We start from the raw sequence: 55443 nt of genomic DNA, 5'->3' as shown, positions 1-55443 counted from the left end.
ATAGAAAGAATATCGCTTTTTTCAACACCCATTTTTTCCACAACAGCTAATGCTTCTTCAAGCTCGAGGGTTTGCTCAAATGTGCTGACTAGTAACATCTTCCCCTCCTGTTAAAGGGAAAATGCGGATATTCTCTCCCTTATAGCGTTCTTCAAAATATTGCTGTTGTTCAACCATAAACAGATGATTTTGATCAACTGCTAAAATGTATCCGTAATACACAGAACCCCCGAGAACCGATGGCATATATAGCAGCCACTGTACGTTTAGTACCGCAATCGATTCTTCAAAACGTCCATAAAACAGCAAATATATCGAATCGTAGAAATTGGCCATGGAGGCAAAAATCCACCACCAAAGTACGTTATAAATGCCAAGTGCGACTTTTTGGTTATACAATAGCCCCAGTCCCGGAAAAGCAAATGACCAAAATGCACCCATGATCGGGTTTTTTCTTTCTAGGAACTGGATTTCCACCGGATGAATAACCATCGGCTTTATTCGGGCATTTTCAAGCTCAGCCAGATGACTAACCCGGTTGTATGTAAGCGTGGAGCGGTAACTGTTCCACAAAGTGAAAATATATATCACTAAGTATCCATACATCCAACGGGGCTGCAGGGTTGCTTTGGCCAAATCAAAACGTCCGCAAAACGAATACACCATTGCTTCGTTAAAGCGACTGAGCAAATTAACAAAAACCTCTGCTAACGTGAGCAGGATGCCTCGTGCGTATTGACCATGTAAAACCTTTCCGAAACCGGAAAATGAGGCAGCCCACCACAAAGCTAAGTAGGGGCTCCGCCTCCAAAGATAAGTGATCCCATCAGCACTATGGAGCAGACGAGGCCTTCTTGGTGTTTTGTCATTATTCAAAAAAACACCCTCCAAAACATAATACTTACATCCCATTATGGGGGTTTTTCTTAGACCTTAAACATTGGGGAATTCCACCCAAGCCATATATGTATTTATTTTCCATTTTATTCGAAGGGGCAATCACCCGGTTTCATCTCGGGGAATAGCCTGAAGTAAACCGTTCGCTGGAGGAATGTGTTATGCGCTCGTACTACGGTGATATCACGAAATGTGAATCTTTACCCTTGGAGTTTCCGCTTCAAGATCAACCCGGTCAGCCTGGGATTGAATCGATGATGATTCCAAGACCGGTGTCAGAAAATCCCCTTCACTACGGGACAGGGAAATTACGCGGCAAAGTGGCTATCATTACCGGAGGAGACAGCGGAATCGGACGCGCTGTCGCTTATTTGTTTGCCAAAGAAGGCGCAGATATCGCCGTCGTTTACCTGAATGAGCATAGTGATGCCATGGAAACAAAGGAGCGCATTCGGCAGCTGGGCCGCAGATGCTTGACCTTCGCCGGTGATGTAGGCCACGAATCGTTTTGCCGACAGGTCGTCCAGCAGACGGCAGCCGAATTCGGCAGAATCGACACCTTGATTAATAACGCCGGTGAGCTTCACGTTATGTTGAACTTTGAGCAATTGTCTGCAGAACAGCTTGAACGTACGTTTAGAACGTAAGCGTCAAACTCTCCACACCTTCAACTACTAACCTAGCTATGAGATCATGAGATTAACCTGAATACGGAGGGTAACTCATGAATGCCAAAGAACAACGCAGACAAGATTGGCACACACGTATCGCAGCCTATCGGGCAAGTGGCCTCACGATGAAAGCTTGGTGCTACGCAAATCATTGTTCTGTCGAACAATTGAAATATTGGCTGTACAAAATAAAGCGCGTATCATCCTCGGCTACTCCAGATCCAAAGACTTCTCCCGTACAGTTTGTACCTCTTGCCACTGTAGATCCACCTGGAAGCGTTTCTCCTGCTTCTTCTCTAATCCTTCATATCGGTGAAACCAGTATCGAGCTTCATTCCGGCTTTGACCCAATGCTTTTGCGCGAAGTGATTCACGCGCTTACTTCACCATGCTGACCTTTCCAAGCCATCAGCGTGTGTTTCTTGCTTGTGGTTCCACCGATCTGCGCAAGTCGATCGACGGACTTGCTGCCATCGTTCAGGAAAGCTTTGGTCTGAATCCGTTCTCCTCCGGCTTATTCGTATTCTGTAACCGGGCATGCAACAAGCTCAAAATTCTATATTGGGATCACAATGGGTTCTGGCTTTACTATCGCCGCCTAGAACGTGGAAGATTTCAATGGCCTATAGGCAAGGAAGACGTAGTAGCCATTTCCAGCAGGGAGCTTCGCTGGCTGCTGGATGGTCTTTCACTTAGCCAGCAGCAAGCCCATCCCAAGGTTAATGCCGTTACCGTCATTTAGACACATCTTTGTAATCATTTCGTCATAGGAAATTACAGGGAATAGGTTTTTGCCTGATGGCGGCATTCGCGACCTGCCCTGCAGTATCAGAGACAGCGAGGCATGGAAGCCGATCGTGTTCACCGATGCGGTTGCACGCCAAGTAAGCGGTCGTGCGGTGGAGGAAACGCGCGGCGTGCTTGAATACATTCAGCATATCGAAATTTCCGAACTGCTTGAATATACCATATCAGCGGCAATAAATATTTTTTGTACTTATGGTCATTATTATATTTTGTGAATTTTCCGTGTAATATCAATATATTAAGTTATAAATAACCCCGGTCTGTATACAAACCCGAATAAATATTGAACCTATGGTCATAATTGTTTACGTGAGGAAAGCGGTTGTGATAAAATAAAAAGGACAATAACCGGATTATAGCAAGCGACAGAGGGGAGATAGAAACGAATGAATCGCGAGCTGAAGAAGGAACAGACAAGGCAGCGGATTAAAGATGCCGCGCTTTCGCTGTTTGCCGAGCAGGGATATGAAACGACAACAATTGAACAGGTGGCTAAGCTCGCAGGTGTCGCCAAAGGAACTTTTTTTAACTATTTCGCTTCGAGAGACGAGCTTATTTGTGAGCTGCGGAGTATCTTAGTCATGAACGAGGTGGCGAAGCTGAAGGACAAGCCGGGACCGTTAATCCCGCGCATGCGAATGTTCATATTCGAGCTTGTGCAGCAGCTGCCGCATAATAAATCGGTGACGCGAGCGCTATTTCAAGGCTTCTTAGGGAGCGGTCCGGCGCTTGAACTTATTGAGCAGCTGATGGAAGCCATCGTTCCGCTTATATCGCATGGACAAGACAATGGGGAGCTGCGTAAAGACATGCCGGCTACGATGATCGCCCGGCTTACGATACAGACATATTACGGAGCGTTGATCGTTTGGTCGATGAGTAATGAAGACGAGGGGCTTAACGAGCAGATTGCGATCACGTTCGATCTGTTTTTCAAAGAAATTGCAGCTTAAAAGCGGCTTGAAAAATGAACTCCCGGCAGGCGTAAACGGCCGGAGGGGAGTTCATCCATTCATTCATTGGAAGATGCCTGAGAAGGAGGATTAACATGATTTACGATTGTGCAATCATTGGCGGGGGCCCGGCTGGACTCAATGCAGCATTAGTTCTAGGCAGGGCAAGGAGAAACGTAGCTTTGTTCGATCATAACAAGCCACGAAATGCCGTTACGCATGCTTCACATGGTTTTCTTACACGCGATGGTGTTACACCAGCAGAATTTCGGCGTGTCGCATACGAGGAGGTGCTGAAGTATCCGTCAGTAGAGCATCATCCCGTTGAAGTTACGGATATTCGCAAGCTTAATGCAGGATTTTTAATATCTACACACGAGGGGGAACAAATTCAAGCTCGCAAGCTATTGTTCGCTTCAGGCTTGCAAGAAACATTGCCAGATATCCCAGGTGTCAGGAATTTATATGGAAAAAGCCTCTTTTACTGTCCATATTGTGACGGCTGGGAACTCAGGGACAAATCGTTATTTGTGTTGTGGGATCATCCCCGCGTGTTCCAACATGCAAAGTTGCTCTATAATTGGAGTCGCGATCTTATCGTCTGTACCAATGGCCCTGGCATTCTGACTAATGAACAAAAGCAAATATTAGCTTCCCGTGACATCGTTGTCTCTGAACAATCTGTATCAGCTTTTCATGGTAGTGATGGCAAGTTGCGGCTAGTGGAGTTCACGGACGGATCTAGAATAGAGAGAACAGGCGGATTCATTGCACCTAAGTGGGTCCCACGGGCTGGTTTTCAACAAGAACTTGGTTATGCGGTAAACGATCTAGGTGGAATCCTAACCGATGGAATGGGAAAAAGTACGGTACCTGGTTTATTTGCAGCTGGGGAAGTGACCACTGGATTCCCCTCACAACTCATCGTGGCTGCTGCGGCTGGCAGTATTGCTGCCGCCAGCATTAATCTGGAATTGACAGAAGAAGCCTTTAGTTCCTGAAGGGCTTGAGGTCTCATAGTTAAGCCCACGGCCTGTGACCAGATGTGGGCTATTTGACGCTTACTTTAGAACCAATGTTTTTTCTTACTTTTATTTTGCAAAAGCGGTCGCCCCGCATCTGAAAGCAGGGGGTACCATTATCAATACGAGCTCGATTGCGGCCGTCGAAGGCTTCCCCGGATTTGTCGATTATTCCGCATCCAAGGGGGCTGTTTCCTCGTTTACCCGCGCTCTAGCGGTATCTCTTATCCCTAGGGGGATTCGAGTCAACGCCGTTGCGCCGGGAACCGTTTGGACCCCTCTTGCTGCATCATCGTATCCGCCCGAGGTCTATCAAACCTATGGAAGCATTACTTTGGTCAAACGAACAGCTCAGCCAGTAGAAATCGCACCGGCCTATTTATACTTAGCCTCCGGCGATTCTTCCTATGTGATCGGTCAAACGATTCATGTTAACGGCGGCGCGTTTTTGGGGAATTGAGGCTGATATCCCTGATATACGCAACAAGTGTCTCCATACGCTCAGAATCCCTGGGGTCTTCAACATTGTTTGTATCGATTCACGTATATGTGGCTTAGAAACGGAGACAATTTCTGGTTTTTTGTGACGACTGTCGGGGAATCAAGAGTGTATGGATACAGGTTTTTCGGCGGAAGATGGAATCCATATTCCATTGCATTGAGAAATGTGGTTTCCTTCCATTGTTCCCCGATTCCAACGCTATACTAAAACAAACACGGCTTCCTCCAGCTCGGGAATGCGCTCCTCGAGACAGGCGACATTCTCCGTTTTGGAGCGGATGGCGGGCAGCTTCGCTTGGACCTCCAGCTCCTTCTGCCCCCTAGCCGCGAACTCCGACAGTCAGGCTTCCTGCGCCAGCACGCCGTCTTCTAAGTGGCTTCGTTTGTCCTCCGCGGCCCCCGGGTAAAAAGAGTCATGCTGCGTGTAGAAAGGGCGGCATTCTGCCTATACTACCAAGATGAGACGGCAGGAATGAAAAACCGAACCAGGGAGGATGAGAAGCATGACACAGCTGGATCAGATCACGGCATGGCTGGATTCGCATAAGGGACAAACGCTTCAGATTGAGAAGAGGGAGCAGGAGGACCTTGACCTCACGAGCATCAGGCTGGAGAATGTAAGCTGCCGGGACGGGATTCCAAACCGGGGGGACGACTATATCCCGCGCCGGGAACTTGTACTGCATGGAAGCGGTACGATCCTGAACGGGGAGGAGAATCCTCCGCTCCCGCAGGATCAGTATGAGATTCCGCTCGCGGGCGAGTGGCACGGAAGCGAGCAGGGGGAGGCGCTCCGCCTCGTGACCGAACGGGCGACGTATCAGATTACTGCCAAGTAACGGAAGTCTACGGTCTGGGCAGCGGAGCAAGAGAAGAGCCGGCGGGGCGGGATGCCCTGCCGGCTTTTTTGGGCGCCGAAGGATGCGATCCACTTCATGGAGTCGATCGGCAAAGAAGCCGTCAAGCGGCGTATACAGATGAACCGCCAGGTCAAGGAGGGGCTGCGTTCCATGACGCATATCACGCTGCGTACACCGCTGGAAGAGAGCTTGTCCGCCGGGACTGCAGCAATCGAAGCGGCCGGATATACCGTGGAGCAGGTCGTCAACCGTCTGCTGCGCAAGAACATTATCGCCACGGCAAAAAAGCCCCCTGAGGGGGCGGTATGTACGAGCGGCGTACCGGTTCCGTGACCGACAGACCGGCCGGCGCTGGAGGCCCAGCCGGTCTGTGTGCCGTGGTCCGCTCTAGATCAGAGCGGAAGCGGCCGCTTTCTTAGATGAAAGTGCGAGTCACGATAACCAGAAGGATGAAGAGTACGAGGATGACGCCAACCGTTGTGAAGCCGCCGTAGCCGACGCCGTGGCCGTGACCGTAACCTGCGCCCATCCCTGTATGCGCGTTGAGATGTGCATGTGTGTGAAGCCCTGCGTCCAAACCAAACCCTGCGTCTACACCAAATCCTGCCATCGTTTAACCACTCCTTATTTGTTATTTCTGTATATTCTATGTGGCAGGAGTGGAGATGCGCTGGGCATGTGTCCCCAAGCGGGCGAACTTGGGTAGACGCCCTCTTCGTTTAACCATTCCTCAGGAGTCGAAGAGGAAATGAAATTCGGGGTGCCTGTAGACACACAGGAAGTTCGGATCCCGGCTGAGGAACGTATCAATGTCCTCGGGGGTGTAGAGGCCGTGATCGTTGTGCAGAGCGATGCCGGCGCCGTAGTAGTAGCTCAGCCAGATGAGCTTGGAACAGTAGACGGAGGTCCACGGGTCGTGCAGCGGCACTTGAAGCGAGAAGGAGAACGGCGGACGGACGACCCCGCTCTTGCGGTTGCGTTCGCTCTGTTGGTAATAGGAGTAGGCGAGTTCGGCGGCTTTCGTGCCGACAGACGGATCCTTCGGACGATAGACGGCGGCCGTCGGATGGGGTTCGAAGAAATCTTTCTTGGGAACGACGCGGATATAAGGGTAGTTCATCACGGCTTCCACCAGGTGCTGCGGTCCGATGGCGATCGCACTGTGGCCGAGATACCCTGTCGGGATCATCAATTCGTTGTCGCAAGCGGTCAGAATATCTCCCGCCCGCAGCTCAATGCTCTCATAATCCATGTTCATTTCACCTGCCCGTAACATTGTATTCAGCTTTTCCGTCCAATATATGTCCCCGTCCGTACGGAAATTTGTAAAAATTCCCCCACCCCTGTGATACAATGGGGGCAAGATTCTGCCAAACCCGGGACGGCAACGGCCGCCTGCCGGGATTTCGGCTTCCTTACATTCTCTTACTTTAGAAGGGGCAGGTATGGCAACGATAAACGATGTAGCGGCAAAAGCGGGCGTCTCGGTGACGACGGTGTCCCGCGTGCTCAATAACAGAGGATATATCAGCGAGGCGACGCGCCGTAAGGTGTACGAGACGATGGAAGCGCTCCATTACCAGCCTAACGAAATTGCCCGTTCACTGCTCAAAAAGCAGTCCAATCTCATCGGACTCATCGTTCCGAACGTATCTCATCCCTTCTTCGGCGAGCTGGCAAGCCATGTGGAATTCCACGCCCACCGCAGCGGATTCAAGGTGCTGCTGTGCAACTCCCACCTCGATCCGGCGAAGGAGCGGGATTATATCGAGATGATGAAGCGCAACCGGGTAGACGGCATTATCATGGGCTCCCATACGCTGGAGGTGGAAGAATACCGCAACCTCCGGCATCCGATCGTGACGGTCGACCGGCTCATCGATGAGAGCATCCCGTATATCTCGGCGGACAATTACCGGGGCGGTGAGCTCGCGGCGCAGCATCTGGTGGTCAAAGGATGCCGCAAAATCGCGCATATCTGCGGGAATCTGGAGCTGCAGCTGCTGGCTAACCGGAGAACGGACGCCTTCCTGGATACCGTGCGGCAGCATGGGATTCAGCATGTCGTCGTGCAGACGGATATGAACGTATTCGACCAGAATCAATACGAGGTGAAGATCGAAGAATTATTCAGGGAGCATCCCGACATTGACGGGGTCTTCGCCACCTCCGACATCATCGCGGCCTTCGCGGCCAAGATCTGCCGCAGGCTCGGCAAAGAGATACCGCAGGATGTGCGGATCGTCGGCTATGACGACGTGAATGCGGCCTCCTGGCTGCATCCGGCGCTGACGACCGTAAGGCAGCCGATCGGTGAGATCGGGCGGCTGGCCGTGGAGCTCATCATGAAGCAGATGGACGAGGAGCTTGCCGTCCGCGAGCATATTCTTCCTGTTGAACTGGTTGAACGGGAAACGACTTAACTTTTTTATTCCCACGAACCCTTGCTGCATAAGGGTTCGCTGTTTTTTTATATGGTATGTCAAAGGATTGATATGTCAAACGATTGACATATTGCCGGAACCCGCACTATAATACGTTTGAAAGCGGTACTCATCATCACCTGCTACAGAACAAACCATTCGTCGAACGGGGGAAGCAGCATGAAAAGTAGAAAGAGACTGAGCGCATGGATCTTATCTTTGGCACTGGTGACAACGGTTACAGCCTGCAGTTCATCGGCTCCGCAGGGGGATTCGGCAGGTGCCGGCGGCGCATCGAAGGAAGTGAAGATCACCTTCCTGAACTCCAAAGGGGAGATCCAGCAGCAGCTCGAGGAAGCCGCCAAAGTCTTCAAGACGGATCATCCTGATATTGCGATGGAGATCATTCCGGTTCCTGCCGGACAGTCGCCGTTCGAGAAGGCATCCGCCCTGTACGCCTCGGGCAACCCCGCTACCATCACGATGCTGGACCCGTCCGACGTGATCAAATTCAAGGACCGCGTAGCCGATCTCTCGGGGGAGAAGTGGAAGGCGGACGCTGTAGACAAAAGCCTGGACGGCTCCACGGTGGACGGAAAGATGATCGCGTTCCCGCTGGCCATCGAAGGGTTCGGGTTGATCTATAACAAGGCGGTGCTGGACAAGGCGGCGGGCGGCAGCTTCGATCCGTCCTCGGTCAAGACGAGGCAGGATCTGGAGAAGCTGATGGGCCAGATCAAGGCCTCCGGCACAGCTCCGCTGATCATCTCGCCCATGGATTGGTCCCTCGGCGCCCACTATCTCTCGCTTGCTTACTCGGCCCAATCGCCGGATACGGCGAAGGTGGCGGCGTGGATCGGGGAGCTCAAGGCCGGGAAAGGCGATCTGGCGAACAATAAGGTGTTCGGCGGCCTTATGGATACGTTCGATCTCCTGATGAAGAACAACATCGACGAGGCATCCGCATTGTCGGGGACGTACGAGCGGGGGCCCGAAGTGCTCGGCAAGGGCGAAGTAGGCCTATGGTTCATGGGCAACTGGGCCTGGCCGCAGATTCAGAGCTTCGATACGGCCGGCGGACAGTACGGCTTCCTCCCGGTTCCTCTGAGCGACAACCCGGAAGACTTCGGCAACTCGCAGATCGCTGCCGCGGTCTCCAAGCGGCTCGTGCTCGACAAGGAGAGAAGCACGCCCGAGCAGCTCGCTGCCGCCAAGACGTTCCTGAACTGGATGGTCTATGAAGAGAAGGGGCAGGATTTCCTTGTGAACAAGGCAAGCGTGATTCCGGCGTTCAAGAATATCAAGCTGGAACCGCAGGACCCGCTGGCGAAGTCCCTTAAGGATTACATCGCACGCGGCAAGACGCAGGAAGCGATGGGCACCCTGCCTGCTGACCACTGGGCGAAGAATGGGGCAGCCATGCAGAAGTACCTGTCCAAGACAGGGGACCGCGCGGAGCTGATCCAGGATATCGAGAGCTACTGGAAGTCCGTCAAGTAGCATTCCGGCATACGCACGCCTGTCGCTACGCGAAGCCAATTCATCAGCCTTACGGCAATGGATAAGACGGACACCGTCTTGTCCATTGCTTTTATCCGCGGATATCCGCTTCATCCGGAAAGGAAGGGAACTCATGATCGCTGAGAAAGGGCGCCTCAACCGGATCCGTACGCGGCTCCTGTTCACCGGCCCCACGTTGTTTGCGTTTACGACCGTTATGATTCTGCCGTTTGTCTTCGGCATCTATCTCACATTTACGAATTGGGACGGCATTTCGACGGAGCTGACCTTCGTCGCCTTCGAGAATTACGTCTCGGTGTTTCAGGATACGGACTTCTGGAAATCGTTCTACCTCACGCTGAAATTCGTTGGAGCTACCGTGGTGGGCATCAACGTGGTAGCGTTCGGTCTGGCCTATCTGCTGACCAGCGGACTCAAGGGGCAGAGCGTCTTCCGGGCGGGCTTCTTCGTTCCGAATCTGATCGGGGGGATTGTTCTTGGCTTTATCTGGCAGTTTATTTTCTCCAATGTGCTGGTCTATCTCGGGAAATCCTACGGCATAGGACTGTTCCGGGCATCGTGGCTCGCCACGCCGGACAAGGCGCTCTGGGCTCTCATTATTGTAACGGTTTGGCAGTATGCCGGATACATGATGGTGATCTATGTCGCGGGGCTGATGAACGTGCCGAAGGATATTCTCGAGGCGGCCTCCATCGATGGCGCCAGCGGCTGGACCCGGCTGCGGCGCATGGTGCTGCCGATGATCGTCCCGTCATTCATCGTCTGCGTCTTCTTGTCGCTGCAGCGGGGATTCCTGGTCTATGACGTGAACTTCGCCCTGACGAAGGGCGGGCCGTTCAAGAGCACGGAGATGGTTGCCATGCATGTGTACGAGAAGGCGTTCCGCTCTCATGATTACGGGGTAGGCCAGGCGGAAGCGTTCATCTTGTTCCTTCTCGTCACGGCTGTGACACTGGTGCAGGTATACTTCAGCAAGAAGATGGAGGTGGAAGCGTAATGAAAGCTGCAGGGAACAAAGCTTCCGCTTCATGGGCCCAGGTTGCGCTGCTGACCGCCGGCCTCTTCCTGTTTATCGTTCCGTTCATCCTGCTCTTCGTCAATTCGTTCAAGGCGAACAAGCAGATCACGTCCAGCCCGCTGGCGCTGCCGACCGACTGGAATCTGTCCAACTATACCAGCGCTTTCTCCAAAATGAATTATATGGACGCCTTCGTGAACTCGGTGATCATCACGGCCGTCAGCGTGCTGCTCCTGTCCTTGTTCTCTTCCATGACGGCGCACTACTTGGTCCGCCACCAGACCCGCTTCAATCAATACACGTTCTTCCTCATGCTCTCCTCGATGATCATTCCGTTCCAGGCGCTGATGATTCCGCTCGTGAAGATCTACGGCTCGATCGGCATGCTCGACAGCAAGTGGTCGCTGATCTATATGTACGTCGGGTTCGGAAGCTCAATGGCGGTGTTCATCTATCACGGCTTCGTCAAAAGCATTCCCGCCGAGCTGGAGGAAGCGGCGATGATCGACGGGTGCACGCGTACGCAGACGTTCTTCCGCATCGTCTTCCCGGTGCTCACGCCGACCACCACGACGATCGCCATCCTGAATGTGATCTGGATCTGGAACGACTTTCTGCTGCCGTCCCTGGTGCTCGTCGAACCGGAGGAGCGGACGCTGCCCTTATCGACCTTCTACTTCTTCGGCACCTACACCGTGGACTACGGCCCGCTGATGGCGGGGCTGATGCTGACGATACTGCCGGTCATCGTGGTCTACTTGTTCGCGCAGCGGTACATTATTCAAGGGGTCATGCAGGGCTCCATCAAATAAAACACGAGGGAGGGCTCCTTATCCAGTACACGAAAGAGCAAGCCGACCGTTACATATCCGATCACAAACATGAAGTCCGGGAGGCGTACCGCCTAAACTATCATCTCATGCCCGAGCTCGGCTGGATGAACGATCCGAACGGATTCATCCACTACGGCGGAGCCTACCATCTGTTCTACCAGCATTACCCTTACGCGTCGGTCTGGGGACCGATGCACTGGGGGCATGCGGTCAGCCGCGACCTTATCTCATGGGAGTACCTTCCTGTCGGCCTCGCGCCGGACATGCCGTATGACAGCGGGGGATGCTTCTCAGGCAGTGCGGTGGAGAAGGACGGCACGCTGGTATTGATGTACACGGGACATGTGGTTACCGGGCCGGACAAAGACAAGGATTATTATCAGACCCAGAGCCTTGCTGTCTCGGGGGACGGGGTGAATTTCGTTAAAGCGGACGCGAATCCGGTCATCGGGCTGCAGCAGATTCCAGAGGGGGTCTCCCGCAAAGATTTTCGCGATCCGAAGGTATTCGAACGGGACGGCTTCTATTATGCTGTGCTGGGATCCAATGACGGCCGGGGGAATGGGCTTGTACTGCTCTACCGGTCGCAGGATCTGCTGACATGGGAATTCGCGGGTATTCCTGCGAAAAGCGACGGGTCGCTTGGCGACAATTGGGAATGCCCCGACTTCTTCCGCCTGGAGGGGCGGGATATTCTTGTAATGTCGCCGCAGCGGGTACCCGCCCAAGGGGATGATTACCAGAACCTGCACTCGACCACTTATATGATCGGGGACCTGGACCTGGCCAAGGGACAGTTTGACTACAGCCTCTGCCGCCCCGTCGATTACGGCTTTGACTTCTATGCACCGCAGACGGCATCGGATGAACGGGGACGCCGCATTCTCATCGGATGGATGGATATGTGGGAGAGCGGCATGCCGACGCAGGACGGGCATCACTGGGCCGGAGCCATGACGCTGCCGCGGGAGGTAGTGCTGTTGGACGGAGACCTCAGGTTCCGCCCGGTCCAGGAGATTGAGGCGTACCGCACCGATCCGTATGAGCTTCAGGGCACCGCCCTGCAGGGGGAGCTGGAGCTCGAGACGGGCGGCGACAGCTATGAGCTTCAGGTGGAGTTCGAGGCGCGCCAGGCATCCGTCTTCGGCGTGAAACTGAGGACTAGCAGCGATGAAGAGACCGTAGTAGCGTACCTTGCTGCGGAAGAAAAGCTGGTGCTGAACCGCAACCGTTCCGGCACCGGGCCGGGAGGCGAGCGCCGTACCGAAGCCGTGCTGGAGAGGAACAGGCTGGCGCTGCGGATCTTCGTGGACCGTTCCTCCGTGGAAGTGTTCATCCAGGGAGGGCGCAAGGTGATGACGGCCCGCATCTATCCCGGCGAAGAGTCCAAGGGGATCAAGCTTTTCTCCGAAGGGGAGTCCTTCGTCGCGAAGCTGCGGAAGTGGGATCTGGCGGTACCGCAGCCGGGTTCGCAGACGCAGGAGACGCTAACCGCCGACGGCGCATGGCAGCGGCCCCTGAGAGTCAAGTCATAGTAAAAAAGCAAAGACCCCCGCATGGCAGAAGGTTCTGCCGCACGGGGGTCGGTTTGCTTTTGGGCAAGAAGATCAGAACGAGCGGGCAAGCTCACGGGCACGGGCGATCGCATCTTCCTTGATCTGCTGTGCGCGGTCTTGGAATTGGTTGTGGCCTTCCACGAACAGGCCGTCGAACGACGGAATGCCGAAGAACTGCATGATGACGGAGAGGTACCGGTGCCCCATTTCCATCTGGGCTGCAGGCCCTTCGGAATAGATCCCGCCGCGCGCTTGGATGTGCAGCGCCTTCTTGTCCGTCAGCAGGCCCACCGGCCCCTTCTCGGTGTAGCGGAACGTCTTGCCTGCCGTACAGATCGAGTCAATATAAGCCTTCATGACCGGCGGGAACGAGAAGTTCCAGAGCGGGGTGACGAAGACGTATTTGTCGGCCGCCACGAACTGGTCGGTGAGCTCGCCAAGCCGGGAGACTTTGGCCTTCTCTTCTGCGGACAGCGCGCTGAATTCTTGCCCGGACCGGAGCTTGCCCCAGCCGCTGAACACATCCGCATCGATATGCGGAATATTCTCTTTGTAGAGATCCAGCGTTACGATTTGATCGCCGCTGTGCGATTCCCGGTAGCTGTCGATGAAGGCTTGACCGGCCGCCATGGAGAAGGACGTCTGATGATCGTGGGGATGAGCCGTAATATACAGGAGCGTTGCCATGGAATCCTTCCTTTGCTGTTAGGTTTTGCGGGCTTCATAAGCACACCGTAACAGTATGGGCTTCGGGGGGCCGAGATATTACAAGGAGAAGCTGAAGTCTTCCGGGAACAATCGGCATGGGGGCCGGCAGTTACAGCCAGGTAAGTAGCTTACAACCGTTTCAGTTCTATTCAGAAGGGGGGGCTTGGACTATACTAGGGGAGGGAAACAGGAAGAGATTCACTACCCATTCAATGGAACAATGGCGGAGCGAGAACAGGAATAGATGGAGGATGGGACGTATGAACGGAACTTTAGCGCTGCATCATCATGGGGTGGAAGCAAGCCGGCTGGTGCTCGGCTGCATGGGTCTGGGCGGAAGCTGGGACCGGGAGCCCTTCACGCAGGAGCATGTTAAGCAGGCGCAGGAGGCGGTGGAAGCGGCCCTTGCGGCAGGCATCACGATGTTCGACCATGCGGATATTTATACGATGGGCAAGGCGGAAGAGGTCTTCGGAGCGGTTCTGAAGGAGCGGCCGGAGCTGCGTGAGCGCATTCTGCTCCAGTCCAAATGCGGGATCCGCTTCGAAGAAGGGCCGGGGCGTCCCGGGCGCTACGACTTCTCGCAGGAGCATATCCTGCAATCCGTGGACGGTATTCTGCAGCGGCTCGGTACCGAATATATCGATATTCTGCTGCTGCACCGCCCCGACCCGCTGATGGAGCCCGAAGAAGTGGCAGAAGCCTTCGCCCGGCTGAAGAGCTCCGGCAAGGTCAGGGGCTTCGGGGTCTCGAACATGAGCGGCGGCCAGATGCGATTCCTGCAGTCGGCGCTGGACGAGCCCCTGCTCGTGAACCAGCTGGAGCTCAATCTGGCGAAGCTCGATTGGGTGGATGCGGGCGTACACGTGAACCAGGCGGCCGGTACCGGAGTATCCTTCCCGGACGGCACGCTGGAATACTGCCGCAGCGAGAAGGTGCAGGTCCAGGCTTGGGGCCCGCTCGCCCGCGGCTTGTTCAGCGGCCGCGACGTATCCGGGGAGCCGGAGTCTGTCCAAGCTACGGCGGCCTTGGTGGCCGAGCTGGCGGAGGCCAAGGCCGTACCGGCGGAAGCGATCGTGCTGGCGTGGCTGATGCGCCACCCGGCGGGCATCCAGCCGGTGCTCGGCACCGTGCAGCCGCAGCGCATTGCCGCCTGCGCCGAGTCGCTGAAGGTGCAGCTGTCGCGCGAGGAATGGTACTCGCTCTATGTCAGCTCGCGGGGACAGCGCCTGCCTTAGGGCGCTGGGGCTGCGTTGGGACGGCACCTTAGCAGGCGGAGCGGCCGCCACCGGTGGCGCCGCAGGGCCGGGTCCGCGTGTTTTGCCCCGCGTGCCGGACCCGGCCTGCGACCGCGGCTCTGTCGCACGTCTTCAAGTCCATATGAACGAGGAAAGGCCTGGCTTCCCTTGGAGGAAACCCGGCCTTTTCTTCGTCTGCGCTATATGGATGTGACGCTCCCGGGATCCTGTGCGAGGAGGGACATGCTTCGTCCCACTTGGTGACTCCAAGAGGGAGCTCTGCCGTTGTCAGGCTTCCGCGCCCGACACGTTCACGAGATAGCGGCCCTGCATCCTGCCGCCGAGAATCGACTGCAGGGCCTCGGCGAGGCCGTCCAGGGGGATTTCGGCATGCACCATGGCGCCGAGGCGGGCGGGCTTCAAGTCGCCGCCCAACCGGAGCCATAAGGCCTCCCTCAACCCGCGAGGACAGTAGACCGAATCGATCCCGAGCAGGTTGACGCCCCGCAGGATGAAGGGAAAGACCGAGGCGGAGAAGTCTCCTCCGCCGGTCATTCCGCTGACGGCCACGGAGCCGCCGTAGCGGATCTGCGAGAGCACGGCAGGCAGCTGCGCACCGCCGACGGGATCGACCGCGCCCGCCCAGCGCTCGGTACGCAGCGGCCGCTTGCCCGCGGCTTCCAGCTCTGCGCGGCCGATAACGGCAGCGGCGCCCAGCGACGCCAGATACGGCTGCGCCGAAGCTTTGCCGGTCGAGGCGGTGACTACGTAGCCGAGACCGGCAAGCATGGCGACCGCATGGCCCCCGACACCGCCGGTCGCGCCGGTGACGAGCACTTCGCCGGTGTCCGGCCGCAGCCCCGCCGCCTCAAGGCGGTGCACGGACAAGGCCGCGGTGAAGCCGGCCGTGCCGAGGATCATCGCTTCGCGCAGCGTGAGTCCATCCGGCAGCGGAACCAGCCAGTCGCCAGGCAGCCGGACTTCCTCGCTGAAGCCCCCATAATGGGCGGTGCCGAGCTCGTAGCCGGTGGCAAGTACGGCGTCGCCTTCGCGGAAGCGGGGGTGGGCGGAGGCGGTGACGGTGCCGGCCAGGTCAATACCCGGAACCATCGGATAAGCGCGGACCACCCGACCTGACGGGCTGGAGGCGAGTGCGTCCTTGTAATTGATTCCGGAGTAGGCCACCTTCACCGTGACATCGCCTTCCGGCAGCTGCTCCCGGATTAATTCGCGGAGTCCGGCAGTTACGGTCCCGTCCTCCGATTTGTCCACGATCCAGGCGCGTATGCGTTCCATATCTCAGACTCCTTTCGTATGTAAGATGATAGCGGTTACAGGATGCTCTGTCCGTATTGTACCACGGGGATGCCGGCTTCTCTAAGTGAGGTGCAGACGCGGGCCTATGCCCTTCGTACGGCGGGCGGGCCTCCGCCTTAGGTTCAGGCTCTTATTCTCCCGGAGGGCAGCGCAGTTCCAGCATAGCAAGAACAAGGGCAAGGCCCCGCTCCGGCGCCGTCTGAACTGGAGACTCTAGACGAATCCCAACCCAAAAGCCCCATCTTCACGGGAGACCGCGAAGATGGGGCTTTTGGGTTAGGGCAGGCACGGACGCAATGTTAGCCTTCCGGTCCCGCAGGCTTATCTTGTCCTACTCGGCGCTCAGCGCTTTCTTCAGACGGGTCGTGTTCATGCCGAGAATTTTGTGCTCGCCGATGACGGTCACAGGAACGGACTGGAAGCCCATGCCGGTCAGCTCGTCGAAATATTGATCGTTATGGGCAATGTTCCGCTCTTCGAAAGAGACGCCTTGTTCTTTCAGGAAGCCTTTGACCTGTTCGCAGAACGGGCAGTTTACATTGGAATAAACAATAACCGGTGTAGTCATGGAATATCGCTCCTTTTGCCAATAGCAGAGGTTGTTCAACATGCCTGATTATATCATGCTGCATTTAATAATCAATACTATTTTATAATTATTATAAATAATACAGAAGAGTTACGGGCTATCCTGCGACTGCTGACCTGAAGGCGGACGCGGAGCTTCCAGCAGAGCCTTGGCAAGCTGGGTGCGGTTCTTGGTGCCGAGCTTCTGCAGCATCGCATGGACATGCTTCTTGACGGCCGCTTCGCTGACGAAGAGCTTCCCCGCAATCTCGGGGTTCGTACGGCCGAGAACGAGCAGCTGCGCTACCTCCTGCTCACGCGGGGTCAGCAGAGGGTGAGCCGCAAGTCCCGGTGCGGTGAGGTCCGCAGGCTGCCGAACGGCAGCGGGAGGAAGCCTCTGCATCATCCGGTCGAGCATAGAAAGCTGATGCTCCCGCCGCGTATCCAGGAGATAGGTATAAGCAGGCGTAACGCCGTCATAGACCGTGTGGACAGCGGTCCCCGCCCGGCGGTAACCGAGCGCTTCCACTGACTGGAGGAAGTAAGGGTGCGGCGGAGGCGATGTGATCAGCAGACGGCCGCCCAGAATCCACTCGAACTGCAGCCCGATGGAATCCGAACGCAGCTCCTCCGATTCCAGATTCTCCACATCGGTGGTGAATAGGAAGGCGGCGGATGCCCGGCAGGGCGGCACATCAAAGGCCTGCAGCTCCTGAGGCTTGAGCGAGCGGAAGTAGGCCCGCGAGAGCGGGGATTCCAGCAGGAAGGGGAGCGTACCGGAATGGACAGGCAGGAGGGCGGATAATCCCGCGGCCTCCCCGCCGGGGCGGCGCAGCAGCTTGACGGCTTCGCGGTCCAGCTCCACAAGGGCTTCGAGCTCGAGCCCGGCGAGACGGTACAGCGACTCCTCGGGGGTGAAGGTGAAGCAGAAGACGGCCTGCAGCTCCGGGGTGGCACAGCGGACCCGCCAGCTGCGGGCCAGCTCCTGCCGGCGGCGGATATACTCGCGAGCCTCGTGGAGATTGTGTCTCCCCACGTTCTCGTAGTAATTGAAAGTGTCGCGCGAATGCCGGAAGTGGGCCTGCAGCACGGGATGTCCGGCGATACGCAGCAGCTCGGACAGCTCCCGCGATGCCTCCTGCCCCTGTTCCAGTGCCATACGGGCCGCCGCGTAGCAGGCATCGGCTGTCCGGCTCCGGTACCGTTCGTAGGCTGCGGGCATCCGGGTACGCAGCACCCGGGAAGCCGTTTCTCTGACCATGCTGTGGAGCTCCCATCCCCCAGCTGCCCGCCGGACGAACGAGAGGGAGATCAGCCTCTCGAACAAGAGGGTCGGGATCTCCCGGTCCAGCAGGCCGGAGAGCAGCTCCTGATGGAAGCATCGCGGCACGGAAGCGGCCAGAACGAGCTCCCGCAGGTCCTCCCCGGGCGCTTCCCTCAGCCAGTCCAACAGAAGAGCCTCGAAATCCTCCTGGGTCTGTGGCTCTGCTGCCGGCCCGCTCCGGGAGGTCTCCCTGTCCGGAACAAAGAGCGAGAGTGACAGCGGATGTCCAAGGGTCCGAAGCCAGAGCGCGTCCATCCCGCTTTCGTCCGTGATGCCTTGAAGGCGGGCGTACGTTCTGCTCTCTTCGTAGCTCAGTTCCTTGAGGGGGAGCGGGAGAACGAGCCTGCGCCATCCCGGTTCTCTGCGCCAAGGCCCTTCCAGCGGGAACCGTCCGGAAGTTACCACGAGCAGGCTTGTATGCAGACCGGGCAGGAACCTCTCGCGGATCCAGCTGTCGAGGCTCCCCGCCTCTTCATAGTGGTCGAAGGCGAGGACCAGCGGCGCGGCTGCGGCTGCCCGGTTGAGGCGCTCCCTGCACTGCTCCTGCACGGACAACCCCGTCTCCTCCGTGGGCTGCTTCTCCAGGAGATCCCCGAGCTCCTGGAGCATACGGGCGCAGAGGCGTTCAGGGGTAAGCGGGCCGCCTCGAAGGTCGGCCAGCAGGAAGGGCACACCCCTCTGTTCCGCAACCCGCCGGAAGCGGGAGAGCAGGTAGCTTTTGCCCATGCCTCCTGTTCCGTACACGTGCAGAATACGCTCGGCCCTCTGCGGCAGAGCATCCAGGTATTGCTCGAAGATCCGCAGCTCGAAGGAGCGGCCTACAAAGGAGGCATCATTCTCCTCCCCAAGCCGTTCCGCAAAATTCGCTCCCCTCCACCCGTTCCCATGGGGCCGCTGTTCCAACGCCATCCGTCCCTTCAACCTTTTTTGTATCCCAAAGTATACTACCAAAGTAATCCAATGGGTAGTACCCCGCTCGGAGGCCTCCATGCTACGGTAAAAGGGAGTGAACAACAACCCAGCAGAGGCAGGTGGAGTAAAATGGTTTCGATAAAAGATGGAACGAAACAAGGAAAACCGGAACAAGAAAAAACGGAACAAGAAGGGAGGGAGAGCAGGGAAGCCCTGCTTCGGGAGGATACCATTCCAGGAGCGGAGATTCTGCTGCGGACGCTGCTGCTCGAAGGGGTGGAGTGCGTCTTCGGCTATCCGGGGGGCGCGCTGCTGTATATCTATGATGCCATGCACGGCAGCCGCCGGTTCCGCCACATCCTCACCCGGCATGAGCAGGGCGCCGTCCATGCCGCGGACGGGTATGCCCGTGCTACGGGGCGGACCGGCGTGTGCCTGGCGACTTCCGGTCCGGGAGCCACCAATCTCATCACGGGGATCGCTACGGCGTATGCGGATTCGGTCCCGCTGGTCGTGATTACAGGCAATGTCGCGACCTCCTTGATCGGCACCGATGCGTTCCAGGAGGCGGATATCATCGGCATGACCCAGCCGGTGACGAAGCACAGCTACTTCGTCACGCGGGCGGAGGACCTCGCCCTGACCCTGCGCCGGGCCTTCCATCTTGCGGGTACGGGGCGCAAAGGGCCGGTGCTGGTCGACATTCCGAAGGACGTATCCTCGGCGCTCGCGGTGTTCCGCTATCCGGCAGAGGAGGAGGTGCGGGTGAGGGGCTATGATCCGTATCCTGTGCCCGACCCTGTACGGATCGGCGAACTGCTGGAGGCGCTGGAGAAGGCGGAGCGTCCTCTGCTGCTGGCCGGCGGCGGCGCCGTACAGTCGGATGCGGGAGCGGCGCTGCTGGCTTTGGCCGAGCGGGCCGGGATTCCCGTCGCCACGACGCTGCTGGGGCTGGCCGCCTTCCCTGGCGGGCATGGGCTGTGGACCGGGATGCCTGGGATGCACGGGACGTATGCGGCCAACATGGCACTGCAGGAGTGCGACCTGCTCATCTCGGCGGGCGCCCGGTTCGACGACCGCGTAACGATGAAGCTCGACCGTTTTGCGCCGAAGGCGGCCGTCGCACATATCGACCTGGATCCTGCCGAAGTCGGGAAGCTCGTACCGGTTACGATTCCCCTGATCGGGGATGTGCGGACCGTGCTGGAGGCGGCTCTTCGGCGGATGCCGGTTGAAGCGCCGGCGAGGGAAGGCTGGCTCGGACAGATCCGGGCCTGGCAGGAGGAGCAGCCCCTGCGGTATGCGCCGTCCAGTACAGAGCTCAAGCCGCAATATGTAATCTCCATGCTCTCCCGTACTAGCGGAGGGAATGCGATCGTCACGACGGATGTCGGGCAGCACCAGATGTGGACGGCACAGTATTTTCGCTTCGCGCAGCCCCGCTCCTTCCTCACCTCCGGGGGGCTCGGCACCATGGGCTTCGGCTTTCCTTCCGCGATCGGGGCACAGATCGGCCATCCGGAGAAGCTCGTCATCTCGATCAACGGCGACGGCGGCATGCAGATGTGTGCCCAAGAGCTGGCGATCTGTGCGCTGCACGGACTGCCCGTCAAGATCGCGGTGATCAACAACCGGACGCTCGGCATGATCCGCCAATGGCAGGAGTTAATCTACGAAGGGCGGTATTCGCATATTGATCTTGGCGGATCACCGGATTTTGTTCTGCTCGCGGAGGCCTATGGAGTCCGGGGCCTTCGGGCTGCGACGCCGGGGGAAGCGGAAGAAGCCTGGAGGGAGGCGCTCGCGCATCCGGGGCCCGTCCTGATTGATTTTGTCGTAGCCAAAGAGGAGCTGGTCTATCCGATGGTTCCGCAGGGCAAGGGGCTCGGAGACATGATTCTGGGGAGGGAGAGCGAATGACCAGGAAATGTACGCTGTCGCTTCTAGTCAATGACAACCCCGGGGTGCTGCAGCGCATTGCCGGCTTGTTCGGCCGCCGGGGATACAATATGGACAGCATCACGGTGGGCGCTTCAGAGGAAGAGGGAACGGCAAGAGTTACGATTCTTCTGCGGGGAGACGCGAGGCAGGCGGAGCAGATCGGCCGGCAGCTCATGAAGCTGATCGATGTGCTCGAGGTGCAGGAGCTGGGCCCTTGCTCCGGGGTGATCGGCAGGGAGCTCATGCTGGTGAAGCTGCAGGCCGGCCCCGCGCAGCGCCCGGCGGTCCTCGCCATGGCGGAGGGCTTCCGCTGCGCGGTCGTGGATGCGGGCCCCGGTTCCCTGATCCTGCAGGCGGTGGGGGACAAGGAGAAGAACGATGCCTTCCTGCGGCTCGCCGCGGCTTACGGCATCCTGGAAGTGACGCGCACCGGCGAGACGGCCATGTCCCGGGGGTGAATCGCCAGCCTTGCCGTATCCGCCTTGCCGCTCCCCGTCTTTTGCCCGGTCCCGCGCCAAGCGCGGCGCTAGCCTGACGGCATACCGGGTTCCCGGGGCACGGCAGCGCCGTCTGTTTTCTGGTATAATGTTCTGACAGAAGACAGGCATAAGGGCGGGCGGTGGAGTCATGGAGAAAGTGGCGGGAGAAGCGTGCGACGAGACGTGCCAAGGCACCTCCCCATTAGATGAACTCAAAGAGGGGATGATCCAGGAAGGGACGGCGGCCTCCCTGGCGGATGTATTCAAGGCGCTGGGAGACCCGACCCGGGTCAAAATCATCTATGCGCTCCTGCAGAGGGAGCTCTGCGTTCACGATATCACCCAGGTGCTGGAGATGGGCCAGTCGGCCGTGTCGCACCAGCTGCGGTATCTTCGTAATCTGCGGATCGTGAAGCGGCGCAAGGAAGGCAAGACGGTATTCTACTCGCTGGATGATGAGCATATCGAGCAGATTTTCGTGCAGATGCTGAAGCACGTGAAGCACGGCTGACGCCGCGTTCGGCGAATGGTCAGCGGCGGGCGGCGGAGGCCGTCGTCACGGGGATAGAAGGCAGGGTCCATAGAGGACGCTGTCTTTTTTGCACTATTAGAATTTATATCTCACCAGGGCTCGATCCTGTCATTTTATCGTTTTTATAAACGCGGGCGCTTGGCTGCCGAAAGCCGTACCGATTGCCGATTGTCCCCTGGGACGGGGGATGAATCGGAGCTGGTCCGCATACCTTGTAAAGAAGGTAGGCAGGCCGCCTCTGCGGCCGGGAAGGGGGACTCCCAAGTGCTGCGACGCCGCTGGAGAAGCAGCCCCACGGGCCGGGCCCGGACGAAGCGCAATCTCCTGATCTCCCTCGTGGTGGTCGTGCTGCTCCTGCTCCAGTTGTTTCTCTATATCGAGAGGAATTTGAAGCCGCCGCTTGCCGCGCTGGCCAAGGTGCGGGTGAAGCAGATCGCAACGGAAACCATCAACGGCGCGATTACCGAACAGATGGCGAAGAACACTAGCTTCGATAAGCTGATCGACTGGAAGACCGACCGGAGCGGGAAGGTGACCGCCTTCATGCTCAATAATGCGGAGCATCTGCGGGTGACGGCGGATACGGTCCGCATCGTGCAGCAGCAGCTGGACCGGATCGCCTCCATGCCGGAGGAGGTTCCGCTCGGGCAGGCCATGGATTCGCCGCTGCTCGCATCCTTCGGCCCCGATATCCCAATCCGGCTGGTCCCGGCAGGTTCGGCCAAGGTCGACCTCAGTACGCGCCATCAGAATGCGGGGATCAACAATGTGCTCGTCGAGGTGTTCGTCCGAATCCGGGTGGAGGTCAACATCATTATTCCTTTCGATACGGTTCCCGAAGTGGTCGAGACCGAGATTCCGATCTCGTATTCGCTGGTAGTGGGGGATGTGCCGACGTATTATTTCGATGCCAAGGGCAATCCGGCCGGCGGAGCGGGGGCGGCGGCGCCTGGCATGACGGTACCCGATCTGAATCTGCTGCCCAAGGGCCCTTCTGCGGCAGCGGAAGCCTCAGAAGAATAACAGGCATTGGATAGCTCCGGCGTTAGGCCAAAGAACGACAGGCCAAAGAGCCGCGAACTGGCTGGCCCCGGCCCGGGGAGCTTGTTCATGGCTCTTTGTCATGGGGCACTCGTGCCCATCGCATGATGTCTCTTCGGCAACCGCACAGGGACAGTCCGTCACTTGCGGCGGCGCAGCCGTTCTTCCCGCTCCCATTTAGTCAGGTGGGGATAGGGGTCGAACGACCAGTCGGTCAGGCCGTTGTCCCGGTAGAGACCGTAATGCAGATGCGGAGGGAATTTGCCCGAGGTGCCGGGCTTGCCGTATCCCGAGCTGCCCACCCAACCGATCACCTGACCGGGTTTGACGATATCGCCCTGCTTCACTTCTTTCTTATTGAAGCCGGACAGGTGCGCATAGTAATGATACACATTATTCAGGTCCCGGATGCCGATCCGCCAGCCGCCGTAAGGGTTCCAGCCCATAATCTCCACAAGGCCGTAAGTCGCGCTGCGCACGGGCACCCCGTGCTCGGCGAAGAGGTCCGTGCCTTCATGCATCCGGGCACCGCCCCAGCCCCTTCGGTCACCCCAGGTGCTTCGGTAGGAATAATCGGCCCCAAGAGGCATGACAAAGCAATGTTCATGAAGATCGAGCGTATCGAAAGCCGCATAAATCCGGGCGAACTGCGAGATCCGGTCGACGCTGCGGCTGTTCTGGTAATACTCCCACAGACCGATGCGAAGGTCCTCCTCCGCGGTGCCCTGGTGGAGCAGATAGGAGGCCATGGAGTACAGGCGGTCCATGTCGCTCGCGCGATCGGCGAACCCGTCTCCGTTCCCGTCGAGCCCCCGCCCGCCGAAGATCCGGATGCTCTCCGGGTTCTTGTCCTCCGGGTCGGGATTCAGCATGCCTCCCCACTGGAGATCCGTGTACGAAATGGCGATAAGCCGATCCGGCGTCTGCCGTTTCTTGGCCAGGTTCAGCGTGCGTTCGTATTGATCCACCGCGGCCAAATAATACCAGGGGATCCCGGTCAAAGCGCCGACTTTATCGAAAAGGTCCTTCCGCTGGGCGAAAACGGCTTTCATCCCGCTGCCTTGGGCGTTGGCCGAGGGGAGTGCCTCAGCCGGAGCGAAAGCCGAGGCGCTGTCCGCCCCCAGCATGACACCGAGGAGAAGGGTGCCGGATAGAACCGCCGCCGCTGCCCGGGTATGGATTACCGTCATATGTAAGCTTCCTCCTTCTGCTGGTCACGCCGCGCCGGCCGGTCTGTGCACGGGGGAGAGCCGGCCTGGGTTGCCGGAGAAGTCTCCGCCGCGAGCATGGACTTTGGGTTCATTCATATGACGGTAGGATGTGCGCCAAGCCTGCTTTTTATCCAGCGGGGAGTCTGCTATGATGTGGGCTGGGAGGGGATGCGGGGAATGGGCTTCGAGCACCGCGAGGAGCATGTCGATGAAGGCATGCTGATGATCCAGGCGAACCTGGACGATATGAATCCGGAACTCACTTCGTATGTGACCGATCTGTTGTTCGAGCAGGGGGCGCACGATGTATTCTGGATTCCGATCATTATGAAGAAAGGCCGTCCCGGCGTTATGCTGAACGTGCTTACCGACGAGGCGGCGGCCGGCCGGATGGAGACCGTCATATTCCGGGAGACGACAACCCTCGGACTGCGGTATGGCCGCATGGCCTGCCACCGGCTCGGCCGCGAGTTCCATCAAGTGGCGACCCCATGGGGGGACGTAGCCGTCAAGGCCGGATTCCACAAAGGAGAACTCGTTCAATTCGCGCCGGAGTTCAAGGACTGCGAGAAGGCGGCGAAGGCGGGCGGTGTGCCGCTCAAGAGGGTCTATGATGAAGTGCGTCTGCGGTTTCTCCGGGAGGCCTCGTTGGAAGGAGACGGGGACGGCGGCGGAGAAACATAGGCAGGCCGGCAGGGGAATGACAAAGAAGCGGCTCCCGCTGGGGAAGCCGCTTCTTTGTGTTTGCCTAGGGTATAGGTAAGGACGCGAATCCCCCGCACCTGCTGCCCAGGCATCCTTTGAATTCTGATGGAGGCGGGAAGCATTGCCAGCGCAGCGAGACGTCTTATCGCTTCTGGCGTACCGCCATCTAGTGACGGTGGGCTTCCGGCTTCGGATCATGGCTGTGGCACTGATGAGGATGTTCTGCAGGCGCAGGGCTATGCGGGTGCGAATGCCCATGCGAATGCGACGGATTGTGCGTGTGGTGCGTATGGTCATGACCGTCGTGTGAGTGGCCGTGGGTAGGCTCGTGCATGTGATCCCCGATGTGCGTATGCCCGTGATGATGGTGGTCCGGATCATGATGATGGTGATGATGGTCGTGCTCGTGGCGGATTTCTTCATGATGAACATGGTATTTATTCAGATAAGGATCCGATTGGCCGACGACGACCCGCAGCACGTTCGGTTGGTTCGGCAGATCGCGGGTGCCCGCTCCGTAACCGATCGTCTCGACGATCATCGGCGGCAGGCTCTTGGCGAACTCGTCCACCAGCCCGGCGACAATGCCCGCCCCTGTAGGCGTGGTCATCTCCAAGGCATAGGAGGTTGGCAGGATCGGAAGCCCCTTCATCATCTCCAGGGTAGCCGGTGCAGGGACGGGGTAGATCCCGTGGTCGCAGTTCACCGTACCGGAGCCGAGCGGGACCGCGGAAGAGAGAATCTTCTCGATGCCGAGGGAGTCTATGGCCAGGGCCGTACCGATGACATCGACAATGGAATCTATGGCGCCCACTTCATGGAAGTGGACCTTCTCGATCGGAATATTGTGAATCTTGGCCTCGGCTACGCCGATCTTCCCGAAGATCGCCAGGCTGAGCTTCACCACCCGCTCGTTGAACCCGGCGCTCTCGATCATCCGTACGATATCGGAATAGTGACGGTGGTACTTCGGAGGCGTATGGGGATCGAGCAGCACGTCCATCTTCAGAGCCGAGATGCCGCGCTTGTTGACCCGCTTCCATTCCAGGGTGAACGGTTCGATCTGAATCCGGCGCAGCTCTTCTTCTATGTAGTTCCTGTCCGCACCGGCATCGACCAGCGCGCCGAGCGTCATGTCTCCGCTGATACCGGAGAAGCAATCGAGATACAATAGTTTCATGGCTCATCCCTCTTCAGTTGGTTGTGATGAATCAGCGCCGCATTGTAACCTGCCCCGAAGCCGTTGTCGATATTGACGACAGAGATGCCGGGGGCACAGGCGTTCAGCATGGACAGCAGCGCGGCCATCCCCTGGAAGCTCGCCCCGTACCCGATGCTCGTAGGTACGGCGATCACAGGCACGGCTACGAGTCCGCCGACGACGCTCGCGAGCGCGCCTTCCATGCCCGCAGCCACGACGATGGCGCTCGCGCCGCGGATCTCCGGCAGTCGGCGGAACAGCCGGTGGATACCGGCCACGCCTACATCATAGATGCGCTCGACCCTGGAGCCCATGCTCTCGGCGGTCACAGCCGCTTCTTCCGCGACCGGCAGGTCGGATGTCCCTGCGCAGAGGACAGCAATATAACCGCTGCTCTCCGGCAGCGTGCCCGGCCTGGTCCATGTGAGCGCGCGGGCATCCATGTGGTATTCGCTGCCCGGCACCTGCTCCTGCACGTAGGCGGCCTTCTCCGCATCGATCCGGGTGGCGAGCACGCGGTCCGTATGGGGTATCATGCGTCCGAAGATCTCCGCGATCTGTACGGCCGTCTTGCCTTCGCCGTAGATCACCTCGGGGAAGCCGGTGCGGGACGGACGGCTGAGGTCGATGGCAGCGTATCCAAGCGAATCGTCGACGGCCTGCGCCTCCAGGCTGGCCGGGGAGACGGCGGGCTCACCGCCGGCGGGCTTGCTCTCTTGCGGTTCCCCGCATGCTTTGTCCGGCTCCGCGGCGTTGTATGCGGCGGAGCCGGAGTAGCCCTCTTCGAGCAGCCGCTGGGCTTCGTCTATGTCAAGGTCGCCCGAGCGAACGAGCTTTAAAATATGTACTGTATTCATCATAGGTCACGGCATCCTCCTCTAAACACTTTCCTTAGTGTACCATATTTCCCCGGTTTCCGCGTAATTTCAAAAGTGGATTGTTGCGCCATTCGTGATATAATAAGGGGAACAGAGAAAAAGCAACTTTCGGATAGACCGCATTCTCAGAAAGCAGGGGAGCAGCCATGGCGACTTCATCTATAGAACGCAAACCGGACTGGCTTAAAGTCAAGCTGGCCACAGGCGACAATTATAAGGAACTCAAAAATATGATGCGGAGCAAAACGCTCCATACGGTGTGCGAGGAAGCGAAGTGCCCGAATATTCACGAGTGCTGGGCAAGCGGGACGGCCACGTTCATGATTCTCGGCGACATCTGTACGCGGGCCTGCCGCTTCTGTGCGGTGAAGACCGGCCTGCCGACTGAGCTCGATCTCGAGGAACCGGAGCGCGTGGCGGAAGCGGCCGAGGGCATGAGACTTCGGCACGTCGTCGTCACTTCCGTGGCACGGGACGATCTCAAGGACGGCGGCGCCTCGATCTTTGCGGCGACGATTCGAGCCCTCCGCACCCGGCTGCCTCTGGCGGGCGTAGAGGTGCTCATCCCGGATTTCCAGGGCGACGAGGAGTCGCTGCGGATCGTATTGGAGGCTAGGCCCGATATTCTGAACCATAACATGGAGACGGTCGAGCGCCTCTCGGATAAAGTCCGGGCCAAAGCCAAATACGCGCGCTCCTTGGAGCTGCTTCAGCGTTCTAAGGCGATGGCACCTTCCATCCCGACCAAATCGAGCATCATGCTGGGTGTCGGCGAGGAGTGGAGCGAGATCCTGAAGACGATGGACGATCTTCGCTCCGTCGATTGCAATATCATGACGATCGGCCAGTACCTGCAGCCAAGTCTGCAGCATCTGCCGGTATCGCAGTATTATACGCCGGAGCAATTCGCGGAACTGAAGCAGGAAGGACTGAAGCGCGGCTTCTCCCACGTGGAGTCCGGCCCGCTGGTGCGCAGCTCCTATCACGCCCACGAACAAGTCAAATCAGCGCAGCATTCGTAAACCCTGGGGAGGCAAGCATCGTGATCCATATTGCGGGCAAGAGCTACGAAGTAATCGTAGATCACAAGAACGGCTGGCGTTTCGAAGCATTCCGCGAGCGGTACAGCGAGGTGCTGGAGCGCTATGATTATATTGTGGGGGATTGGGGCTACAGCCAGCTTCGGCTGCGCGGATTCTTCAAGGACAACCATCCGAAGGTGACCCGCGATACGACTATAGCGACCCTGCAGGATTACTTGAACGAGTACTGCAACTTCGGCTGCGCCTACTTTATTATCGAGAAGGTGGCCAGCAAGGTGCTGGGACCGGGCGAAAGCTACCCGGAAGGCATCTACGACGACAGCGCGCCGATACCGGTGCCGGTCCCCGAAGGCGAAGGGGCGGAACGCCCGGCCGCAGCGGGTACGGAGACCGGCCGCGGGGCCGATGCCCCGGCGGCACAGGCACCTTCCCGTCCGGCGTACCAGCCGAACCGGCATGGTCCGCAGAACCGCGAGCGGGGACACGGCGGCCGTCAGGGCGGAGGATCGTCCGGCGGAGACCACCAGGGCGGCCGCGGCCGTCAAGGAGGTTCCCGCGGAGGCGAAGGCCGTCAAGGCCGACCGCAGGGCTCGGGCTCCAGAGGAGCGAACGGGTCGGATTCACGCGGTCACCAGGGAGGCGGCAAGCAGGGCCGGGGACCTTCCTCCCAAGGCGGCGGACCTTCCAAGCCCAAGTCGGAATCCTCCCGCGCTAACGTGTAACACCCGAAGCAGAACCCGGATTCGTATCCTTCCTCGAGCTTCGTCCGCTTCCGCATGCCAGACATGCGGAGGCCGGACGGAGCTTTTTCGATTATTTTAGTAGCTTTTTGGATTATTTTAGTAGCTTTTTGGATTAGTTCACTAGCTTTTAGATTGTTTCATTATCGGCGGAAGGGTGAAGCTAAAGTAAATTTTAGGGTCTGCCGCTATAGGCTGGTGGTATAATCAGTTCATCAGATACGGATTAGCAGAAGGAGCAGTGTAGGATTTTGAGTGAATGGATGGGCTGGACGCAAAAGTACATCTTGCAGATCCCCACCGTGCAGTCCGAAGGGCTTGGCTTGGTTGCAGGAGTCGTAGCAGTCATCATGGTAGGAGGCCTTAGTGCCGGACTGGTTCTCGGACGTAGAGGAGAGCGTTTTGACAAGAACGATGAGAACGGTTACATTAGGTCTGATGGAGAACCCGGGTGTCCGACAAGGAAAGAGTAGAAGATAGAGAAGCCGCTGCCTCGTTGGAGACAGCGGTTTTTGGGGTCCCGTCCCGACGTGCCGGACGGGCTTAGCCGGCTTAGCCGGGTTCAGATCATATCGTACCCGATGAACGCCTCGCGGACCCGGCTCCAGAAGGGGAAGGGGCGGAAGCGTGCGAACTTGACCTTTTTGCCGGCGGCGACCATGCTCCGGATCGAGACGATATCGCTGCGCTGCATATACACGTGGTCCAGAGACAGAACGATGTTCTGGTTCGCCCGGGGGGTGATGTCGCAGTGGTGATGCTTCGGCAGCAGGATAGGCGACCCCAGCGTTCGATACACCCGGTTGTTGATCGAAGCGATCTCGGCGATTTGGATCGCATCGAGGGAGGGATGCACGATGGCGCCGCCGAGGCTTTTGTTATACGCAGTACTTCCAGACGGGGTCGAGATGCAGATGCCATCTCCTCGGAACGTTTCGAGCAGTTCGTCATTGATGTGCAGCTGGGCTACCAGGGTGGCATCCACCCCTTTCAGCGTGAACTCGTTGAGTGCGAGCTCCGTTTCGATGCTGCCGGTGCCGGTCGTGATCTGAATCTCCACCAGAGGATACTTCACGACCCGGAGGTCGTTCTGCTTGGCGCTCTCGCCCATGAGCTGGGCGAGGAGTTCGACTTCATCCGGCTTCCAGTCCGCGAAGAAGCCGAGACGGCCGGTATGGATGCCGACGAAAGCGATATGTTCGAGCTGCTCTTTGTACCGGTGGAAGGCATGCAGTAGTGTCCCGTCTCCGCCGATGGACAGAACAAGGTCCGGCTGCTCTTCCTCATGGACCAGGCCGTGCGCTTGAATCAGCTTGTGGAACTTATGCATCAACTGGATCGAAATCTCATCGCCGCGGTGAACTACATTGTATTTCAAACGGTTGTCCTCCTAAGTAATACGTCTCTTTAGCTGTGGGCCGTAGAGGCGATGCAGTACTCGTCGATCAGAACGGCCAGACTATCGGGAACATGCCGGAAGCGGGCCGCTACCCGGTAAGCGTCGCTGCCGAAGTGAGAGATGCGGACGACTTCGCCGAAGGCGGTCAGCTTCTGTTCCAGGGTGGGCAGCACAAAGGTGAATTCCAAGTCGAGATTCCGCAGCAGCCTTGCAGGGGTGACGAAGGCGATCCCACCCCCGGACAAATCCAGAATCTGACCAGTGAAGGTCACGCTCTGCTGCCCGGCCTGTCCGCGGATGCCGACAATGCGGCAGGTGACCGGCGTACGGACAACGAGCGGGGCCCGCTCATGCTTCCGCTGAGCCGTCTTCTGCATCGCCTCAGGCGCAGAGAGCGTGAGCGTACAGAGGCTTCGGCGCATCTCGAGCTGTTCCATGCCGACCAAGGCGAAGTGCAGGATGCCATCCTCCAGATAAGAGAATTCGACGAAGCTGACATGGTGCAGCTTCTCCAGCGGATGGATCGCCGGGGTTTCGAGCGTTACCGTGATGTGGTGCTCGTCCGCCCGGACCAGCCGGAACTCGTCCTGGTAGCAGAAGGGCTGTCCTTCCTTCGTCTCACCAATAATGACCAGGGAACAGTTCCCGGAAGAAGGCAGCATGCCTGCCGCCAATATTTGGTTCCAATTCATGAGCGATCACCTGCATGTTCATTAGTGGGAACCCCTCTGTCTCTATTGTAGTTCCATCATAATTTATTATGGTGGAGAAAACAAATGCCCCTTGTATGCTCCGGGAGGCAGGCACCAGACTAGATCAAAAACCCAAGCAGTGTGATCTGCTTGGGTCAAAGGGCGCCGCTGCTATAGCGAGGTAACCAGCGGAAGCTCGAAGGGACGGATGAAATTCGGCGAAACGGGATGCACGCGAACGGAGAAGTGTGCTCCGTGCTTCAGGTGGCCCGGGATCGCGGCCCGGTAAATGACGGTACGGTCTTCCAGCTCGCGGAGCGGCTCCATCACCTTAACAACCTGCTCCCAACCCTCCGGCTGCTCCTCGTAGTAGATCAGCTCGACGGCGGTGTCCCGGAACCAGACGGGCCCGAATTTTACGGTGGCTGTTACTTCTTTGAGGGGGAGCCCCGCCAAGGCTCCATCGCCGGAACCGTCATTGACCTCGACAATGCGGACATGATGCCAGTTCTGGCGGATGAACCGCTTGTAATCGGCCACCTTCGTCGCTTCTTCATTCGAATTGGCCACAAAATGCTGGGTCCGCTGCAGCGAAGGAATGTAGGAGCCGTTCGTATAGTCCATCACCATCCGGTCGGTATTGTACACCGGCGCCAAGGTGACGATGGACCGCTTCATCCGCTTCACCCAAGGGGAAGGGACTCCCTCACCGCTGTAATAGAGGGGAATAATTTGTTCTTCGAGCACCCGGTAGAGGGATTCCGTGTTCTCCCGCTCCTGGGTTTCGAAATCGGATTCGTTATTCGCATCGATACTCCAGCCATTGGTGCCGTCATAGCCTTCTTCCCACCAGCCGTCGAGTACGCTGAAGTTGATGACGCCATTCATGGCGGCTTTCTCCCCGCTGGTGCCGCTGGCTTCATACGGGCGGCGCGGATTGTTCAGCCAGACGTCGACCCCCTGCACCAGATAGCGGGCGAGGTTCATATCATAATTCTCGAGGAGCACGACTTTGCCCCGGAACCGGTCCATCTGCGAGACCCGGTAGATCTCGCGGATCAGCTCTTGGCCGGGGTGGTCGGCCGGATGGGCTTTGCCGGCGAAGAGGAACTGAACTGGGCGCTTCGGGTCATTGACCAGCCGGTCCAGCCGCTTCAGATCGCTGAAGATCAGATTGGCCCGCTTGTAGGTCGCGAACCGTCTCGCGAACCCGATCGTGAGAGCGTCCGGATTCAGGAACTCGCGTACCTCTTCGATTCGTTCGGCCGTCATGCTGTTGCGGCGGCGGTGTTCGCGCTGGTTGGAACGCGCGTGCATAATCAGCTTCTCCTTCAGCCCTCGGTGAACGGTCCACAGCGATTCGTCCGGGATCAGTTCCACGGATTTCCACACATCGCTATTGGCTTGATTCGCCGTCCAGGTGCCGGGCAGGAACCGGCTGTACAATGCCTTGAGTTCGGGAGCCAGCCATGTCGGCAGGTGAATGCCGTTGGTCACATGGCCGATGGGAACTTCCTGCACATCGATGTCGCCGTGGAAGCCGCGGAACATCTCGCGGGAGACGTGGCCGTGCAGTTTGCTGACCCCGTTACGCAGGGCGGATGCATTCATGGCGAGATAAGTCATGTTGAAGAGCTGGTTGGTCTGGTCATAACCGAGTTCTTTGAACTCCTCGCGCTGCTGCGGATAGTCATGGAACAGGCGGCTGAAGTAATGCTCGAACATGCCGATCGGAAAAGCGTCATGACCGGCGGGAACCGGCGTGTGCGTCGTGAAGACGGTGGAGGCGCGGATAATCTCCAGCGCCACATGAAACGAAAGGCCTTTGTCCAGCTGTTCCCGGATCCTCTCGAGCGCAAGGAAGGCGGCATGCCCTTCATTGATATGGTAAGCACCGGTAGGCAGGCCAAGAGCCCTCAGCGCTTTGACGCCGCCCACGCCGAGCAGGATCTCCTGGGCGATCCGGGTATCCTGGTTGCCCCCGTATAGCTGAGCTGTCAGCTCCCGATCCCAGGGGCTGTTCTCCGGAAGGTCCGCATCCAGCAGATAGACGGGATTGCGGCCGACCTGTACCTGCCATACTTTCAGGCGGACATCCCGGTCGGCTATCGGTACGGTAAGATAGAGCTCTTCAGTGGAAGGGCCTTCTGCGCTAGGTTCCCCGGGCACCAAAGCCGGAATGATCGGCAGCTTGTCGAAATCATAGGCCACACTTTCGGTGAATTGGGCGCCGCTCGCGTCAAGCTTCTGATTGAAGTATCCCTTCTTGTAGAGGAGGCCTACCCCGGCCAGTGGGACGCCCAGATCGCTGGCCGATTTGCAGTGATCGCCTGCGAGCACGCCCAGTCCGCCCGAATAGATCGGCAGTGACTCATGGAAGCCGAATTCCGCGGAGAAATAGGCGATCGCCTGCCCGGTATGCTGCGGATACTGTTTGCTGAACCAGGTTGGCGATGCCATGTATTCATCGTACTCTTTCAACACGTTCTCCATCTCCAGCAGATATTCGTCATCCTTGGCCCACTTCTCCAGAACAACGGAATCAACCTCGGTCAGCAGGCGGACGGGATTATGCTGGTATTGATCCCAGAGGACCGGCTCGATCCGCGAGAATAAGGAAAGCGCCCTGTCGTTCCAGCTGAACCACATGTTATAGGCGAGTTCTGAGAGTCGGCGGAGCGGTGCAGGCAGTTTGATGTTGCGGGCTTGGAACTTGGTCAGCATGATTTCACCTCTACCCCAATAGTGTGTGTCCTGCCCGGAGGGTGCGGACACGGGTGTCTTCCCGATACGTCTTGAATGCAAGGGCCGGCGCTGCGGCAGCGCGGCGATGCGGACGATCCCGGCGGTCATCGATCACGTGTCTGTTGTGTTGAGCCATTGGTGAACATGCTGCCTCATACCGGCTCAGGGTCTGCTCTTTGTCTTGGCTTCCTGTAGTATTTTATCTTCAACGGGGGTTCATACCTCGTTTGCCAAGCGAATACAGGAGAGTCAAGAGCAGCAGGACGCCGATCGAACCGGCGAATACGATCCCGGCCGCAGGGAGGATATGATGGAACAGCATCATAGCCGGCCGCGATACTTCGGGCTCGGGCAGCGCGGACCAGAAGACCTGAGCTGGGACGAGCGGTTCCCAGAGCAGCAGCACGAGAAGGGCGGCCAGCAGGCCGTGAACGAGCCGGGCGACGGCAAATGGGGCGTAGCGGAGGTCGGTACGGTGCAGCAGGGAGACGATTTGCGCATGCACGGACAGCCCGCCCCAAGAGAGCACCCAGGCAGCGATGGCTGCTTTGTACACTAGGGGGACGCCTGCTGCGCCGCCGGCCGCCTTGGCGCCGATCGTAACTTCGAAGAAGCCGCCTACCACCGCTTCCGCGAGCGGGGCGGGCAGAGCGAACAGGCGAAGCACGGCTTCGGCGCCGGTGTACAGCAGCTTCATGATATGGGCGGAGGTCATGACTTCCATGACAACGGAGAAGAACACCACGAGTCCGCCCACCACGAACATGAGCTGAAGACCGGAGCCCAGCGCACTTTGCAGCATGACACCGAGCGGCCTGCCGTCTTTCAACCGGGCCTCGTGCATGGCGTTGAACGCACGTCTGCCTATGCTTTGGGCGTCTGCGCCCGGGCCCTTGACGGGAGAAGACGCAGGTTGATCGTTATTACCCGTCCGCAGCTTGCCATGAAACCGCATCATGAGGCCCACGATGACGGCTGCGCCATAATGGGCCGCCGCCAGCACCCCGGCCAGGGCGGCATCATGGAAGAAGCCTACCGATACGGCCCCGATCAGGAAGATGGGATCTGCCGAGGTAGTGAAGGCGACCAGACGCTCGCCTTCCTCCCGGTTCACAAGCTTCTGCTCCCAGAGCTGGGCGGTTAACCGGGCACCGATCGGATAGCCGGAAGCAAAGCCCATGGCCATCACGAATCCCCCGATCCCGGGAATGCGGAACAGGGGGCGCATCAGCGGGTCGAGCAGCGTGCCGAAGAAGTGTACGATGCCCACGCCGAGCATCATCTCGGAGATGACGAAGAAGGGGAAGAGAGCCGGGAACAGCACATCCCACCAGATCGACACCCCCTTGAGCGAGGCACGCAGCGCTTCCGACGGAAAGATCAGCATCAGGCCCGCAAGTGAAATGACGAACAGCGTGGCGGCATAGAAGGGGAACATTCGGCGGCGCACAGCATCCACATCCTTTCCGGGAAAGCCTGTCATTCTGGTATATGTGGGGGAAGGTGGAGACATGCCGGAACGGCTTTATGAAAAGGAGATGAAAATGCAGAGGGCGCCGGAAAAGTGCTGAATTTTCACACTATTCGTGGTACAATTGGACTAATATGAGAATGGGAGTTGATCCTTATGATGGGTGTCATTGCTGGAATTCTCGTATGTGCTTTTGTATATGTCATAAGGGAGACGCTAATGACTTCCGGTGAAGAGGATATGTAGCGTAAGCTGCATCGAACGGGCTTTTGGGGTAGAATAAGAGCTTGCCAACATTACGATGCTAAGGCGGTCAGCACTAGCATCTTTTTTGATAAGGACGATAAGGGAACCTCCGGCAGGACCGGTCACGGGTCTGCCAGGGAAGCTTAAGTCCGTTCACCGCGGAGCAGGCGGGAGAGGAGCGAATTTCATTTTGTCAGAAGAGAAGGAACTGTCTTTTTTTGAATCCATGGGGGGCGAAGAGGGGATCCGCCTGATCGTGGAGGCTTTTTATCCGAGAGTCCAGGCGCATCCGCTGCTGGGCCCCCTCTTTCCGGAGAATATCATACCGGTCATGGAGAAGCAGCAATTGTTCTTAACCCAATTCTTCGGAGGGCCGCCGCTCTACTCGCAGCACTACGGACACCCGATGATGCGGGCCAGACACCTGCCTTTCGAGATTACTCCGGAGCGCGCGGCTGCCTGGCTCGGCTGTATGGAACAGGCGCTGGAGGAGACGGGCCTGCCGCGGGAGCTTCGTCAAGCTGTACTGCAGCGGCTGGAAGGTCCCGCCTATCATTTTGTGAACAGCTGAGAAGGATTCAGACCGAGATTGAAGGATGTGGCTTACATGGTGGAACCTTTATTTCAGGTGAAAGTGACTTGTCCCCAGTGCGAACAGGAGTTTCAATCTTCGCGCGTGAGACCCAGCTTCAAAAAAACCGTGAAGACCGATACGGACTTTGGCCTTCATTACAAGGAGATCAATCCGGAATATTATGTTGTCCGTATATGTCCCTACTGCGGATTCGCAGGCACGGAGAACTCCAAGGCAGCGCTGACTGCAGCGGACAAATCCGCTTTCCAAAGCAAGATCGGTTCTCAGTGGAGTCCCAAAGACTTCGGCGGAGAGCGCTCCTGGGAGGATGCCTTGTACAGTTACAAGCTGGCGCTGCTCTGTGCGCAGAGCGTGCAGGAGAAAGGCCGGGTGACGGCGGGGCTGCTGCACCATATCGCATGGCTCTACCGGGAGAAGGGAGACGACGCGCAGGAGAAGCGGTTCCTGCAGTTCGCGCTCGACGAGTACACACGCGTCTTCGAAACGGAAGGCGGCGAGATGAATAACGCCCGGCTGATGTATCTGCTCGGCGAGCTGAGCAGGCGGTTGAAGCATTACCGGCCGGCCGTCAAATGGTTCACCCGCGTGATCAACGACAAGTCGATTACGGACGCTGGCATGATCCGGGCCTGCCGGGAGCAGTGGGCCGCGGTGCGCGAGGATATGCTCGCGGACAAGCTGGAGCCGATCGAGGAGAGCGACCTTTCCTGAGGAAGTAATCCCATTGGAAGGCTGCAGGCGCCAGCTTGGCCGGCAGTACACAAATACGCACAGGATTCGGGGGTACGGTCGCCCCGGAATCCTGTGCGTATTTGTGGTGTGCGATCTTGGCGCCTGTTTCTTACCGGCGGCCGGACCGGCTGAGCGGCTGTGAAGCGAGCAGATAATCGGAATCGGCTCCCACCAGCGTAAGCTTGTTGCGGCAGCAGGGGAAGATCAGCAGCTTCTTCACCCCGTCCTTAAGTTCCTCGAGTTCTCTCGGCTTCATCGCGAGCAGTACATTATCCGCCCCGCAGAACGGGCAGTTCTGCACATAGACGTCAGGACCGATCCGTTCATAGGGCCACGTATTCTGGAATGGGATCATAAGGCTCTCCTTATTCCTCCGGCGTCTCGCCGGCAGAGGCATCCTTGGCCGGCGTGCCGGCTTCAGGCGCTTCCTTGCGGGCGAGTTCCGCGAGCTTCTGCAGCAGGATGTGCTGCGGCATGTGCATCAGGTGTTCCAACGGTACGCCAAGCTCCTTCGACAGCTTCAGTGCCGTATCCGGCGATATTTGCAGTGGTCTCATCCACAGGTCCTCCTAAGGGGTGTATTTGCATCTTCCCATCATTTAATCACAATCCCGGAGGAGAGTTCAATCTCTAAAAAAAGAATCCGGCGCCGGCTGCTGGGCCTAGGTGGGAAAATGTGGTTTAATGGAGGGGCAAGGACCTATCATACACTAGGACGTGCTCTGATTACATAACCCAAGGAAAGGTACGGTGCAGCCCATGAAAACCCCGCTTCCGCAAACCTGGAACCTGGAACGTTTCTTCACAGGAGGCAGCGCTTCCGCAGAGTTTGGCCAATTCCTGGAGCAGCTTCGCAAAGATACCCTTGAAGCCGAAGAACTGCTGAATTCGCTCAAGGTGCCTGAGACGGCAGAAGAGGCTTCCGATCTGCTGCCTGTCATCTCGCTGCTTCAGACCATTGCGCTGCATATCCGGGAAGCCGATTCCTTCACGGTCTGCCTCGCAGCCGAAAATCAGAATGATAAGCGCGCCGTGATTCTCGGCGGGCAGGTTCGTACGCTCGGGGCCTCGTATGACTCGGCCCTGACCCGGTTCGACGATATGCTGACCCGCATTCCGGATGCGGCCTGGCAAGCGCTGCTGAAGCTGCCGGAGCTGCAGGAGATCGAGTATCTGCTCGAAGAGCGCCGGGCCCTGGCCGCCGAGAAGCTACCCCCCGAGCAGGAGGCCTTAGTGAACGACCTGGCCGTCGACGGCTATCACGGCTGGGGAGAGCTCTACAATACGACGGTGAGCAAATTCCGTGTACCGTTCGAAGAGAACGGCATCGTCACCGAATTGTCCGCCGGTCAAGCCGCCAACAAAATGGATAGTCCCGACCGTTCCGTACGGGAGAAGGTATTCCGCCGCTGGGAAGAGCAGTGGGGGAAGCATGCGGATTACTGTGCGGATGCGCTCAACCATCTCGGCGGATTCCGTCTCAAGCTCTATGAGCGACGGGGGTGGGAAGGCATCCTGAAGGAGCCTCTGAGTATCAACCGCATGTCTCATGAGACCCTGGATACGATGTGGAAGGTCATTGAAGAGGGCAAGGACGTTTTCGTCCGCTATCTGGAGCGCAAGGCCAAGCTGCTCGGTGTTCCCCGGTTGAGCTGGTTTGACGTCGATGCGCCGGTCGGCGCCGGTACCGGCACGATCTCCTACGACGCGGGCGCGCAGCTGATCGTAGATCAGTTCCGGCGCTTCTCGCCGAAGATGGCCGACTTTGCCGTCATGGCCTTCGAGAACGGATGGATCGAAGCCGAGGACCGTCCCGGCAAGCGGCCCGGGGGCTTCTGCACGTCGTTCCCCGTAGCGGAAGAGACCCGGATCTTCATGACCTATGCTGGCTCCGCCTCCAACGTGTCGACGCTGGCGCACGAACTCGGGCACGGCTATCACCAGCATGTGATGAACGATCTGCCCGCCTTCGCCCAGGAGTATGCGATGGGCGTAGCCGAGACCGCGTCCACTTTCGCGGAGATGGTCGTCTCCGATGCCGCAGTCAAAGGGGCTTCTACGGAAGAAGAGCGCCTAACGCTCATCGAAGACAAGATCCAGAGATCCGTCGCGTTCTATATGAACATCCACGCGCGGTTCCTCTTCGAGACCCGGTTCTACGAGGAGCGCAGCCGGGGCCTGGTCGGCGTGGACCGGCTGAACGAGTTGATGACCGAGGCGCAGCGCGAAGCGTACAGAGATACGCTGGAAGAGTATCATCCCCACTTCTGGGCGTCGAAGCTGCATTTTTATATTACGGAGGTGCCGTTCTACAACTTCCCGTATACCTTCGGCTATATGTTCAGCGCCGGCTTGTATGCCGAAGCCCTGAAGCGGGGGGAAGCCTTCGAGGACCAATACGTAGCCCTGCTCCGGGACACCGGCAGGATGACCGTCGAAGAGCTGGCCCAGAAGCACCTTGGCATCGATCTGCGGCAGCCACAGTTCTGGCAGGGGGCCATGGCGATGACCACGGCGGATGTGGAGGAGTTTCTCCGGTTAACCCAATAGCGCCGCATCGGCATGCGGCATGATCAAGCCGGCCCCTACATGGGGGCCGGCTTTGTTGGTATCAGCGGAACTGGGCACGGCGGGAGCTCGTAACCCCATCGTATTTTTCCAAATGTTTCATGGCCCGGACAAGTGTGTAAATAGAAAGCGTACAAGTAAAGTACAACCAAATATACAAAAAACACACAGAGGAGATGAGTTACAATGGCACGCAACAACGATGAAAAAATGAGCCGTGAAGAAGCAGGTCGTAAGGGTGGCGAGGCCAACGCAAACAAACAGGACAAAGAATTCTTCCAAGAGATTGGCCGTAAAGGCGGCGAAGCCAACGCTGAAGCCCATGACCGCGAGCACTTCCAAGAAATCGGCCGTAAGGGCGGCGAAGCCACAGCCGAGTCCCACGACAAAGAATTCTACCAGGAGATCGGCCGTAAGGGCGGCGAAGCCACAGCCGAATCCCACGACAAGGAATTCTACCAGGAAATCGGCCGTAAGGGCGGCGAAGCCAATGCCGAAGCCCATGACCGCGAGCATTTCGAGGAGATCGGCCGTAAGGGCGGCGAAGCGCGCAGCAACAACGGCGGCGGCAACGACAGCGAAGAAGATGGCAAAATGAGCCGCGAAGAAGCCGGCCGTAAAGGCGGCAGCCGTTAATTATATATAAAGCCTCTTACGAGAGGCCCTACCGAAACGCAGCGGGTCCAAGAGACCGGCTGCGTTTCTTTTTGTGAGGAGGGTTAGTGTAAATCACCAGAGTACGTTCGATGACTAGCGTGATTCCGGCTTTTCGGATCGGATTGGATTCGGTTATAATGGGGGAGTCAAGAAAACGGAAAAGAGAGGCGGCCCGTAAGGACCGCCTGCATAGAGCTAAGTATTCGGGGGAGTGCGTTATCTGGAGAACTTGCCAGCGAGCTGCTGCTCGGCGATTTGAACCAGACGACGTGTGATATGGCCACCGATTGCCCCAGTATCGCGGGTTGCCATGAAGCCATAGTAACCGTCCTGAGGAATTTGGATGCCCAGCTCTTGAGCCACTTCATATTTCAGTTGGTCCAGAGCTTGAGAAGCTTGAGGTACGACCAGTACATTGCTGCTGCGGGATTGTCCTGCGCCCATCGTAATCACCTCCGTTCTTGTAAGGTAGTATGTGACAAAACCGCAATTATACGCACGGGGAAAATTGGTAATTTCGACCAAAGGGGGGAGCGCCATGTCGCCATTTGATTTAACGTACAGCGGATGGGCGCTGGATTCCGATCTGCAGGTGATCCATGCGGATGTAAAGCTGGTGATCGACGGGGAAGTTCTGATCGACGAACCCCTCTGTGTGGATGTGGGTATGCCGGCGCTCGTGCTCAGTATATCGGAAGATGTGGAGCCGGACCGGTGGGCCGAAGCGTCCGAGTGGCACCGGGTTCCTTTTGTCATCTGCGGCTGCGGAGATCCGGAGTGCAGGGGCTTCTCGTTTCGGGCGCGGCATGTGGAAGGGGACCTTATCGAACTGACGGAGCTGGAGGAACGGCAGGGGCGCCCGCCCCGGGAGCAGGGAACCTACCTGATCCCGAAGCAGGCTTATGCTGCCCGGGTGCGTGAGATTGCAGAGCAGTTTCTCCGGTTCACGGAATCACTGGATTACCGTCCGTATTACGCGGACACGGTCAAGACGGTGAAAGGGCTGCTTCAGCGTTAATATTTGATCTTGAACAGCCCGGCCTGTTTTTTCAGCGCCTCTACGTCCTTCTGCAGCTTCGCCATGTCTTTGAACATCTGCTTCATGTCTTTGTTGTCGCCAAGCAGCGATAGCACTTCTTCCAAGCGGGAAATGCGGGGGGTCTTCATGGAACGTACCTCCTCTCTTTGAGGATGGCCTGTGTTTCCCCATATCGTATGTACGGGCTCCCGCGGGGGTATGTGCGAATATCACGACGGCACGCCGTAACGAAGCCGGAATAGCGATCATGCGAAGAGCTGCAGCCTGGACGCCCGGGCTGCAGCCTTGTTGGGGTTGGTGGCAAGGCGGCGGCCGCCGTATCCCGGCGTCTCTTGGTGCTACCGTACCGTCAGTTCGGGCATCCAGCGCTGCAGGTGCGTCTGCAGTCCGCTGCGGATTTCGACAGCCCGTGGGAGGTCGGCTTCCCCCGCTTCGGCCAGCGGCACGACCCGGAACCCGTGCCAGTCGCGGGAGCGGATGAAGGTCGTCTGCAGACGGACTCCCTCGACCAGGACGCGGGGCAGCGTTCCGTCCGCTGAAGCGGAAGGAAGCCGCAGGTCCGCATGCAGGATGGCCCCGATCCGGGTGAAGAGGTCGGGCTGCTGCTGGGCCGCGAGGAAATTACCCAGCGAGTAGACGACAAGCGAGCGTCCTCCGCGGTTGTTGCCGATCCACTCCAGCGGCTGCAGCACATGGGGATGGTGGCCGATGATGATGTCGGCCCCCGCATCGGCGGCCAGCTTCGCCAGCTTCCGCTGCTCTGCGGAGGGGAGACGTTCATATTCTCGGCCCCAATGCAGGGAGACCACCACGGCATCCGCAGCCTTCCGGGCTTCCGCGATGTCGCTTCGCATGCGGCGCTCCTCGGTCCGGTGAACCAGGTAGGCTTTGCCTGGAGGCGGGGAGATTCCGTTCGTTCCCTGGGTGAAGGCGAGGAACGCCAGCTTCACCCCGTTCTTCTCCACGACCCGCAGGCGGCTGCGGTCCGCCATGGATTCGCTGGCGCCCGCGTATTCTACACCGAGTTCGCGCCAGTGGCGAATGGCTGAGCGGAGGGCCTTCTCCCCCCGGTCCAGCGCATGGTTGTTAGCCATCGTTACGACATCGATGCCGGCTTCCTTCAGCGCATCGGCCGTCTCCTGCGGCGAGTTGAAGGAAGGATAGTCGGAGAGACCGAGCTGTGCTCCCCCGGTCACGCTCTCCTGGTTGGCTACGGCGACATCCGCATGCTGGAGCTCCTGCCTTACCGCTGCCAGCATAGGGGAGAAGTCGAAGCCGGTTCGCGTGCGTGCATCTTCGTAGAGTGGCCGGTGAATGAGAACATCGCCTACCGCAGCTAGCGAGACGATCCGGTCCGAAGGAATGGGCGGTCCTGCCGGCGTCTCGCCGGCTGCCTGGTTTTCTGCACCGAACCATCCAGGCTCCGCCTGAAGACCTGCCGGCTTGTCCCCTTCGCCGCCTCCGCAGCCGGCTGCGGGGAGCAGCAGGAGGGTCAGCAGGCCGCACAGCCTGGCCGTCCGGCACCATGGGGCTTGGTTCATGAGTAACGTCCGCCTTTCTTCCGGTCATCCAAACCAATACCTACTATGTACCGGAGTCAGGCAAAATATAACGGGGATCTCCGGTTTCCGCCAAGATGAGCTGGATCAACGTGAGCCGGATGAACAAGAACCGCATCAACGAGACAAGCTCCTGAACTTCTCCCGGAAGGGGAGGGAATTCAGGAGCTTGGTTTACGTTTCGGGCGGCTGCCGGCCCGGCTTGGCCGCGTATTAATGGAGAACTTCCAGCTTGACTCCCAGGGTAAGCTGCTCTCCCGGCGCAATCCCGCGCAGACCGGTCACTTCCGGCGGCTGCCCGGCAAGATTCGGGGCATCGGTTACCCAGGTGTAGGGCTCGAGACAAATAAAGTCGCGGGCCGCTCCCTTCGTAAAGACGACCCACTGCTTGAAGGCATCGGAAGCGCTGTAACGCAGCTCGATGCCCTTCCTGCAGAGGACGGCGATCCGGGGATAGTCTCCGATCTGGAACACCGTGTCCATGTCGTATCCTTCCAGCGTGTCTCCGCGAAGCAGAGGCGAGTAGGCGTCGCCCAGCGGGAGAAGCGTGCCCGTCGGCACCTTCGTCTCATCGAGCTCCCAGAAGCTGCTGGCCGGCAGCTGCAGCGTCCATTGCCCGGGTTCTCCGTCCAGCCGGAACCAGGTGTGCAGCCCATAGCCGAACGGCGCTGTGAGCTCGCCGTGATTGGTTGCGCGCAGGATATGGCGGAGCACCCCGCCCTTCAATTCGCAGGTCAGCTCCAGCTCCAGATCATGCGGATATTGGCGCTGGACCTCCGCATCTGCGGCAAGGCGCAGGACGCTGGTAATATAGGAGGCTCCTTCGCGTTCGCCGGTTGCCGTTACGGTCCAGGCTTGGCCGCGGAGCATGCCGTGAACGTGATGGCCATGGCTGTTCGTAACATCGAACCGGTACTCGCGGCCTTCGAAGGAGAAGCGGGCGCCGCGAATCCGGTTCGGCGGCATGAGGATCGGTGTCCCATACTGCACGGGGGCATCAGCCAGCTCCTGCGGGGACGAAGGAGCCCGGAGGATTTCGCGCCCGAGCGTTTTGTCCCATATGCTGTATACGTTGCTTCCCAGGGCAGGGCAGATCCGTACGATGAGCTGGCTGTTCTCCATCTCATAGGCGGGTGTGCCTTCCCAGTCGATCCGGTTGATCATGATGAAGCTCCTTCATAGAGAGAATCGGCCCGATTAAGCCGTGTTCGGTTCATATTGCAGCAGATGGGCCGAGAGGACACCCAGAGCCCGGGGTCAGCTTCCGAATTCGGCATTCGGGTACACATAAGGGGTCTTGGCCGGCTGTGCTTTGGCGACCTGGTCTATCTGGAGCCGCATGATCTCCATGCCGCCGAACTCCGTCTTGCCGATCGTTCCCGTGACGGTTACCCAGCTGTCCGTCTCCAGGGCCGCGGCACGGTCATATTCGGCGAGTACGCCGAAAGGGGCGGCGTCGGCCGAGCAGCACTGGATGGAGAAGCGTCCGACGACGAACTGCTTCGGCGACATTTCGTCCTGCCGGTAGACGAATCCGGTAAGCTGGAGCTTCTTGCCGACGAACTGGTCGAGATAGAGGTCCAGGGTGGTCAGCGTTTCCATAAAGAGATCTTCCCGAACTGTAATCACTTCCTGCCTGTAGAGCTCCTTGGCCTGTTTGGCGTAATGCTCGGTGAACTTATCGGCGGGAAAGAGGGTCTCGGCAGCGGCAGCAGATCCGCTTGGGGAATCTCCTGGTGCCGAAGCATTCCGCGAACCGTCCGGGGCAGGCGGCTGTGTTCCCTGCGCCGAAGCGAGCGGCCCCATCCCTTCGCTCCCGCTGCGGCTTTCCTTGACGACGCTGGCGCTGCTTAGGTTCATGCCTTTCTTCGCGGCCAGCGAGCTGCCCATGGAAGCGTCCGGGAGCAGGAAGCCGAGCCCTAGCGGCAGGCAGAACAGTCCGTACACTACCGCATTCTTGAACAGCGAGCGGGAGGGGGCATGATCATGGCCGCAGCCGCAGTCCGCCGCAGTGCCGCTCCGGAACGTGCGGACGGCCAGCAGCAGTTGATGAGCCGCCACCGCGTACAGCACCAGCGCAGACCACTTCACGTAATCGACCATCCGGGGAGCGATGTAGAGCAGGATAAGGTCTGTTTTTGCCAGGTAGGCGATATATACGGCAAATCCCAGCAGGATCAGTGCTTTGAGAACATGGTGCAGGCTCAATATTCGGGGATTCATGAATCCATGCTCCTTTCCTTAGGACTGGGTTAGGGTGTTCGACGGGCCATGCCGATTATTATAGGACGGCGGCCTGGAAGATCAGGGAGACCGCCAGCACGGTCAGTGCCGTCAGCACGGACAAGATCAGGACGAACCGGGTCCGGAAAGCGGAGAGCAGCATCAGCGTGCTCTTCATGTCGATCATCGGCCCGAACACCAGGAACGTGAGCAGGGAGCCTGCGGAGAACGTGGTGGCGAACGAGGAGGCGACGAAGGCGTCTGAGGTCGAGCACAGGGACAGCAGGTAGGCCAGGCCCATCATGAAGAAGTGGGAGCTGATTTCCCCTTGTCCGATCGACACGAGGCTGTCCCGGTCGAGCGCCGTTTGCATGACGGCTGTCAGGAAGGCGCCGAAGATCAGATATTTGCCCATATCGAAAAATTCATCGGATGCGTGGCCGAGAACGGACAAGGCGCGCATCACCCTGCCGCTTCCGGCAGGATGGCGGTGGGAGGGACCCTGGTGAGGATCGGTGCGTGAGCCCTGGGATGATCCCGCATGCCCATGGGGCTCGTGATGTGCGTCGTGATCGTGATGTACGTCGTGATCGTGATGGGCATGGTTCGGATGTGCGCAGCAGCCCGCTCCGCCGTGTCCATCCGCACCATAGGAATGCTGCGGATGGGATAGACCCGCAGGCGGTCCTGCCGGTTCGCGCAGCGGATTCCGCTTCACGAAGCGGAAGACGAGCAGCCCGACGGTGGCCGCCGTAATGAACGCCATCGCCAGACGGGAGTAAGCGATCTCGGGTCTGCTGCGGAATGCCATATACGTCGAGGCGTAGACGACGGGATTGATGATCGGACCTGCGAGAATGAAGACGACGGCGACATAGGCGGGCATGCCCTTCTGCATCAGTCGGCGGATGACCGGAATCATGCCGCATTCGCAGAGCGGGAAGATCAGCCCGAGCAGACAGGCGAACAGGATACCGAGCACCGGTTTCTTCGGCGTGAACCGCCGTATGGCCGCCTCGGAGACGAACTGCTGCAGCAGGGCGGCCGCGAACACGCCGAGTAGTACGAACGGCAGGGCTTCCAGGATAATCGAAATGAACAGGGTTTTGAAGTTGCCCAGCGCGTCCGCGGTCAGGAAGGGGAGGTCGGGCGCTTCCCGCTTGTAGATGAGAACCAGCATCATGATGCAGAGGAGCGCCAGAATATGGGTAATCCATCGTTGAATAAGGATAGGCAACGGTCATTCTCCTTCTTTATCGTAATTATTATTATAGTCTATGCGCCCCAAAACGGATATAGGACAAGGGAAAAGGCAGCTCGGGAGTTGACACGCGGGGGGCTGCTTCGGTACAATGACGCTTAATAAGCGATGACAGGAACAAGTAAGCGGAATGGCGTTCTCCAGAGAGCCGGTGGGTGGTGCGAACCGGCGGGCGGCATCCGTCTGAATGGATCCTTGAGCTGACGGTTGAAGGTGCGCAGCGGGGCCGGGGCCCAGGCCATGAGCAAGTGCCGCTGTGAGCAAGGTAGGCCGCTTCCGGTTCGCTCCCCGTTACAGGAGCCTGAAGGTCCGTATGGTTTGAGTTGTCTGCTGCCATGGCAGCAGCGGGATGCCTTTGCGGATAAATTAGGGTGGCACCACGGTCTCTCGTCCCTTGCGGCGGGAGGCCTTTTTGTATTGTCAGAAAAAAGTGGAATGTCGGAATGATCGCCAAAGAACCGAAGGAGGTTTCGTTACCCATGTCCAAATTGAGAGTATTGTCGGGGATGCAGCCGAGCGGCCAGCTTACGCTCGGTAACTATATCGGGGCACTGAAGAGCTACGTGAAACTCCAGCACACGCATGATTGCTACTTTATGGTGGTGGATCTGCACGCGGTCACCGTGCCTCAGGATCCCGCAGCCTTGAGGGAGCAGACCGAAGCCGTGGCCGCGTTGTACCTGGCATCCGGGATTGACCCGAACGCGGCTACCGTGTTCCTCCAATCCAGCGTGAAGGCTCATGCCGAACTCGGATGGCTGCTCACCACGCTCACGTACATGGGTGAGCTGGAGCGGATGACGCAGTTCAAAGATAAGTCGGACGGCAAAGACTCTGTCGGTGCCGGATTGTTCACCTACCCGTCGCTCATGGCGGCGGATATTCTGCTCTATAATGCCGATCTGGTGCCTGTAGGCGAAGACCAGAGGCAGCATTTGGAACTGACGCGCGACCTCGCGCACCGGTTCAATTCGCGATACGGCGACACGTTCAAGATCCCGCAGGGCTTCATTCCCGAAGTGGGAGCCCGCGTCATGTCGCTTGACGCTGCTTCGAAGAAGATGAGCAAGAGCTCTCCGAATGCAGGCAGCTATATCGCCATGCTGGATGCGCCGGATGTCATCCGCAAGAAGATCTCCCGTGCCGTGACGGATTCGGGGCGCGAAGTGAAATACGATCCGCAGAACAAACCGGAAGTCAGCAATCTCATCTCGATCTACACGCAGTGTGCGGACCTGACCATTGCCGAGGTGGAAGCGAAGTACGAAGGGCTGGGCTACGGTCCGTTCAAGAAAGATCTCGCCGAAGCCGTCGTTGGGCTGCTCGAGCCGATCCAGCAGCGCTACCGGGAGATCCGCGAATCCGGCGAACTGCATGACATTCTCCGCAGCGGCCGGGACCGTGCGGATGCGGCAGCCGAGAGCCTGATCCGAGAAGTGAAACACAAAATGGGTTACATTACGTTGTAACGCAGCAATAGCCGCCCCATGCGAAGAAAGCCCGTCCACCAACCTGGTGAGACGGGCTTTCTGGCTGTTACGATGGGAGGCTTCCGGCACCGTACTTGGGGTTAGAGCTTGTTTTCGATCTGGCTGCTCCCCCGCTCCTGCTATTGTCCGCTGCGTTTGCGCTGCTTGGCTTTGATAACGAAGCCGGCGCCGATGAAGAATAGGGAGATGAGGGAGAAGAGAACGGCCATTCCCGGTTTCCCTGTGGCCATTGCATACGAGATGGTTGCGAGAAGCGCTGTGCCGATTAACGCCCAGAGCAGGCCAAGTCCTTTGTTCATGCGGTCATACACCGCCTTTCCGATAACATTTGAAACTCACGAAGTTTTTTTCAAAAGGTGCGTATAGTTCCGGGCATGGGGCACATAATAAGCTTGCAAGCTTGCAAAACAAATACATCAAAGACATCATTCAATTGAAAGGAGTGCTGGAACATGGGTGCAGGTCAATCCCGCAGTAGCAACGTTTTGGTAGTACCACAAGCTTCTCAAGCATTGGATCAATTGAAGTATGAGGTCGCTCAAGAACTTGGGATTCAAATCCCGCAAGACGGTTACTACGGCTACATGGCTACTCGCGACACAGGAGCAATCGGTGGTCACATTACACGCCGTCTGGTCCAAATCGCTGAGCAAGCTCTTGCCGGCGGCCAACGCTAATCCCGGGAAACCGAGGACAGCAAAAGATTCATCAGCATAAGATTCATCAATAGAAGCTCAAGGAGCAATCCTTGAGCTTTTTTGATTTGCCTGCTACCCTTGGCAGTCCTCTGAAGAAGCGCCTCACAAGCCAAAGCAGCAGGAAAGCCCCTCCCGGAGGGGGCATCTGCTGCTTGGCTGCAGGTGATGCCGCTGCGCTTACAGGGTTCTTCTAATATACACCGGCGCGCAGCTTCTTGCCGAGATTCGTCTCGCTGACCCAGCCGACATAGGAGTCGAGCGTCCGGTACTCGTGATCCATCAGCAGGATGGCCAAGAAAGGATAATTCTTCCTGTGGCGGTAACGGACGTCGGCCCAGCGGACTTCATAGCCCCATGGCTTTTCTTTGACTTCCGCGCAGGCAAAGGAAGAGAAGTAAAGAAATGCTTGGATGTCCGGGTGGTTCTTTGAAGCGTCGATAGCCGGATGGGAGTCGCAGGTGGTCCGGTCGACCCATTTGATCGATGCGTTCCTGTACTCTCCAAGCTCGAACCATCCGTCCGGTTTCTCCTTCACGATCTGCCAGTGATATTGGTGAATCGTGGGGATCAGCATGTATTTGTCGCCGGGTTGGTATCGGATGTCCTTCTGGTAAAGGTTCTTCTCCAGGTGGTAATGCAGCCAGGATCTCCAGATATAATAGACCGCGATGACCGCATACAAGATGGGGAAGAGCACTTCAGGACGTGCGAGGCCGAACGACCACATGAAGATGGCGAGCGTGTGGGACAGAAAGATGAACGGATCGAAGATATGGATGATATTCCAGGACACCCACCGCTCGGAGACCGGACGCAGCGCCTGCGTGCCGTACGTATTGAAGAGATCGGTGAATACATGGAAGACGACAGCCCCGAAGACCCAGGCTGTGACATGCAGCATGGGCAGCTCGCCGAACGCGAGCCGGAGAAGGACCGATATCAACGCTGTCCATAGTACCAGTGCAGGGAGGGAATGCGATAACCCGCGATGGTTCTTAACGTATATGGCATTGCTCCGCAGCCTTAACAGCGTGTCCGCATCGGGCGCTTGGGATCCGGCCACCGTGCCGATCAGGACGGCGGTGGACACGACCGGGTCCGCGGCGACGACAGGGTCGATGTAGGCGAGACCGGCAAGTCCGAACCCGATCACCAGATGGGTTCCAGTATCCATGGACCTTCCTCCAATACTGTATTTTCTTCCCATTGTATTGCAGCCCAATACTATTAGTGTATCATTTTCTTCATCAAAATAAAGCAAAGGGGACGAAAAAAATGAACATGGTATTCGTTGAATATAAGGTGGAAGAAGTGCACCGGACTTCTTATCTGGCATGGGCCGGGAGGCTGCAGGAGGCGAATCCGCGGGTGGAGATCTATGAAGGAGACGGCCAGCCTAACCTGTTCGTCGAATTGTGGAGAGGACTCGGCGCCGAGGAATTTGCGGCGATGAAAGCGGCGCGTACGGACGGGGACAATATTCCGGAGCATCCGGCCGAATGGAACCGGTTGACGGAATGGGTGGCCGGCGGAGCTTCCAAGATCCATATTTGGCTTTTTCAAAAAGTAAAATAGTCCATATTTTGCGGTATGGAAGTCCATGGTTTCTTTCTTGCTTACAGGGTAATCTTACATATAGTTACGATTACCTCGCAGGAGGAATGCCATGGAACGCAGGGATATTTTTTGGTCTCATATCAAACGCAACCGCTGGGCCTATGTGATGGGCTTTGCATTATTGTCCATCTCTTCCGTATTGCAGCTGGTGATTCCATGGCTGCTCGGCCGGTTCACCGACAGTCTCCAGTCCGGGGGATTGACGTACCAGGGGGCGGTCCAGCTTGCCGTCTGGATGGCCTCGGCAGGAATTGGCATCGCTTTCTTCCGCTCGGTATCGCGAATCTACCTCTTTCGTCTCTCCAGGCAGCTTGAGATGCGGGTGAGGGGCGAGCTCTTCGTGCACTGGGAGAAGCTGTCTGCACAGTACTTCAACAACCGCAGAATCGGCGATCTCATGTCGCATGCCATCAGTGACGTGGGCGTAGTCCGTGAAGTAACGATGCAGGGCTACTTCAATGTGCTCGAAGCCGTCTTCCTCATCATCGTATCCGTGGCTGCCATGGTGACCACCGTCAATCCATGGCTGACCCTGCTTACGATGCTGCCTCTTCCGCTGCTCTCCCTGCTGGCCTACCGATTCAACAGGCAGATTATGCAGCAATCGGCAGACATGCAGGCTGCGATCTCGGACCTCACGAGCCGGGTGCAGGAGTTTACGGCAGGCATCCGTGTGGTCAAAGCGTTCGTTCAAGAGAAGGCCGAACGGGCCCATTTTACGGAAGACAATCAGAAGGCCGTGGATATGAACCGCCGGTTCGTCCGCTCGAACTCGCTGTTCGGTGCGCTGAGTACCGGGATTGTCGGCTTCTCTTTCTTGGTATCCGTCGTGCTGGGCGGGATCATGGTGCTGCGAGGCACGATTACGCTCGGGGAGTTCGTCGCTTTCAACACCTACCTTTCCTTGCTGATGGGGCCGATCGAGAACCTCGGCAAGGTGGTGAACCTGCTGCAGCGCGGACGGGCTTCGGAGCTGCGGCTGCTCGACATCTTCAATACCCAGCCGGATATTGTGGATGATGTGGTCGCCAGGCAGGAGATCGAAGCGATCGAAGGGGAGATCCGGATACGCAATCTCACGTTCTCTTATCCGGAAGCGAGCCGCCCTACCCTCCGCGATATTTCGCTGAACGTGCCGCGGGGCTCCAGCCTCGCTATCGTGGGCCGAGTAGGGAGCGGCAAAAGCACGCTCGTTCATCTGCTTGTGCGCCTGTACAATCCGCCTCCGGGAACGATCTTCATCGACGGGCACGACATTCACGAGATTCCTCTGCGTACGCTCCGCGGCCAGATTGGGATTGTGCCGCAGGATCAATTCCTCTTCTCGTCCACCATTCGCGACAATATAGGTTTCGATCCGAAGCCGTACAGCGACGAACAAGTGGTGCAGGCAGCGAAGATCGCTCAAGTGTACGACAACATTGCGGAATTCCCGAATCAATTCGATACGGCGCTCGGCGAGCGCGGCATCTCGCTCTCGGGGGGGCAGCGGCAGCGGGTATCCATTGCCCGGGCCGTCATCAAGAAGCCTTCCATCCTGATCTTCGATGACAGCTTGTCTGCGGTGGATACCATCACGGAAGATTTGATCCTCGAAGGCCTGCAGACGGTGATGACCCAGCGGACCACGATCATCATCGGACACCGGATCTCGTCCGTGCAGAATGCCGATCAGATTATCGTGATGGATCAAGGGCGCATCGTCGAACGGGGAACCCATCGCTCGCTCGTCGCCCAAGGCGGCATGTATGCCGATATGTATCACAAACAGCTGCTGGATCAAGAGGCGGAACGGCAGGAGAGCGAAGCGCAGACTCCTGCGGAAGCTCCGCCGCATGCCCTGCGGCGTATGCAGGGAGGAGCGGGGGCATGAATATCCACACGGAAACACCGGCAAGCAACAAGATGAAGGATTCACAGCTGCTCTTGAAGCTGCTTTCCTATGCCAAGCCCTATTGGCGGATGATTCTCCTATGTATCTCCTTGGCTTTCCTGATCGTGCTTGCCGATCTGGTCCGGCCGTACATTCTAAAGGTGGCGATTGACGGCCATATCAATGGGCTTCAGCATCCCATGGTGTCTGTTGAGGGAGCGCGGGGCGCCGAGCTGGAGAAGTACGGCCGTGTCACGGAGTGGAATGGCCGTACATATGTGCGCTTAGACCCGGCGCAAGCGAGCAGCGAATCGGCTCCCCTGGGGGTACCGGGGGCGGCAGCTTCGCAGATCGTCTCTACCGGCAGCGGCCACTGGATGATCGACGGGTGGCTCCCCGGCGATGAGAAGGCCGGCGAGGGCATCACGGTCCAGGGAGAGGGAGCTGCTGCGGTGCTGCGCGCCGGCGGACAGCAATTCCCCGCCCGGCTGCTGGACGGGGAGGCGTTAAGGGCCTTCCGCGGGCAGGATTACCGCGGATTCATGGAGCTCGGCGCCGTATTCCTGGTAGCGGTCGTCGGCAGCGCGCTGCTGGGTTACCTGCAGAGCAATCTGCTGCAGTACACCGGGCAGACCATCATCTTCAACATCCGGCAGCAGCTCTTCCATCATCTGAGCCGGATGTCGATGTCCTACTTCGACCGCAATCCGGTCGGACGGCTCGTCGTCCGTGTCACACAGGATACGGAGTCGCTCAACCAGCTGTATTCGCAGGTTGTCGTGAATCTGATCAAGGACATCATCGTACTGGTCGGAATCATCGTCGTTATGCTGCAGCTCAGCGTGAAACTCGCGCTGCTGTCTTTTGCCGTGCTGCCCTTTCTCGCCGCGCTGACCTTCTGGTACCGGTCGGTGATCCGGCAGGCGCAGCGTCACTCCCGTGTCATCTTATCACGCTTGAACTCCTTCCTGGCGGAGAACCTGTCGGGGATTCGCATCACGCAGCTCTTCATCCGGGAGGAGCGCCAATGGGAGCAGTTCGACCGGTTGAACACCGACTACTACCGGGCCGGCATGCGGGGGACGGTCATCAACTCGATCTTCCAGCCGGCCATCGGCTTCCTCGGGAACCTGGCTATCGCGCTGCTGCTGTGGTACGGCGGGGCCAGCGTGATCGAAGGGGGCATCACCTTCGGGATCGTGTATGCCTTCACGCATTACGTCCGGCAGTTCTTTCAGCCGCTGCTGTCCCTGGCGGAGAAGTACAATCAGATCCAGACGGCCATGGTCGGGGCGGAGCGGATCTTCGAGACCCTCGGGGAGAAGCCTTCGATCGTGGATGCGGCACAGCCCCGGAAGCTGCCGGCCGAGATCCGCGGCGAGATCCGGTTCGAGAACGTCTGGTTCGCTTACAGCGGGGAGGACTGGGTGCTGAAGGATGTCTCGTTCACGATCCTCCCGGGGCAGACCATCGCCTTCGTCGGAGCGACGGGGGCTGGCAAGAGCTCCATTATCCAGCTCGTCGGCCGGTTCTACGATATCCAGAAAGGCAGCATTAAGCTTGACGGGGTGGACGTCCGCGAGATTCCGCTGGATGATCTCCGGAGGTACATTTCCATCGTGCAGCAGGATGTGTTCCTGTTTACCGGCGATATCGCTTCGAATATTCGATTGAACAATGAGGAGATATCGGACAGGGAAGTGCAGGAAGCTTCGCGGATGGTGCATATGGACGATTTTGTCCGCGGCCTGCCGGAGGGGTACCGTACTCTGCTGGGGGAACGGGGGATCAACTTATCCCTCGGCCAGCGGCAGCTGCTCTCCTTTGCCCGCGCGATCGCGTTCCGTCCGCAGATTCTCATACTCGATGAAGCAACGTCGAACATCGATACGGAGACGGAACTGATCGTGCAAGACGCGCTGCACAACATATCCGAAGGGCGGACCACCCTGATTGTGGCCCACCGGCTCTCTACCATCCAGCATGCCGACCAGATCATTGTGCTGCACAAGGGGAAGGTCCGTGAGACGGGCAGCCACTATCAGCTGCTCGCGCAGCGGGGGTATTACTACAGGCTTTATGAGCTTCAGTACAAGGAGCAGCAGAAGGCTGTGCCGAAGGCACGCTAGGTAGAGGGCTTGTGCAGTATGTGGATTTATGGCTTCCTCATCAGAGGGAGCCTTTTCTTACAATCGAATAATTTATATCTCACCAAGGCTCGATTCTGTCATATTCTCTTTCTTAATAAACGCGCATTTGTCCTTAAAGGACGGCGAAGCCGTTTATCTCGTGTCAGTTGGAGAATGCAGCCTGTGTGTGAACTCGGGAGTATCCACGGGTAATAGAATCTTATAGAGGGAGGGGGAGCTTGCATGTGCGGTCGTTTTACATTAACGGTACATGAGGAAGAAATACTGGAGCACTATCAGCTTACAGAGCCTTTGGAGGATTATCGGCCCCGGTATAATGTCGCTCCAGGACAGTGGGTTTGGGGCGTAGTGCGCAGTGGAGAGGGGCAACAGATGCGGAGGTTCAAATGGGGGCTCGTGCCCTTTTGGGCCAAAACACCGAAGATCGGCTACCGGACATTCAATGCGCGTGCAGAGACGGTAGCAGCCAAGGCGGCTTTCCGCACGGCGTTTAGGCGATCCAGAGTCTTGATCGCGGCCGACTCTTTCTTCGAATGGAAAGCACTTGAAGACAAGAAGAAGCAGCCTATGCGCATGATGTTAAAGTCGAAGGAGATCTACAGCTTCGCGGGACTGTGGGATTCGTGGAAAGCTCCGGACGGTTCCGTGCTGGAGAGCTGCACGATCATTACAACGACTCCTAATGAGGTGGTCGGGGAAGTACATGACCGGATGCCTGTACTGCTTCCGCAGGCACAGGAACAAGCGTGGCTGGATCCGGATACCGGGGAAGAGGAGCTGCTGCAGCTGCTGCGGCCTTATCCGTCACAGGAGATGTTCGCTTACCAAGTATCGTCCAAGGTCGGTTCCGTTAAGAATGATGGGGCGTATCTAATAGAAGAACTGAATTCGAAGTAGCGCTTGGCAGGAAAATTTAACTACTTGCGTATTTGGATAAGCCATGGTACATTACTAATCCCGGTGCTGCCGGGTCTGCCAATAGCAATGAACAAGACAACGATTTTCACTGAAAATTAAATCTTGAATAATTGAGAAGAGTATGATAGATTACATCTCGCGGCTAAGAGGCTGCATGTGAAATTCTTCTGGTGCTGGTCTTTCGGGTCATCCTTAGATTGGATAACATTAGTAGGTTGCACGATGAGATGAAATATGCTACATTGATTCTCGCTGCTGAGACAAGCGGTTAACGAATCGAATTGCCCTTTGAAAACTGAACATCGAGTGAGTGTTAAATATAGAAGCTCAGCAATGAGTTTCTGCCATGTAGTTGCAATTGAGATGCCGGTTACGGCAGCGCAATTGTCAACCGTAATGAGCAAGTCAGCTTTTCCTCCCATTCGTTGGGGCCCCCGGAAAGTAATCGGAATAAGCTTCAGAGCTGTTCTTCACTTTTTGGGGTATATTGGAGAGTTTGATCCTGGCTCAGGACGAACGCTGGCGGCGTGCCTAATACATGCAAGTCGAGCGGATCATTTCCTTCGGGGAATGGTTAGCGGCGGACGGGTGAGTAACACGTAGGCAACCTG

The 55443-nt window shown here is 58.0% G+C and carries 58 protein-coding genes, 1 rRNA gene and 1 other annotated feature (1 of these 60 only partly in view); of the genes, 34 read left to right on the top strand and 25 right to left on the bottom strand.

Annotated features, from left to right (window positions below; genetic code table 11):
- Positions 1-98, bottom strand: the start of a protein-coding gene (locus O9H32_RS25480; protein WP_269868943.1) for a hypothetical protein. The gene continues 373 nt to the left of window position 1, outside the view; 98 of the gene's 471 nt are visible here — the first part of the coding sequence; it begins with the start codon at positions 96-98; its stop codon lies beyond the left edge, outside the window.
- Positions 76-876, bottom strand: a complete 801-nt coding sequence (locus tag O9H32_RS25475) for a hypothetical protein (protein WP_269868942.1) — start codon at positions 874-876, stop codon at positions 76-78. Before O9H32_RS25475 ends, O9H32_RS25480 begins: the two co-directional genes overlap by 23 nt.
- A 182-nt stretch (positions 877-1058) precedes the next feature.
- Here O9H32_RS25475 and O9H32_RS25470 point away from each other — a divergent pair, with 182 nt between their 5' ends.
- The 9 genes from O9H32_RS25470 to O9H32_RS25430 all read left to right on the top strand — a co-directional run bounded on the left by O9H32_RS25470 (position 1059) and on the right by O9H32_RS25430 (position 6044).
- Complete coding sequence (locus O9H32_RS25470) at positions 1059-1544, top strand: SDR family NAD(P)-dependent oxidoreductase (protein ID WP_269868941.1); 486 nt, start codon at positions 1059-1061, stop codon at positions 1542-1544.
- 77 nt (positions 1545-1621) lie between these two features.
- Positions 1622-1963 (top strand): IS66 family insertion sequence element accessory protein TnpA, encoded by a 342-nt coding sequence (tnpA, locus tag O9H32_RS25465; protein WP_269868940.1) that lies wholly within the window; start codon positions 1622-1624, stop codon positions 1961-1963.
- Complete coding sequence (tnpB, locus tag O9H32_RS25460; protein WP_269868939.1) at positions 1957-2310, top strand: IS66 family insertion sequence element accessory protein TnpB; 354 nt, start codon at positions 1957-1959, stop codon at positions 2308-2310. The genes tnpA and tnpB overlap by 7 nt, the downstream gene beginning before the upstream one ends.
- Positions 2311-2359: 49 nt before the next feature.
- Entirely contained in the window at positions 2360-2590 is a 231-nt protein-coding gene (locus O9H32_RS25455) for a hypothetical protein (protein ID WP_269868938.1), read from the top strand.
- A 171-nt stretch (positions 2591-2761) separates the two neighbouring features.
- Positions 2762-3328 (top strand): TetR/AcrR family transcriptional regulator, encoded by a 567-nt coding sequence (locus O9H32_RS25450; RefSeq protein WP_269868937.1) that lies wholly within the window; start codon positions 2762-2764, stop codon positions 3326-3328.
- Between the two features lie 95 nt (positions 3329-3423).
- A complete protein-coding gene (locus O9H32_RS25445; RefSeq protein WP_269868936.1) occupies positions 3424-4329 on the top strand; it encodes an NAD(P)/FAD-dependent oxidoreductase in 906 nt (301 codons plus the stop codon).
- Positions 4330-4363: 34 nt separating this feature from the next.
- Positions 4364-4810, top strand: coding sequence for an SDR family oxidoreductase (locus tag O9H32_RS25440; RefSeq protein ID WP_269868935.1), 447 nt, complete (start codon positions 4364-4366; stop codon positions 4808-4810).
- 544 nt (positions 4811-5354) lie between these two features.
- Positions 5355-5690, top strand: a complete 336-nt coding sequence (locus O9H32_RS25435) for a hypothetical protein (RefSeq protein WP_269868934.1) — start codon at positions 5355-5357, stop codon at positions 5688-5690.
- A 51-nt stretch (positions 5691-5741) separates the two neighbouring features.
- Positions 5742-6044 carry a hypothetical protein gene (locus O9H32_RS25430; protein WP_269868933.1) on the top strand — a complete coding sequence of 101 codons (303 nt, stop codon included), beginning with the start codon at positions 5742-5744 and terminating at the stop codon, positions 6042-6044.
- 82 nt (positions 6045-6126) lie between these two features.
- Here the strand turns inward: O9H32_RS25430 and O9H32_RS25425 are convergent, their stop codons facing one another.
- Together O9H32_RS25425 and O9H32_RS25420 are read right to left on the bottom strand one after the other, a co-directional pair.
- Positions 6127-6321 carry a hypothetical protein gene (locus O9H32_RS25425; RefSeq protein WP_269868932.1) on the bottom strand — a complete coding sequence of 65 codons (195 nt, stop codon included), beginning with the start codon at positions 6319-6321 and terminating at the stop codon, positions 6127-6129.
- A 120-nt stretch (positions 6322-6441) separates the two neighbouring features.
- Positions 6442-6963, bottom strand: coding sequence for a C40 family peptidase (locus O9H32_RS25420; RefSeq protein ID WP_269868931.1), 522 nt, complete (start codon positions 6961-6963; stop codon positions 6442-6444).
- Between the two features lie 193 nt (positions 6964-7156).
- On the opposite strand from O9H32_RS25420, the gene O9H32_RS25415 reads away from it, so the two are divergent.
- The 5 genes from O9H32_RS25415 (at position 7157) to O9H32_RS25395 (ending at position 13041) form a co-directional block, all read left to right on the top strand.
- The gene (locus O9H32_RS25415) at positions 7157-8134 is read left to right on the top strand and encodes a LacI family DNA-binding transcriptional regulator (RefSeq protein WP_269868930.1); all 978 of its coding nucleotides are present in this window, start codon (positions 7157-7159) and stop codon (positions 8132-8134) included.
- Positions 8135-8314: 180 nt separating this feature from the next.
- Positions 8315-9634, top strand: a complete 1320-nt coding sequence (locus O9H32_RS25410; RefSeq protein WP_269868929.1) for an ABC transporter substrate-binding protein — start codon at positions 8315-8317, stop codon at positions 9632-9634.
- Positions 9635-9767: 133 nt separating this feature from the next.
- Entirely contained in the window at positions 9768-10652 is an 885-nt protein-coding gene (locus O9H32_RS25405) for a carbohydrate ABC transporter permease (protein ID WP_269868928.1), read from the top strand.
- On the top strand, positions 10652-11485 hold the full coding sequence (locus tag O9H32_RS25400; RefSeq protein WP_269868927.1) for a carbohydrate ABC transporter permease: 834 nt from the start codon (positions 10652-10654) through the stop codon (positions 11483-11485). The genes O9H32_RS25405 and O9H32_RS25400 overlap by 1 nt, the downstream gene beginning before the upstream one ends.
- Positions 11482-13041, top strand: coding sequence for a glycoside hydrolase family 32 protein (locus O9H32_RS25395; protein ID WP_269868995.1), 1560 nt, complete (start codon positions 11482-11484; stop codon positions 13039-13041). The genes O9H32_RS25400 and O9H32_RS25395 overlap by 4 nt, the downstream gene beginning before the upstream one ends.
- A gap of 72 nt (positions 13042-13113) precedes the next feature.
- On the opposite strand, the gene O9H32_RS25390 is transcribed toward O9H32_RS25395, so the two are convergent.
- Positions 13114-13749: an FMN-dependent NADH-azoreductase gene (locus O9H32_RS25390; RefSeq protein ID WP_269868926.1), complete on the bottom strand. Its 636-nt coding sequence runs from the start codon at positions 13747-13749 to the stop codon at positions 13114-13116.
- A 281-nt stretch (positions 13750-14030) separates the two neighbouring features.
- Between O9H32_RS25390 and O9H32_RS25385 the strand changes: the two genes are divergently transcribed.
- Positions 14031-15008, top strand: a complete 978-nt coding sequence (locus O9H32_RS25385; protein ID WP_269868925.1) for an aldo/keto reductase — start codon at positions 14031-14033, stop codon at positions 15006-15008.
- Positions 15009-15296: 288 nt separating this feature from the next.
- Here the strand turns inward: O9H32_RS25385 and O9H32_RS25380 are convergent, their stop codons facing one another.
- The 3 genes from O9H32_RS25380 to O9H32_RS25370 all read right to left on the bottom strand — a co-directional run bounded on the left by O9H32_RS25380 (position 15297) and on the right by O9H32_RS25370 (position 19125).
- Positions 15297-16304: an acrylyl-CoA reductase family protein gene (locus tag O9H32_RS25380; RefSeq protein WP_269868924.1), complete on the bottom strand. Its 1008-nt coding sequence runs from the start codon at positions 16302-16304 to the stop codon at positions 15297-15299.
- A 352-nt stretch (positions 16305-16656) separates the two neighbouring features.
- Complete coding sequence (locus O9H32_RS25375) at positions 16657-16893, bottom strand: glutaredoxin family protein (protein WP_269868923.1); 237 nt, start codon at positions 16891-16893, stop codon at positions 16657-16659.
- Positions 16894-17004: 111 nt separating this feature from the next.
- Positions 17005-19125 (bottom strand): LuxR C-terminal-related transcriptional regulator, encoded by a 2121-nt coding sequence (locus tag O9H32_RS25370; RefSeq protein WP_269868922.1) that lies wholly within the window; start codon positions 19123-19125, stop codon positions 17005-17007.
- 132 nt (positions 19126-19257) lie between these two features.
- On the opposite strand from O9H32_RS25370, the gene ilvB reads away from it, so the two are divergent.
- The 4 genes from ilvB (at position 19258) to yunB (ending at position 23103) form a co-directional block, all read left to right on the top strand.
- Positions 19258-21048, top strand: coding sequence for a biosynthetic-type acetolactate synthase large subunit (ilvB, locus tag O9H32_RS25365; RefSeq protein WP_269868921.1), 1791 nt, complete (start codon positions 19258-19260; stop codon positions 21046-21048).
- Entirely contained in the window at positions 21045-21527 is a 483-nt protein-coding gene (gene ilvN / locus O9H32_RS25360; protein WP_269868920.1) for an acetolactate synthase small subunit, read from the top strand. The genes ilvB and ilvN overlap by 4 nt, the downstream gene beginning before the upstream one ends.
- Before the next feature lie 169 nt (positions 21528-21696).
- The gene (locus tag O9H32_RS25355) at positions 21697-22059 is read left to right on the top strand and encodes an ArsR/SmtB family transcription factor (protein WP_269868919.1); all 363 of its coding nucleotides are present in this window, start codon (positions 21697-21699) and stop codon (positions 22057-22059) included.
- Positions 22060-22344: 285 nt separating this feature from the next.
- Positions 22345-23103 carry a sporulation protein YunB gene (yunB, locus tag O9H32_RS25350; protein WP_269868918.1) on the top strand — a complete coding sequence of 253 codons (759 nt, stop codon included), beginning with the start codon at positions 22345-22347 and terminating at the stop codon, positions 23101-23103.
- A 158-nt stretch (positions 23104-23261) separates the two neighbouring features.
- Here the strand turns inward: yunB and O9H32_RS25345 are convergent, their stop codons facing one another.
- Complete coding sequence (locus tag O9H32_RS25345) at positions 23262-24311, bottom strand: M23 family metallopeptidase (protein WP_269868917.1); 1050 nt, start codon at positions 24309-24311, stop codon at positions 23262-23264.
- A 96-nt stretch (positions 24312-24407) separates the two neighbouring features.
- Here O9H32_RS25345 and larC point away from each other — a divergent pair, with 96 nt between their 5' ends.
- Positions 24408-25016, top strand: coding sequence for a nickel insertion protein (larC, locus tag O9H32_RS25340; RefSeq protein WP_406627378.1), 609 nt, complete (start codon positions 24408-24410; stop codon positions 25014-25016).
- A gap of 187 nt (positions 25017-25203) precedes the next feature.
- Here the strand turns inward: larC and O9H32_RS25335 are convergent, their stop codons facing one another.
- Both O9H32_RS25335 and larB read right to left on the bottom strand, forming a co-directional pair.
- Positions 25204-26217 carry a LarC family nickel insertion protein gene (locus O9H32_RS25335; RefSeq protein WP_269868916.1) on the bottom strand — a complete coding sequence of 338 codons (1014 nt, stop codon included), beginning with the start codon at positions 26215-26217 and terminating at the stop codon, positions 25204-25206.
- Positions 26214-27098: a nickel pincer cofactor biosynthesis protein LarB gene (gene larB / locus O9H32_RS25330; protein ID WP_269868915.1), complete on the bottom strand. Its 885-nt coding sequence runs from the start codon at positions 27096-27098 to the stop codon at positions 26214-26216. Before larB ends, O9H32_RS25335 begins: the two co-directional genes overlap by 4 nt.
- A 164-nt stretch (positions 27099-27262) precedes the next feature.
- On the opposite strand from larB, the gene lipA reads away from it, so the two are divergent.
- Together lipA and O9H32_RS25320 are read left to right on the top strand one after the other, a co-directional pair.
- On the top strand, positions 27263-28138 hold the full coding sequence (gene lipA, locus O9H32_RS25325; RefSeq protein WP_269868914.1) for a lipoyl synthase: 876 nt from the start codon (positions 27263-27265) through the stop codon (positions 28136-28138).
- A gap of 20 nt (positions 28139-28158) precedes the next feature.
- Positions 28159-28881 (top strand): YutD family protein, encoded by a 723-nt coding sequence (locus O9H32_RS25320; RefSeq protein WP_269868913.1) that lies wholly within the window; start codon positions 28159-28161, stop codon positions 28879-28881.
- A 580-nt stretch (positions 28882-29461) separates the two neighbouring features.
- Here the strand turns inward: O9H32_RS25320 and O9H32_RS25315 are convergent.
- The 4 genes from O9H32_RS25315 to ylbJ form a co-directional block, all read right to left on the bottom strand.
- Complete coding sequence (locus O9H32_RS25315; RefSeq protein WP_269868912.1) at positions 29462-30277, bottom strand: NAD kinase; 816 nt, start codon at positions 30275-30277, stop codon at positions 29462-29464.
- Positions 30278-30306: 29 nt separating this feature from the next.
- Positions 30307-30990 carry a PilZ domain-containing protein gene (locus tag O9H32_RS25310; RefSeq protein WP_269868911.1) on the bottom strand — a complete coding sequence of 228 codons (684 nt, stop codon included), beginning with the start codon at positions 30988-30990 and terminating at the stop codon, positions 30307-30309.
- A 171-nt stretch (positions 30991-31161) separates the two neighbouring features.
- Positions 31162-33714 carry an alpha-glucan family phosphorylase gene (glgP, locus tag O9H32_RS25305; RefSeq protein ID WP_269868910.1) on the bottom strand — a complete coding sequence of 851 codons (2553 nt, stop codon included), beginning with the start codon at positions 33712-33714 and terminating at the stop codon, positions 31162-31164.
- A gap of 226 nt (positions 33715-33940) precedes the next feature.
- The gene (ylbJ, locus tag O9H32_RS25300) at positions 33941-35185 is read right to left on the bottom strand and encodes a sporulation integral membrane protein YlbJ (protein WP_269868909.1); all 1245 of its coding nucleotides are present in this window, start codon (positions 35183-35185) and stop codon (positions 33941-33943) included.
- A gap of 454 nt (positions 35186-35639) precedes the next feature.
- On the opposite strand from ylbJ, the gene O9H32_RS25295 reads away from it, so the two are divergent.
- Together O9H32_RS25295 and O9H32_RS25290 are read left to right on the top strand one after the other, a co-directional pair.
- Entirely contained in the window at positions 35640-36023 is a 384-nt protein-coding gene (locus O9H32_RS25295) for a globin domain-containing protein (RefSeq protein ID WP_406627381.1), read from the top strand.
- Positions 36024-36059: 36 nt separating this feature from the next.
- Positions 36060-36758 carry a DUF2225 domain-containing protein gene (locus O9H32_RS25290; protein WP_269868907.1) on the top strand — a complete coding sequence of 233 codons (699 nt, stop codon included), beginning with the start codon at positions 36060-36062 and terminating at the stop codon, positions 36756-36758.
- A 130-nt stretch (positions 36759-36888) separates the two neighbouring features.
- On the opposite strand, the gene O9H32_RS25285 is transcribed toward O9H32_RS25290, so the two are convergent.
- Together O9H32_RS25285 and O9H32_RS25280 are read right to left on the bottom strand one after the other, a co-directional pair.
- The gene (locus tag O9H32_RS25285; RefSeq protein ID WP_269868906.1) at positions 36889-37134 is read right to left on the bottom strand and encodes a hypothetical protein; all 246 of its coding nucleotides are present in this window, start codon (positions 37132-37134) and stop codon (positions 36889-36891) included.
- Positions 37135-37144: 10 nt separating this feature from the next.
- Positions 37145-37336: a YycC family protein gene (locus O9H32_RS25280; RefSeq protein WP_269868905.1), complete on the bottom strand. Its 192-nt coding sequence runs from the start codon at positions 37334-37336 to the stop codon at positions 37145-37147.
- 202 nt (positions 37337-37538) lie between these two features.
- Here O9H32_RS25280 and O9H32_RS25275 point away from each other — a divergent pair, with 202 nt between their 5' ends.
- Both O9H32_RS25275 and O9H32_RS25270 read left to right on the top strand, forming a co-directional pair.
- Positions 37539-39329 (top strand): M3 family oligoendopeptidase, encoded by a 1791-nt coding sequence (locus O9H32_RS25275; protein WP_269868904.1) that lies wholly within the window; start codon positions 37539-37541, stop codon positions 39327-39329.
- 204 nt (positions 39330-39533) lie between these two features.
- The gene (locus O9H32_RS25270) at positions 39534-39983 is read left to right on the top strand and encodes a KGG domain-containing protein (RefSeq protein ID WP_269868903.1); all 450 of its coding nucleotides are present in this window, start codon (positions 39534-39536) and stop codon (positions 39981-39983) included.
- A gap of 237 nt (positions 39984-40220) precedes the next feature.
- On the opposite strand, the gene O9H32_RS25265 is transcribed toward O9H32_RS25270, so the two are convergent.
- Positions 40221-40448: an alpha/beta-type small acid-soluble spore protein gene (locus O9H32_RS25265; protein ID WP_269868902.1), complete on the bottom strand. Its 228-nt coding sequence runs from the start codon at positions 40446-40448 to the stop codon at positions 40221-40223.
- A gap of 94 nt (positions 40449-40542) precedes the next feature.
- Between O9H32_RS25265 and O9H32_RS25260 the strand changes: the two genes are divergently transcribed.
- Complete coding sequence (locus tag O9H32_RS25260; RefSeq protein ID WP_269868901.1) at positions 40543-41022, top strand: hypothetical protein; 480 nt, start codon at positions 40543-40545, stop codon at positions 41020-41022.
- On the opposite strand, the gene O9H32_RS25255 is transcribed toward O9H32_RS25260, so the two are convergent.
- From O9H32_RS25255 to O9H32_RS25235, 5 genes are all read right to left on the bottom strand, one after another.
- Positions 41019-41171, bottom strand: a complete 153-nt coding sequence (locus O9H32_RS25255; protein ID WP_269868900.1) for a hypothetical protein — start codon at positions 41169-41171, stop codon at positions 41019-41021. The two genes, O9H32_RS25260 and O9H32_RS25255, sit on opposite strands and share 4 nt — an antisense overlap.
- Positions 41172-41381: 210 nt before the next feature.
- On the bottom strand, positions 41382-42584 hold the full coding sequence (locus tag O9H32_RS25250) for a CapA family protein (protein WP_269868899.1): 1203 nt from the start codon (positions 42582-42584) through the stop codon (positions 41382-41384).
- Between the two features lie 231 nt (positions 42585-42815).
- Entirely contained in the window at positions 42816-43766 is a 951-nt protein-coding gene (locus tag O9H32_RS25245; RefSeq protein WP_269868898.1) for an aldose 1-epimerase, read from the bottom strand.
- A 93-nt stretch (positions 43767-43859) separates the two neighbouring features.
- On the bottom strand, positions 43860-44825 hold the full coding sequence (locus O9H32_RS25240) for a TIGR03943 family putative permease subunit (RefSeq protein ID WP_269868897.1): 966 nt from the start codon (positions 44823-44825) through the stop codon (positions 43860-43862).
- Positions 44826-44883: 58 nt separating this feature from the next.
- Entirely contained in the window at positions 44884-46062 is a 1179-nt protein-coding gene (locus O9H32_RS25235; RefSeq protein ID WP_269868896.1) for a permease, read from the bottom strand.
- A 123-nt stretch (positions 46063-46185) separates the two neighbouring features.
- Positions 46186-46484: a binding site (T-box leader), on the top strand.
- Between the two features lie 81 nt (positions 46485-46565).
- Between O9H32_RS25235 and trpS the strand changes: the two genes are divergently transcribed.
- Entirely contained in the window at positions 46566-47555 is a 990-nt protein-coding gene (trpS, locus tag O9H32_RS25230; RefSeq protein ID WP_269868895.1) for a tryptophan--tRNA ligase, read from the top strand.
- A gap of 140 nt (positions 47556-47695) precedes the next feature.
- Here trpS and O9H32_RS25225 read toward each other — a convergent pair whose 3' ends face one another.
- Positions 47696-47875, bottom strand: coding sequence for a hypothetical protein (locus O9H32_RS25225; RefSeq protein WP_269868894.1), 180 nt, complete (start codon positions 47873-47875; stop codon positions 47696-47698).
- 153 nt (positions 47876-48028) lie between these two features.
- Here O9H32_RS25225 and O9H32_RS25220 point away from each other — a divergent pair, with 153 nt between their 5' ends.
- Positions 48029-48253, top strand: coding sequence for an alpha/beta-type small acid-soluble spore protein (locus tag O9H32_RS25220; protein WP_269868893.1), 225 nt, complete (start codon positions 48029-48031; stop codon positions 48251-48253).
- A 211-nt stretch (positions 48254-48464) separates the two neighbouring features.
- Here the strand turns inward: O9H32_RS25220 and O9H32_RS25215 are convergent, their stop codons facing one another.
- The gene (locus tag O9H32_RS25215) at positions 48465-49448 is read right to left on the bottom strand and encodes a metal-dependent hydrolase (protein WP_269868892.1); all 984 of its coding nucleotides are present in this window, start codon (positions 49446-49448) and stop codon (positions 48465-48467) included.
- A gap of 101 nt (positions 49449-49549) precedes the next feature.
- Here O9H32_RS25215 and O9H32_RS25210 point away from each other — a divergent pair, with 101 nt between their 5' ends.
- The 5 genes from O9H32_RS25210 to O9H32_RS25190 all read left to right on the top strand — a co-directional run.
- Positions 49550-49849: a hypothetical protein gene (locus tag O9H32_RS25210; RefSeq protein ID WP_269868891.1), complete on the top strand. Its 300-nt coding sequence runs from the start codon at positions 49550-49552 to the stop codon at positions 49847-49849.
- 91 nt (positions 49850-49940) lie between these two features.
- Positions 49941-51764 (top strand): ABC transporter ATP-binding protein, encoded by a 1824-nt coding sequence (locus tag O9H32_RS25205; protein ID WP_269868890.1) that lies wholly within the window; start codon positions 49941-49943, stop codon positions 51762-51764.
- The gene (locus tag O9H32_RS25200; protein ID WP_269868889.1) at positions 51761-53893 is read left to right on the top strand and encodes an ABC transporter ATP-binding protein; all 2133 of its coding nucleotides are present in this window, start codon (positions 51761-51763) and stop codon (positions 53891-53893) included. The genes O9H32_RS25205 and O9H32_RS25200 overlap by 4 nt, the downstream gene beginning before the upstream one ends.
- A 243-nt stretch (positions 53894-54136) precedes the next feature.
- Entirely contained in the window at positions 54137-54811 is a 675-nt protein-coding gene (locus O9H32_RS25195; protein WP_269868888.1) for an SOS response-associated peptidase, read from the top strand.
- Positions 54812-55316: 505 nt separating this feature from the next.
- Positions 55317-55443, top strand: a 16S ribosomal RNA gene (locus tag O9H32_RS25190); the annotation flags it as partial.

Source organism: Paenibacillus caseinilyticus, from assembly GCF_027533645.1.
Lineage (GTDB): Bacteria > Bacillota > Bacilli > Paenibacillales > NBRC-103111 > Paenibacillus_G > Paenibacillus_G caseinilyticus.
Note: the sequence above shows the minus strand (reverse complement) of the source record. Positions and strands in the feature narration are given on the sequence as shown.

What these genes read in the sequence shown, in the direction of transcription:
- O9H32_RS25400 (WP_269868927.1), top strand. Translation starts at nt 10,652, where the DNA reads ATGAAAGCTGCAGGGAACAAAGCTTCCGCTTCATGGGCCCAGGTTGCG.
- O9H32_RS25450 (WP_269868937.1), top strand. Translation starts at nt 2,762, where the DNA reads ATGAATCGCGAGCTGAAGAAGGAACAGACAAGGCAGCGGATTAAAGAT.
- O9H32_RS25445 (WP_269868936.1), top strand. Translation starts at nt 3,424, where the DNA reads ATGATTTACGATTGTGCAATCATTGGCGGGGGCCCGGCTGGACTCAAT.
- O9H32_RS25210 (WP_269868891.1), top strand. Translation starts at nt 49,550, where the DNA reads ATGAACATGGTATTCGTTGAATATAAGGTGGAAGAAGTGCACCGGACT.
- O9H32_RS25355 (WP_269868919.1), top strand. Translation starts at nt 21,697, where the DNA reads ATGGAGAAAGTGGCGGGAGAAGCGTGCGACGAGACGTGCCAAGGCACC.
- tnpA (WP_269868940.1), top strand. Translation starts at nt 1,622, where the DNA reads ATGAATGCCAAAGAACAACGCAGACAAGATTGGCACACACGTATCGCA.
- O9H32_RS25215 (WP_269868892.1), bottom strand. Translation starts at nt 49,448, where the DNA reads ATGGATACTGGAACCCATCTGGTGATCGGGTTCGGACTTGCCGGTCTC.
- ilvB (WP_269868921.1), top strand. Translation starts at nt 19,258, where the DNA reads ATGGTTTCGATAAAAGATGGAACGAAACAAGGAAAACCGGAACAAGAA.
- larC (WP_406627378.1), top strand. Translation starts at nt 24,408, where the DNA reads ATGGACTTTGGGTTCATTCATATGACGGTAGGATGTGCGCCAAGCCTG.
- O9H32_RS25335 (WP_269868916.1), bottom strand. Translation starts at nt 26,217, where the DNA reads ATGAAACTATTGTATCTCGATTGCTTCTCCGGTATCAGCGGAGACATG.
- O9H32_RS25345 (WP_269868917.1), bottom strand. Translation starts at nt 24,311, where the DNA reads ATGACGGTAATCCATACCCGGGCAGCGGCGGCGGTTCTATCCGGCACC.
- O9H32_RS25430 (WP_269868933.1), top strand. Translation starts at nt 5,742, where the DNA reads ATGCCCTGCCGGCTTTTTTGGGCGCCGAAGGATGCGATCCACTTCATG.
- O9H32_RS25200 (WP_269868889.1), top strand. Translation starts at nt 51,761, where the DNA reads ATGAATATCCACACGGAAACACCGGCAAGCAACAAGATGAAGGATTCA.
- trpS (WP_269868895.1), top strand. Translation starts at nt 46,566, where the DNA reads ATGTCCAAATTGAGAGTATTGTCGGGGATGCAGCCGAGCGGCCAGCTT.
- O9H32_RS25260 (WP_269868901.1), top strand. Translation starts at nt 40,543, where the DNA reads ATGTCGCCATTTGATTTAACGTACAGCGGATGGGCGCTGGATTCCGAT.
- O9H32_RS25310 (WP_269868911.1), bottom strand. Translation starts at nt 30,990, where the DNA reads ATGAATTGGAACCAAATATTGGCGGCAGGCATGCTGCCTTCTTCCGGG.
- larB (WP_269868915.1), bottom strand. Translation starts at nt 27,098, where the DNA reads ATGATGAATACAGTACATATTTTAAAGCTCGTTCGCTCGGGCGACCTT.
- O9H32_RS25195 (WP_269868888.1), top strand. Translation starts at nt 54,137, where the DNA reads ATGTGCGGTCGTTTTACATTAACGGTACATGAGGAAGAAATACTGGAG.
- O9H32_RS25435 (WP_269868934.1), top strand. Translation starts at nt 5,355, where the DNA reads ATGACACAGCTGGATCAGATCACGGCATGGCTGGATTCGCATAAGGGA.
- O9H32_RS25205 (WP_269868890.1), top strand. Translation starts at nt 49,941, where the DNA reads ATGGAACGCAGGGATATTTTTTGGTCTCATATCAAACGCAACCGCTGG.
- O9H32_RS25385 (WP_269868925.1), top strand. Translation starts at nt 14,031, where the DNA reads ATGAACGGAACTTTAGCGCTGCATCATCATGGGGTGGAAGCAAGCCGG.
- lipA (WP_269868914.1), top strand. Translation starts at nt 27,263, where the DNA reads ATGGCGACTTCATCTATAGAACGCAAACCGGACTGGCTTAAAGTCAAG.
- O9H32_RS25405 (WP_269868928.1), top strand. Translation starts at nt 9,768, where the DNA reads ATGATCGCTGAGAAAGGGCGCCTCAACCGGATCCGTACGCGGCTCCTG.
- O9H32_RS25225 (WP_269868894.1), bottom strand. Translation starts at nt 47,875, where the DNA reads ATGAACAAAGGACTTGGCCTGCTCTGGGCGTTAATCGGCACAGCGCTT.
- ilvN (WP_269868920.1), top strand. Translation starts at nt 21,045, where the DNA reads ATGACCAGGAAATGTACGCTGTCGCTTCTAGTCAATGACAACCCCGGG.
- O9H32_RS25285 (WP_269868906.1), bottom strand. Translation starts at nt 37,134, where the DNA reads ATGATCCCATTCCAGAATACGTGGCCCTATGAACGGATCGGTCCTGAC.
- O9H32_RS25370 (WP_269868922.1), bottom strand. Translation starts at nt 19,125, where the DNA reads ATGGCGTTGGAACAGCGGCCCCATGGGAACGGGTGGAGGGGAGCGAAT.
- O9H32_RS25420 (WP_269868931.1), bottom strand. Translation starts at nt 6,963, where the DNA reads ATGGATTATGAGAGCATTGAGCTGCGGGCGGGAGATATTCTGACCGCT.
- O9H32_RS25380 (WP_269868924.1), bottom strand. Translation starts at nt 16,304, where the DNA reads ATGGAACGCATACGCGCCTGGATCGTGGACAAATCGGAGGACGGGACC.
- O9H32_RS25265 (WP_269868902.1), bottom strand. Translation starts at nt 40,448, where the DNA reads ATGGGCGCAGGACAATCCCGCAGCAGCAATGTACTGGTCGTACCTCAA.
- O9H32_RS25425 (WP_269868932.1), bottom strand. Translation starts at nt 6,321, where the DNA reads ATGGCAGGATTTGGTGTAGACGCAGGGTTTGGTTTGGACGCAGGGCTT.
- tnpB (WP_269868939.1), top strand. Translation starts at nt 1,957, where the DNA reads ATGCTGACCTTTCCAAGCCATCAGCGTGTGTTTCTTGCTTGTGGTTCC.
- O9H32_RS25375 (WP_269868923.1), bottom strand. Translation starts at nt 16,893, where the DNA reads ATGACTACACCGGTTATTGTTTATTCCAATGTAAACTGCCCGTTCTGC.
- O9H32_RS25470 (WP_269868941.1), top strand. Translation starts at nt 1,059, where the DNA reads ATGCGCTCGTACTACGGTGATATCACGAAATGTGAATCTTTACCCTTG.
- O9H32_RS25415 (WP_269868930.1), top strand. Translation starts at nt 7,157, where the DNA reads ATGGCAACGATAAACGATGTAGCGGCAAAAGCGGGCGTCTCGGTGACG.
- glgP (WP_269868910.1), bottom strand. Translation starts at nt 33,714, where the DNA reads ATGCTGACCAAGTTCCAAGCCCGCAACATCAAACTGCCTGCACCGCTC.
- O9H32_RS25240 (WP_269868897.1), bottom strand. Translation starts at nt 44,825, where the DNA reads ATGAATCCCCGAATATTGAGCCTGCACCATGTTCTCAAAGCACTGATC.
- O9H32_RS25290 (WP_269868907.1), top strand. Translation starts at nt 36,060, where the DNA reads ATGGTGGAACCTTTATTTCAGGTGAAAGTGACTTGTCCCCAGTGCGAA.
- O9H32_RS25270 (WP_269868903.1), top strand. Translation starts at nt 39,534, where the DNA reads ATGGCACGCAACAACGATGAAAAAATGAGCCGTGAAGAAGCAGGTCGT.
- O9H32_RS25280 (WP_269868905.1), bottom strand. Translation starts at nt 37,336, where the DNA reads ATGAGACCACTGCAAATATCGCCGGATACGGCACTGAAGCTGTCGAAG.
- O9H32_RS25275 (WP_269868904.1), top strand. Translation starts at nt 37,539, where the DNA reads ATGAAAACCCCGCTTCCGCAAACCTGGAACCTGGAACGTTTCTTCACA.
- O9H32_RS25390 (WP_269868926.1), bottom strand. Translation starts at nt 13,749, where the DNA reads ATGGCAACGCTCCTGTATATTACGGCTCATCCCCACGATCATCAGACG.
- O9H32_RS25245 (WP_269868898.1), bottom strand. Translation starts at nt 43,766, where the DNA reads ATGATCAACCGGATCGACTGGGAAGGCACACCCGCCTATGAGATGGAG.
- O9H32_RS25410 (WP_269868929.1), top strand. Translation starts at nt 8,315, where the DNA reads ATGAAAAGTAGAAAGAGACTGAGCGCATGGATCTTATCTTTGGCACTG.
- O9H32_RS25250 (WP_269868899.1), bottom strand. Translation starts at nt 42,584, where the DNA reads ATGAACCAAGCCCCATGGTGCCGGACGGCCAGGCTGTGCGGCCTGCTG.
- O9H32_RS25255 (WP_269868900.1), bottom strand. Translation starts at nt 41,171, where the DNA reads ATGAAGACCCCCCGCATTTCCCGCTTGGAAGAAGTGCTATCGCTGCTT.
- O9H32_RS25220 (WP_269868893.1), top strand. Translation starts at nt 48,029, where the DNA reads ATGGGTGCAGGTCAATCCCGCAGTAGCAACGTTTTGGTAGTACCACAA.